General features: G+C 70.9%; 58 protein-coding genes and 4 pseudogenes (1 of these 62 running past the window's edge). 32 read left to right on the top strand and 30 right to left on the bottom strand.

From position 1 onward, the window contains the following. Window positions 1–378: the 3' portion of an ArsR/SmtB family transcription factor gene (locus ACIBKY_RS52870; RefSeq protein WP_397109929.1), read on the top strand. It extends 207 nt beyond the left edge of the window; the window shows 378 of its 585 coding nt (coding positions 208–585); its start codon lies off the left edge, out of view; its stop codon occupies window positions 376–378. A gap of 2 nt (window positions 379–380) precedes the next feature. Further along, window positions 381–1,079, top strand: a complete 699-nt coding sequence (locus ACIBKY_RS52865; protein ID WP_397109927.1) for an SRPBCC domain-containing protein — start codon at window positions 381–383, stop codon at window positions 1,077–1,079. A 23-nt stretch (window positions 1,080–1,102) separates the two neighbouring features. On the opposite strand, the gene ACIBKY_RS52860 is transcribed toward ACIBKY_RS52865, so the two are convergent. From ACIBKY_RS52860 to ACIBKY_RS52840, 5 genes are read right to left on the bottom strand one after another with little or no spacing between them, the layout of a single operon-like run. Continuing rightward, window positions 1,103–2,305 (bottom strand): erythromycin esterase family protein, encoded by a 1,203-nt coding sequence (locus tag ACIBKY_RS52860; RefSeq protein ID WP_397109925.1) that lies wholly within the window; start codon window positions 2,303–2,305, stop codon window positions 1,103–1,105. After that, a complete protein-coding gene (locus ACIBKY_RS52855) occupies window positions 2,302–3,069 on the bottom strand; it encodes an ABC transporter permease (protein ID WP_397109923.1) in 768 nt (255 codons plus the stop codon). Before ACIBKY_RS52855 ends, ACIBKY_RS52860 begins: the two co-directional genes overlap by 4 nt. Beyond that, complete coding sequence (locus ACIBKY_RS52850; RefSeq protein ID WP_397109921.1) at window positions 2,952–3,998, bottom strand: ATP-binding cassette domain-containing protein; 1,047 nt, start codon at window positions 3,996–3,998, stop codon at window positions 2,952–2,954. Before ACIBKY_RS52850 ends, ACIBKY_RS52855 begins: the two co-directional genes overlap by 118 nt. A gap of 58 nt (window positions 3,999–4,056) precedes the next feature. Next, complete coding sequence (locus ACIBKY_RS52845) at window positions 4,057–7,053, bottom strand: BTAD domain-containing putative transcriptional regulator (protein WP_397109919.1); 2,997 nt, start codon at window positions 7,051–7,053, stop codon at window positions 4,057–4,059. After that, on the bottom strand, window positions 7,053–7,583 hold the full coding sequence (locus ACIBKY_RS52840) for an ABATE domain-containing protein (RefSeq protein ID WP_397109917.1): 531 nt from the start codon (window positions 7,581–7,583) through the stop codon (window positions 7,053–7,055). Before ACIBKY_RS52840 ends, ACIBKY_RS52845 begins: the two co-directional genes overlap by 1 nt. An 81-nt stretch (window positions 7,584–7,664) precedes the next feature. Between ACIBKY_RS52840 and ACIBKY_RS52835 the strand changes: the two genes are divergently transcribed. Both ACIBKY_RS52835 and ACIBKY_RS52830 read left to right on the top strand, forming a co-directional pair. Beyond that, a complete protein-coding gene (locus tag ACIBKY_RS52835; protein WP_397109915.1) occupies window positions 7,665–8,111 on the top strand; it encodes a VOC family protein in 447 nt (148 codons plus the stop codon). Window positions 8,112–8,113: 2 nt separating this feature from the next. After that, window positions 8,114–8,914, top strand: a complete 801-nt coding sequence (locus ACIBKY_RS52830) for a pyridoxamine 5'-phosphate oxidase family protein (protein WP_397109913.1) — start codon at window positions 8,114–8,116, stop codon at window positions 8,912–8,914. On the opposite strand, the gene ACIBKY_RS52825 is transcribed toward ACIBKY_RS52830, so the two are convergent. Continuing rightward, window positions 8,911–9,738 carry a LuxR C-terminal-related transcriptional regulator gene (locus ACIBKY_RS52825; RefSeq protein WP_397109911.1) on the bottom strand — a complete coding sequence of 276 codons (828 nt, stop codon included), beginning with the start codon at window positions 9,736–9,738 and terminating at the stop codon, window positions 8,911–8,913. The two genes, ACIBKY_RS52830 and ACIBKY_RS52825, sit on opposite strands and share 4 nt — an antisense overlap. 70 nt (window positions 9,739–9,808) lie before the next feature. Between ACIBKY_RS52825 and ACIBKY_RS52820 the strand changes: the two genes are divergently transcribed. Both ACIBKY_RS52820 and ACIBKY_RS52815 read left to right on the top strand, forming a co-directional pair. Further along, a complete protein-coding gene (locus tag ACIBKY_RS52820; protein ID WP_397109909.1) occupies window positions 9,809–11,413 on the top strand; it encodes an AMP-binding protein in 1,605 nt (534 codons plus the stop codon). Then, window positions 11,413–11,646 (top strand): hypothetical protein, encoded by a 234-nt coding sequence (locus ACIBKY_RS52815; RefSeq protein ID WP_397109907.1) that lies wholly within the window; start codon window positions 11,413–11,415, stop codon window positions 11,644–11,646. The genes ACIBKY_RS52820 and ACIBKY_RS52815 overlap by 1 nt, the downstream gene beginning before the upstream one ends. Here the strand turns inward: ACIBKY_RS52815 and ACIBKY_RS52810 are convergent. Beyond that, complete coding sequence (locus tag ACIBKY_RS52810; RefSeq protein ID WP_397109905.1) at window positions 11,643–12,614, bottom strand: aldo/keto reductase; 972 nt, start codon at window positions 12,612–12,614, stop codon at window positions 11,643–11,645. The genes ACIBKY_RS52815 and ACIBKY_RS52810 overlap by 4 nt on opposite strands. A 51-nt stretch (window positions 12,615–12,665) precedes the next feature. Between ACIBKY_RS52810 and ACIBKY_RS52805 the strand changes: the two genes are divergently transcribed. Beyond that, entirely contained in the window at window positions 12,666–13,124 is a 459-nt protein-coding gene (locus ACIBKY_RS52805) for a hypothetical protein (RefSeq protein ID WP_397109903.1), read from the top strand. On the opposite strand, the gene ACIBKY_RS52800 is transcribed toward ACIBKY_RS52805, so the two are convergent. Next, window positions 13,111–14,697 (bottom strand): ABC-F family ATP-binding cassette domain-containing protein, encoded by a 1,587-nt coding sequence (locus ACIBKY_RS52800; RefSeq protein ID WP_397109901.1) that lies wholly within the window; start codon window positions 14,695–14,697, stop codon window positions 13,111–13,113. The genes ACIBKY_RS52805 and ACIBKY_RS52800 overlap by 14 nt on opposite strands. Window positions 14,698–14,798: 101 nt before the next feature. Here ACIBKY_RS52800 and ACIBKY_RS52795 point away from each other — a divergent pair, with 101 nt between their 5' ends. Continuing rightward, a complete protein-coding gene (locus tag ACIBKY_RS52795; RefSeq protein ID WP_397109899.1) occupies window positions 14,799–15,905 on the top strand; it encodes an epoxide hydrolase family protein in 1,107 nt (368 codons plus the stop codon). 4 nt (window positions 15,906–15,909) lie between these two features. Here the strand turns inward: ACIBKY_RS52795 and ACIBKY_RS52790 are convergent, their stop codons facing one another. Both ACIBKY_RS52790 and ACIBKY_RS52785 read right to left on the bottom strand, forming a co-directional pair. Beyond that, complete coding sequence (locus ACIBKY_RS52790; protein ID WP_397109897.1) at window positions 15,910–17,118, bottom strand: cytochrome P450; 1,209 nt, start codon at window positions 17,116–17,118, stop codon at window positions 15,910–15,912. Between the two features lie 11 nt (window positions 17,119–17,129). Continuing rightward, on the bottom strand, window positions 17,130–17,570 hold the full coding sequence (locus ACIBKY_RS52785; RefSeq protein WP_397109895.1) for a hypothetical protein: 441 nt from the start codon (window positions 17,568–17,570) through the stop codon (window positions 17,130–17,132). Window positions 17,571–17,624: 54 nt separating this feature from the next. On the opposite strand from ACIBKY_RS52785, the gene ACIBKY_RS52780 reads away from it, so the two are divergent. After that, window positions 17,625–18,227 (top strand): TetR/AcrR family transcriptional regulator, encoded by a 603-nt coding sequence (locus tag ACIBKY_RS52780; protein ID WP_397109893.1) that lies wholly within the window; start codon window positions 17,625–17,627, stop codon window positions 18,225–18,227. 83 nt (window positions 18,228–18,310) lie between these two features. Continuing rightward, complete coding sequence (locus ACIBKY_RS52775; protein ID WP_397109891.1) at window positions 18,311–20,587, top strand: ATP-binding cassette domain-containing protein; 2,277 nt, start codon at window positions 18,311–18,313, stop codon at window positions 20,585–20,587. Here ACIBKY_RS52775 and ACIBKY_RS52770 read toward each other — a convergent pair. The 4 genes from ACIBKY_RS52770 to ACIBKY_RS52755 form a co-directional block, all read right to left on the bottom strand. Further along, window positions 20,584–21,861 carry an FAD-dependent oxidoreductase gene (locus ACIBKY_RS52770; RefSeq protein WP_397109889.1) on the bottom strand — a complete coding sequence of 426 codons (1,278 nt, stop codon included), beginning with the start codon at window positions 21,859–21,861 and terminating at the stop codon, window positions 20,584–20,586. The two genes, ACIBKY_RS52775 and ACIBKY_RS52770, sit on opposite strands and share 4 nt — an antisense overlap. 94 nt (window positions 21,862–21,955) lie before the next feature. Next, the gene (locus tag ACIBKY_RS52765) at window positions 21,956–23,656 is read right to left on the bottom strand and encodes a DJ-1/PfpI family protein (RefSeq protein ID WP_397109887.1); all 1,701 of its coding nucleotides are present in this window, start codon (window positions 23,654–23,656) and stop codon (window positions 21,956–21,958) included. Window positions 23,657–23,746: 90 nt separating this feature from the next. Then, window positions 23,747–24,961: an amidohydrolase family protein gene (locus ACIBKY_RS52760; protein ID WP_397109885.1), complete on the bottom strand. Its 1,215-nt coding sequence runs from the start codon at window positions 24,959–24,961 to the stop codon at window positions 23,747–23,749. Window positions 24,962–24,984: 23 nt separating this feature from the next. Continuing rightward, the gene (locus tag ACIBKY_RS52755; protein ID WP_397109883.1) at window positions 24,985–25,344 is read right to left on the bottom strand and encodes a hypothetical protein; all 360 of its coding nucleotides are present in this window, start codon (window positions 25,342–25,344) and stop codon (window positions 24,985–24,987) included. An 86-nt stretch (window positions 25,345–25,430) separates the two neighbouring features. Here ACIBKY_RS52755 and ACIBKY_RS52750 point away from each other — a divergent pair, with 86 nt between their 5' ends. After that, window positions 25,431–25,886 (top strand): MarR family winged helix-turn-helix transcriptional regulator, encoded by a 456-nt coding sequence (locus ACIBKY_RS52750; protein WP_397109881.1) that lies wholly within the window; start codon window positions 25,431–25,433, stop codon window positions 25,884–25,886. On the opposite strand, the gene ACIBKY_RS52745 is transcribed toward ACIBKY_RS52750, so the two are convergent. Then, window positions 25,840–26,349, bottom strand: a complete 510-nt coding sequence (locus ACIBKY_RS52745) for an FBP domain-containing protein (RefSeq protein WP_397109879.1) — start codon at window positions 26,347–26,349, stop codon at window positions 25,840–25,842. The genes ACIBKY_RS52750 and ACIBKY_RS52745 overlap by 47 nt on opposite strands. Before the next feature lie 66 nt (window positions 26,350–26,415). Between ACIBKY_RS52745 and ACIBKY_RS52740 the strand changes: the two genes are divergently transcribed. Beyond that, window positions 26,416–27,000: a TetR/AcrR family transcriptional regulator gene (locus ACIBKY_RS52740; RefSeq protein ID WP_397109877.1), complete on the top strand. Its 585-nt coding sequence runs from the start codon at window positions 26,416–26,418 to the stop codon at window positions 26,998–27,000. A 3-nt stretch (window positions 27,001–27,003) separates the two neighbouring features. Here ACIBKY_RS52740 and ACIBKY_RS52735 read toward each other — a convergent pair whose 3' ends face one another. Next, window positions 27,004–28,356 carry a serine hydrolase gene (locus tag ACIBKY_RS52735; RefSeq protein WP_397109875.1) on the bottom strand — a complete coding sequence of 451 codons (1,353 nt, stop codon included), beginning with the start codon at window positions 28,354–28,356 and terminating at the stop codon, window positions 27,004–27,006. After that, window positions 28,353–28,592, bottom strand: coding sequence for a hypothetical protein (locus ACIBKY_RS52730; RefSeq protein ID WP_397109873.1), 240 nt, complete (start codon window positions 28,590–28,592; stop codon window positions 28,353–28,355). The genes ACIBKY_RS52735 and ACIBKY_RS52730 overlap by 4 nt, the downstream gene beginning before the upstream one ends. Window positions 28,593–28,760: 168 nt before the next feature. On the opposite strand from ACIBKY_RS52730, the gene ACIBKY_RS52725 reads away from it, so the two are divergent. Beyond that, window positions 28,761–29,771: a MarR family transcriptional regulator gene (locus ACIBKY_RS52725; RefSeq protein ID WP_397109871.1), complete on the top strand. Its 1,011-nt coding sequence runs from the start codon at window positions 28,761–28,763 to the stop codon at window positions 29,769–29,771. Here the strand turns inward: ACIBKY_RS52725 and ACIBKY_RS52720 are convergent. Continuing rightward, complete coding sequence (locus ACIBKY_RS52720) at window positions 29,745–31,043, bottom strand: hypothetical protein (protein ID WP_397109869.1); 1,299 nt, start codon at window positions 31,041–31,043, stop codon at window positions 29,745–29,747. The genes ACIBKY_RS52725 and ACIBKY_RS52720 overlap by 27 nt on opposite strands. 783 nt (window positions 31,044–31,826) lie before the next feature. Between ACIBKY_RS52720 and ACIBKY_RS52715 the strand changes: the two genes are divergently transcribed. Further along, on the top strand, window positions 31,827–32,867 hold the full coding sequence (locus ACIBKY_RS52715; protein WP_397109867.1) for a tyrosine-type recombinase/integrase: 1,041 nt from the start codon (window positions 31,827–31,829) through the stop codon (window positions 32,865–32,867). A gap of 49 nt (window positions 32,868–32,916) precedes the next feature. On the opposite strand, the gene ACIBKY_RS52710 is transcribed toward ACIBKY_RS52715, so the two are convergent. The 4 genes from ACIBKY_RS52710 to ACIBKY_RS52695 form a co-directional block, all read right to left on the bottom strand. Then, the gene (locus ACIBKY_RS52710) at window positions 32,917–33,183 is read right to left on the bottom strand and encodes a hypothetical protein (RefSeq protein ID WP_397109865.1); all 267 of its coding nucleotides are present in this window, start codon (window positions 33,181–33,183) and stop codon (window positions 32,917–32,919) included. Window positions 33,184–33,626: 443 nt separating this feature from the next. Next, window positions 33,627–33,806: a hypothetical protein gene (locus tag ACIBKY_RS52705; RefSeq protein ID WP_397109863.1), complete on the bottom strand. Its 180-nt coding sequence runs from the start codon at window positions 33,804–33,806 to the stop codon at window positions 33,627–33,629. A 70-nt stretch (window positions 33,807–33,876) separates the two neighbouring features. Beyond that, window positions 33,877–34,275, bottom strand: coding sequence for a cupin (locus ACIBKY_RS52700; protein ID WP_397109861.1), 399 nt, complete (start codon window positions 34,273–34,275; stop codon window positions 33,877–33,879). Beyond that, complete coding sequence (locus ACIBKY_RS52695; protein ID WP_397109859.1) at window positions 34,272–34,796, bottom strand: YbhB/YbcL family Raf kinase inhibitor-like protein; 525 nt, start codon at window positions 34,794–34,796, stop codon at window positions 34,272–34,274. The genes ACIBKY_RS52700 and ACIBKY_RS52695 overlap by 4 nt, the downstream gene beginning before the upstream one ends. A gap of 139 nt (window positions 34,797–34,935) precedes the next feature. On the opposite strand from ACIBKY_RS52695, the gene ACIBKY_RS52690 reads away from it, so the two are divergent. The 9 genes and pseudogenes from ACIBKY_RS52690 to ACIBKY_RS52650 all read left to right on the top strand — a co-directional run bounded on the left by ACIBKY_RS52690 (window position 34,936) and on the right by ACIBKY_RS52650 (window position 42,323). Then, window positions 34,936–35,628 carry a GntR family transcriptional regulator gene (locus tag ACIBKY_RS52690; protein WP_397109857.1) on the top strand — a complete coding sequence of 231 codons (693 nt, stop codon included), beginning with the start codon at window positions 34,936–34,938 and terminating at the stop codon, window positions 35,626–35,628. 425 nt (window positions 35,629–36,053) lie between these two features. Continuing rightward, on the top strand, window positions 36,054–36,689 hold the full coding sequence (locus tag ACIBKY_RS52685; RefSeq protein WP_397109855.1) for a recombinase family protein: 636 nt from the start codon (window positions 36,054–36,056) through the stop codon (window positions 36,687–36,689). Between the two features lie 37 nt (window positions 36,690–36,726). Further along, window positions 36,727–37,191 carry a hypothetical protein gene (locus ACIBKY_RS52680; protein ID WP_397109853.1) on the top strand — a complete coding sequence of 155 codons (465 nt, stop codon included), beginning with the start codon at window positions 36,727–36,729 and terminating at the stop codon, window positions 37,189–37,191. Beyond that, entirely contained in the window at window positions 37,188–38,087 is a 900-nt protein-coding gene (locus ACIBKY_RS52675; protein ID WP_397109852.1) for a tyrosine-type recombinase/integrase, read from the top strand. Before ACIBKY_RS52680 ends, ACIBKY_RS52675 begins: the two co-directional genes overlap by 4 nt. Window positions 38,088–38,457: 370 nt before the next feature. Beyond that, on the top strand, window positions 38,458–39,066 hold the full coding sequence (locus ACIBKY_RS52670) for a hypothetical protein (RefSeq protein ID WP_397109850.1): 609 nt from the start codon (window positions 38,458–38,460) through the stop codon (window positions 39,064–39,066). A 61-nt stretch (window positions 39,067–39,127) separates the two neighbouring features. Beyond that, entirely contained in the window at window positions 39,128–40,531 is a 1,404-nt protein-coding gene (locus ACIBKY_RS52665) for a hypothetical protein (RefSeq protein WP_397109848.1), read from the top strand. After that, window positions 40,528–40,668 (top strand): annotated as a pseudogene (locus ACIBKY_RS52660) (LysR family transcriptional regulator); the annotation flags it as partial. The gene ACIBKY_RS52665 and the pseudogene ACIBKY_RS52660, both read left to right, overlap by 4 nt. Window positions 40,669–41,108: 440 nt before the next feature. Beyond that, a pseudogene (locus ACIBKY_RS52655) lies at window positions 41,109–41,792 on the top strand (IS5 family transposase); the annotation flags it as partial. Between the two features lie 90 nt (window positions 41,793–41,882). Beyond that, window positions 41,883–42,323 carry a hypothetical protein gene (locus tag ACIBKY_RS52650; RefSeq protein WP_397109846.1) on the top strand — a complete coding sequence of 147 codons (441 nt, stop codon included), beginning with the start codon at window positions 41,883–41,885 and terminating at the stop codon, window positions 42,321–42,323. 31 nt (window positions 42,324–42,354) lie between these two features. Here the strand turns inward: ACIBKY_RS52650 and ACIBKY_RS52645 are convergent, their stop codons facing one another. Beyond that, entirely contained in the window at window positions 42,355–42,606 is a 252-nt protein-coding gene (locus ACIBKY_RS52645; RefSeq protein ID WP_397109845.1) for a hypothetical protein, read from the bottom strand. Between the two features lie 20 nt (window positions 42,607–42,626). Continuing rightward, window positions 42,627–42,903, bottom strand: a pseudogene (locus tag ACIBKY_RS52640) (GlsB/YeaQ/YmgE family stress response membrane protein). A 195-nt stretch (window positions 42,904–43,098) separates the two neighbouring features. Here ACIBKY_RS52640 and ACIBKY_RS52635 point away from each other — a divergent pair. The 3 genes and pseudogenes from ACIBKY_RS52635 to ACIBKY_RS52625 all read left to right on the top strand — a co-directional run. After that, on the top strand, window positions 43,099–43,698 hold the full coding sequence (locus ACIBKY_RS52635) for a hypothetical protein (protein WP_397109843.1): 600 nt from the start codon (window positions 43,099–43,101) through the stop codon (window positions 43,696–43,698). A gap of 585 nt (window positions 43,699–44,283) precedes the next feature. Further along, window positions 44,284–44,442 carry a hypothetical protein gene (locus ACIBKY_RS52630; protein WP_397109841.1) on the top strand — a complete coding sequence of 53 codons (159 nt, stop codon included), beginning with the start codon at window positions 44,284–44,286 and terminating at the stop codon, window positions 44,440–44,442. A gap of 118 nt (window positions 44,443–44,560) precedes the next feature. Then, window positions 44,561–44,659 (top strand): annotated as a pseudogene (locus ACIBKY_RS52625) (IS630 family transposase); the annotation flags it as partial. Window positions 44,660–44,830: 171 nt separating this feature from the next. Here ACIBKY_RS52625 and ACIBKY_RS52620 read toward each other — a convergent pair. Continuing rightward, window positions 44,831–45,715, bottom strand: a complete 885-nt coding sequence (locus ACIBKY_RS52620; protein WP_397109961.1) for a WD40 repeat domain-containing protein — start codon at window positions 45,713–45,715, stop codon at window positions 44,831–44,833. Between the two features lie 540 nt (window positions 45,716–46,255). Between ACIBKY_RS52620 and ACIBKY_RS52615 the strand changes: the two genes are divergently transcribed. Beyond that, entirely contained in the window at window positions 46,256–46,405 is a 150-nt protein-coding gene (locus ACIBKY_RS52615) for a hypothetical protein (protein ID WP_397109839.1), read from the top strand. Between the two features lie 168 nt (window positions 46,406–46,573). Here the strand turns inward: ACIBKY_RS52615 and ACIBKY_RS52610 are convergent, their stop codons facing one another. From ACIBKY_RS52610 to ACIBKY_RS52600, 3 genes are all read right to left on the bottom strand, one after another. Then, on the bottom strand, window positions 46,574–46,891 hold the full coding sequence (locus ACIBKY_RS52610; protein ID WP_397109837.1) for a winged helix-turn-helix domain-containing protein: 318 nt from the start codon (window positions 46,889–46,891) through the stop codon (window positions 46,574–46,576). Continuing rightward, entirely contained in the window at window positions 46,891–47,364 is a 474-nt protein-coding gene (locus ACIBKY_RS52605) for a hypothetical protein (protein WP_397109835.1), read from the bottom strand. Before ACIBKY_RS52605 ends, ACIBKY_RS52610 begins: the two co-directional genes overlap by 1 nt. Window positions 47,365–47,561: 197 nt before the next feature. Next, a complete protein-coding gene (locus ACIBKY_RS52600; RefSeq protein ID WP_397109834.1) occupies window positions 47,562–47,852 on the bottom strand; it encodes a hypothetical protein in 291 nt (96 codons plus the stop codon). Window positions 47,853–48,164: 312 nt separating this feature from the next. On the opposite strand from ACIBKY_RS52600, the gene ACIBKY_RS52595 reads away from it, so the two are divergent. The 3 genes from ACIBKY_RS52595 to ACIBKY_RS52585 all read left to right on the top strand — a co-directional run bounded on the left by ACIBKY_RS52595 (window position 48,165) and on the right by ACIBKY_RS52585 (window position 49,491). Further along, on the top strand, window positions 48,165–48,620 hold the full coding sequence (locus ACIBKY_RS52595) for an ATP-binding protein (protein WP_397109832.1): 456 nt from the start codon (window positions 48,165–48,167) through the stop codon (window positions 48,618–48,620). 204 nt (window positions 48,621–48,824) lie between these two features. Further along, complete coding sequence (locus ACIBKY_RS52590) at window positions 48,825–49,169, top strand: STAS domain-containing protein (protein WP_397109830.1); 345 nt, start codon at window positions 48,825–48,827, stop codon at window positions 49,167–49,169. A gap of 64 nt (window positions 49,170–49,233) precedes the next feature. Continuing rightward, complete coding sequence (locus ACIBKY_RS52585; protein ID WP_397109828.1) at window positions 49,234–49,491, top strand: hypothetical protein; 258 nt, start codon at window positions 49,234–49,236, stop codon at window positions 49,489–49,491. A 165-nt stretch (window positions 49,492–49,656) separates the two neighbouring features. On the opposite strand, the gene ACIBKY_RS52580 is transcribed toward ACIBKY_RS52585, so the two are convergent. Then, window positions 49,657–50,442, bottom strand: a complete 786-nt coding sequence (locus ACIBKY_RS52580; protein ID WP_397109826.1) for a PIG-L family deacetylase — start codon at window positions 50,440–50,442, stop codon at window positions 49,657–49,659. Between the two features lie 82 nt (window positions 50,443–50,524). After that, a complete protein-coding gene (locus ACIBKY_RS52575; RefSeq protein WP_397109824.1) occupies window positions 50,525–51,223 on the bottom strand; it encodes a class I SAM-dependent methyltransferase in 699 nt (232 codons plus the stop codon). Window positions 51,224–51,461: 238 nt separating this feature from the next. On the opposite strand from ACIBKY_RS52575, the gene ACIBKY_RS52570 reads away from it, so the two are divergent. Further along, entirely contained in the window at window positions 51,462–52,223 is a 762-nt protein-coding gene (locus ACIBKY_RS52570) for a response regulator transcription factor (protein ID WP_397109822.1), read from the top strand. A 59-nt stretch (window positions 52,224–52,282) separates the two neighbouring features. Continuing rightward, window positions 52,283–53,611 (top strand): sensor histidine kinase, encoded by a 1,329-nt coding sequence (locus ACIBKY_RS52565; protein ID WP_397109820.1) that lies wholly within the window; start codon window positions 52,283–52,285, stop codon window positions 53,609–53,611. The last annotated feature ends 433 nt before the right edge of the window (window positions 53,612–54,044 follow it).

Raw genomic sequence — 54,044 nt, 5'->3', positions numbered from 1 at the left:
GGCAACGCGACCGAGCGGCTGCTGCGTGCCACCGCGGCCTCCTACGTGATCTCCCCCGTCGCGCTGGCCGCCGTGCAGCCCGATCCGGCCCAGTCGCCGGACCGGCTGTCGGCACGCTGGCTGCTGGCGCTGGCCGCGCGGCTGGTCCGTGACGTGGGCGCGCTCATCACGGGCTCGGCCAGGGCGGGCAAGCGGGTGGCGACGTTCGCGCTGGACGGCGAGGTCCGCTTCGCCACCCCGGCCGCGCGGGCGGCGTTCGCGGAGGAGCTCACGCAGGCCGTCACGACGCTGGTCTCGAAATACCACGATGAAGAGGCCGGATCAGGGCGGGATCATCGCATCGTGGTCGCCGTCCACCCCAGCATGAGGGAGTCGTGAGCATGGGCCACGAGTTCGAGATCGAGCACCTGGCCGAGGTGCCCGCGTCGCCCGAGGAGATCTGGGCGGCCATCTCCACCGGGCCCGGCATCGACTCCTGGTTCATGGGCCGCAACGAGGTCGCCGACGGCGCCGTCACCACCGTCTTCGGCGACTACTCCCCCAGCACGCGCATCACCGAAGCCAGCCCCGGCGCCCGCTTCGCCCACGGCACCGAGACCGCCCCCGACGGCCGCTTCGTCGCCTACGAGTTCCTCATCGAGGCCCAGTCCGGCGGTACCACCGTCCTGCGCGCCGTCACCAGCGGCTTCCTGCCGGGCGACGACTGGCAGGACGAGTTCGAGGCGATGTCGGCGGGCCTGGAGCTGTTCTTCGCCACGCTGGTGGAGTACCTGACCCACTTCCCCGGCCGCACCGCCACCCCCCTCACCGTCTTCGGCCCGCCCGTGCCCGACTGGGAGCAGGCCTGGCACTCCCTCGCCGGAAAGCTCGGCCTGCCCCGCCCTGCGCGGAAGGGCGATCGGGTACGGCTGGCCGGCGAGGACGGAGTCGTCTACTTCGTCAACTCCCAGAACGTCGCCGTCCGCACCCCCACCGCCCTGTACCGCTTCATCCGCGGCTTCCACGGCCCCATGATCGCCTCCCACCACCTGTTCGCCGAGGACCCCGGCATCGACTGGAAGTCCTGGCTGGACCGATGAGCCCCGGGGCCGCTCGATGACTGTCACCCCTGCCTGAACGGTCCCTTCGTGATCTGGACGGACCGGGTCTCCGGGACGCAGGCGACCGCGTCGTAGGCCCGTACGACGGGGACGTCCATGAAGGAGTCCAGCATCCGGATCCGCGTGAACGCCTCCGGGTCGTGGCCGCGCAGGTCGGCGATGGCCAGGGGCGCGCGGCCGTCGAAGAGCGTCTCGACGCTGCCCTCGGCCAGGGCGGGCAGCCCGACGTCGACCGCTTCGAACCCGAGCGGGTGCCCGGGCGCGACCCGCCCGGCGGAGGTGCGGCCGCCGAGGCTGGTGGCGGCGATGGAGACGTAGCCGGGGCCGAGGGCTCGGGCGAGGTGGTAACCCTGCGGGAACAGCCCGAAGTCGCCCTCGTGCTCGATCACCGTCTTGCGGATGTGGGTGTTGTGCGTCGCCACCACGACGCGGGCGCCGTCCTCGACGAGCCGCAGCACGCTCTCGGCGCCGAAGGCGTCCAGGCACGCGGTGCCCACGGCCATGCCGCGCCCGCCGAGGTCGCGCCCGCCGTGATCCAGGTACCAGGCGTTGCGCAGATGCTGGAACGCGGCCGCGTGTGCGGCGCCACGGCCCTGGCCGCGCTGGTATCCGGCCATCGTCTCCATGCGGGCCAGCAGGCGGCTGATCGCCACGGTCAGCTCGTCCTGCGCCTCGATCGGGCGGCGGGCGTGGTCCATCATGGCCTTCATGCTGGGCACCTCGCGGTCCCCGCCGGCCAGCCGGAAGGCCCGGTCGGCCAGGGGGAACGCGTCGGGGTCCGCGTCCTTCACGTACGCGGCGACCGCGCGCAGAGCGGTGCGCGGGACCCCGGCCAGGCAACCGGCGAAGCGCAGCGGGCGCTCGTGCTCGCGCATCCACCTCAGGAGGTCGTGCATCTCCCGGCAGTCGCCCATGCCGTGGTCGATGCCGGCGGAGGCGACCTGCTCGACGGTGCCGGCGCCGCCGCGTACCCACGCGTCGATGGTGTGCGCGTCGGTGAAGGGGGCTTCGAGCGCGTAGACGGTGAAGCCGCGGCGTTCGACGAGGAAGCGCAGCAGGCGGTGGCGCAGCAGGTAGAACTCGCGCACGTGGTGGGAGCTCTCGCCGATCGCCACCACCCGGGCGTCGCCGACCAGGTCGAGCAGGGGTTCGAGGTCGTCGAGGGGGTCCATGGGGTCGAGGGAGCGGGATTCGATGATGTTCACTGGTTGCGCCTCCTGAAGGCGATGACGGCGAGGGGGACGAAGACGACGAGGAAGGCGGCCGACCAGATGAGGGTGGTGCTCGCCGCGGTGGCGACCGGGCCGCCGAGGAGCAGGCCGCGGGTGGCGTCGATGGCGTGGGTGACGGGGTTGACGTTGACCCAGGCCTGGAGCCAGCCGGGCAGGGTCTCGGTGGGGGCGACCATGTTGGTGCCGAAGGCCAGCGGGAAGATCCCCAGGAAGCCGACGCTCTGCACGACCGAGGTCTCCTTGATGAGCACGCCGACGAGCACGTTGATCCAGCTCATGCAGAAGCCGAGGGTGACCGCCAGGGCGCAGGCGGCCAGCGCCGACACCAGATCGGTCCGGACTCGGAAGCCCAGGAGGTAGCCGAGGAGGAACAGGGTGACGAGCGCGACGCCGTACCTGATGAGATCGCCGACGACGGAGCCGATCAGCGGCGCGGAGCGGCCGATGGGCAGGCTGCGGAACCGGTCGAAGACCCCCTTCTTGATGTCGACGTTGAGGCTGACGCCGGTGGACAGCAGGCCGGCCATGAGCGTCGACATCACCAGCGTGCCGGGGAAGATGTACTGCAGGTACGCCTGCGGCGACCCGGCGACGGCGCCGCCGAACAGGTAGACGAACATCAGCAGGAAGACGATCGGCAGGAACAGCGCGTCGAACAGGATGCCCGGGTTGCGGCGGGTCTTGCGCAGGCCGCGCCCGGCCAGGAGCAGGCTGTGCCGGAGCAGCGCGAACGGCATCCCGCGGCTCCGGTGAGTGCGAAGAACGCCTCGTCCAGGCTGGGCAGCCGCAGCGACAGCTCGGCGACCTCGACGCCGGCCTCGGCCAGCGCCCCGACGACGGCGGTGAACGCGGCGCCGCCGTCGACGGCGACGGTCAGCACTCCCGCGGCCACGCTCGCGGGTTCGCGGCCGGTGGCCTTGGCGGTCAGTTCCGCCGTCCGCGCCAGCTCGGCGGGGTCCTTGGGCCGCACCACGATGGTCTGCCCGCCGACGATCTGCTTGAGTTCGGCCGGGGTGCCGTGGGCGATGACCCGGCCGTGGTCGATCACGCAGATCTCGTCGGCCAGGGCGTCGGCCTCTTCCAGGTACTGGGTGGTGAGCAGGACCGTGCCGCCGCCGTCGGCGATGGTGCGGATCATGCGCCACAGGTCTTCCCGGCGGCCGGGGTCGAGTCCGGTGGTGGGCTCGTCGAGGAAGACGACGCTCGGTTCGCCGACGAGCCCGGCGGCCAGGTCGAGGCGGCGGCGCATGCCGCCGGAGTAGGTTCCGGCCCGTTTGCCGGCGGCCCCGGTCAGGCCGAAGCGGCCGAGCAGCTCGCTCGCGCGCCGTTCGGCTTCGGGTTTGCGCAGGTCGAGGAGGCGGCCGAGGAGGACGAGGTTCTCCGTGCCGGTCAGGTCCTCATCCACCGAGGCGTACTGGCCGGTCAGACCGATCATCTTGCGGACCCGCGGCGCGTGCCGGACGACGTCGAGGCCGCCCACCTCGGCGCGGCCCTCGTCGGGGCGCAGCAGGGTGGCCAGCACCCGGATGGCCGTCGTCTTGCCCGCGCCGTTGGGGCCGAGTACGCCCAAGATCGTGCCGGGCCGGGCCGCCAGGTCGACGCCGGCCAGCGCCGTCGTCTTCCCGAACCGTTTGACCAGGCCTTCCGCCTGGAACGCGTACGTCATGGGGACCACCGTGCCGGGTGGTCCTCGCAGACCGCCCACAGATCCCTCGCGGGAGCGCTCAGCCCGTGTGAGCGAGGGCGGCCTTGACGCGGGCGATCGCGACCGCGCGGTCGAGGCGGCGGGCGTGCTCGTACGCCGCGTGGTAGGCGGGCTCGCCCAGTTCGGCGCGGAGCGCGCGGGCCAGCCGTTCGACGTCGGGGTGACGGGCGTCGGGGCCGCCGCGCAACGCGTGCGCGGCGCCGAGCACCCCGGCCGCCTCCGAGGCGTCGGCGGCCAGGCGCCAGGAGGCCACGGCGACCGCGGCCATGGCCACCAGCGGCATGTCCCAGACCTCCAGGGCGAGGGCGAACGCCTCGGCCAGATCGGGCCCGGCGTCCTCGCCTCTGGCCACGGCCAGCTCGGCACGGGCCAGGAGGAAGAGCGGATCCCGGCTCACGGCCGCCTCGGCCAGGTGCCGCCCGGCGGCGTCGAGATCGCCGTCGTGGCGGGCGAGGTTGGCCAGCTGGATCCGGGCGAGCCCGACCTGGTGCGCGGGCGGGTTGCCGCCGAGGACGTCGAGCAGTTCCGCGCGGGCCGCGGCCGTCTGCCCGGTGTGGCCGCGGACCATGGCCAGCCAGACCCGCTGTCCGTCGCCGGTCCCGAGGTCGCGGGCCAGCCGGATCGACTCCTCCAGCGCCGCGGCGCCCGCCTCGAACTCGCCGAGCGTGGTCTGGGCGAAGGCCAGATAGCTCAGCGCGGTCGCCTGGCCCCAGTGCTCGCCGCAGGCGCGGAACGCCGCCGCCGCCTGCCCGAGATCGGTGCGCATCGCCTCCATGTCACCGAGGCCGCCATCCAGGAACGACCGCACGAACCACAACAACCCGCGATCCCACGCCGCGGATCGGGGCAGACCGGCGTCGATCGCGGCCAGTCCGCGCGCGGCATCACCGGTGATCAGCGCGACCAGTGCCTCGATCATCGCCGTGGTCGCGGGGTGCTCGCACCCGGCCGCGAGCGCGAGCAGGCCGTCGGCCTCGCCTTTGGCGCGGCCACCGTCCGCGGCCAGAACCAGATTGATCAGGTACGCCGCCGCGACACCCGGATCCGGCGCCACGTCCAGCACCCCGCGCAGCAGAGCGGCCGCCTCGCCCGGATCCTCCGCGATCGTCCAGAAGAAGCGCAGCCCGCCCCCGAGCCGCGACGCCGTGGCCGCGTCCCCGGAGTCCGCGGCGAACCGCACCGCCGCCAGCAGATCGTCCCGGTCGGCCCGCAACCGCCGCACCCAGGCGAGCTGCTCGGCCCCGCGCAACCTCGGCTCGGCGTGTTCGGCCAGCTCGGCGAAGTACGCGGCGTGCGCGGCCCTGGCCGCCGCCAGCCGGCCGGACTCCGCGAGCCGTTCCAGCGCGTACTCCCTGATGGTCTCCAGCATCAGGTAGCGCGGCCGCTGCCCCGGCACGAACTGCAGCAGCGAACGGTCGGCGAAGTCCTCCACCGCCGCCCACCCCGACACGCGGGCCGCCGCCTCGGGCGTGAACGAGCCGGGGAAGACCGCGAGCCGTTCGACCGCCGCCCGCTCCTCCCGCGACAGCAGGTCCCAGCTCCACGACACGACCGCGCGCAGCGTGCGATGGCGCGGCAACGCCGTACGGCTGCCGCCGGTCAGCATCAGGAAGCGGTCGCCCAGCCCGGCGGCCACCTGTTCCACGCTCGCGTACCGAAGCCGCGCCGCCGCCAGCTCGATCGCCAGCGGCAGCCCGTCCAGGCGCGCGCAGATCCGCCCGGCGGCCGCCCGGCCCTCCTGGCTCAGCGTGAACCCGGGCCGCACCGCCCCCGCCCGGTCGGTGAGCAGCCGCACCCCGTCGGCCGCGGGCAGCGGCGCGAGGGGGCTCAGCGCCTCCCCGACCAGGCCGAGCGGCTCGCGGCTTGTGGCCAGGACGCGCAGGTGCGGGCACCGGCCGAGCAGGTCCTCGACGAGGCGGGCGGCGGCGTCGATCAGGTGCTCGCAGTTGTCCAGCACGATGAGCGTGGGGCTCGCGGGCAGCGCGTCGGCCAGCCGTCCCATCTGGTCGCCCGGCCTGCCCAGGCCGGTCAGGCCCAGGGTGGTGACGAGGGTCTGCGGCAGCGCCGCCGCGTCGGTCACCGACGCCAGCTCGACCAGCCAGGCGCCGCCGGGGAACTCGGCGGCCACCTCGCTCGCGGCCCGCGTCGCCAGCCGGCTCTTGCCGACGCCGCCCGGGCCGAGGAGCGTGACCAGCCGCCGCTCGTTCAGCTGCCGGACCACGTGCGCCTGCTCCTCCACGCGGCCGACGAAGCTCGACAGCGGCGTACGCAGGTTTCCGCGCACGGGCCGTTCGGAGCGCAGAAGAGCCAGGTGGAGCTCCTTGAGTTCCGGGCCGGGGCCGGCGCCCAGTTCCTCGGCCAGCGTCACGCGGAAGGACTCGAAGGCGGCGAGCGCTTCCGCCCGGCGGCCGGCGGCGTGCAGGGTTTCGATGAGCAGGGCCCGCAGGCGTTCACGTAGGGGGTGGGCGGCCAGGAGTTCCTCCAGCTCGGCCACGAGGGGAGACGGGTCGCCGCCCCGCCGCAGCTCGGCGGCGATCCGGTCCTCGGTCGCGGCCAGCCTGAGCTCGTGGAGCCTGGCGGCGGCGGCCAGCGCGTAGGGCGCCTCGGCGACGTCGCTCAGCGCCTCGCCGCGCCAGAGCGCCAGGGCCGCGCGCAGCCGTTCCGCGGCCAGTTCCGGGTCGTCCTCGCGCAGCGCCTGCCGCCCTTGACGTGCCAGCCGTTCGAAACGCAGGGCGTCCACGGCCTCGGGCGGGAGGTCCAGCCGGTACCCGCCGGGAGTCTGCAGGACTGCCGCCGGCAGGGCGCGGCGCAGCCGGGAGACGAGGGAGTGCAGGGCGTGCACGGGGTCGGCCGGGCCGTCCTGCGGCCACAGCGCCCCGGTGAGCGCCTCGACCGCGACCACGCCGCCCGCGTCCAGGGCCAGCCGGATCAGCAGCGCGCGCAGCCGGGCGCCCCCGACCGCCACCTTCTCGCCGCCGTCGGTGACCTCCAGTGGGCCCAGGACCCCCACGCGCATCAGGCGCCCTTGGTGCGGGCGTAGTGGCGGGCCACCCGCACGCGGTTTCCGCAGCCGGTCGAGCACCATTCCCGGCGCGGGTGCTCCTTCAGGAAGAACTGCACGCATCCGGGCGCCCCGCAGGGCCGTACGTGGTCGCGGTCGGGGCCCGACAGCAGCAGGATCGCCTGCTCGGCCACCTCGGCGACGGCCGCCAGCACGGGCGGATGCGCCGAACGGGCGGTGACCGACGGCGGCTCCCCCCACGCCAGCTCACGCCATCGCGGCGCCGCCCGCACCGCGTCGTTGAGCGCGCGGACGTGCTCGCCCGTCTCCGGCGCGCCTCCCATCAGCGCGCGTACGGCGTCGCGGGCCCGCCGGGCGGCGGCGGCCTCGTCGTCACCGATGGCGAGAAGGTCGGGCTCGTCCAGGTGTACTTCCAGCTCGGCGCGCCGCTCACGCAGCCAGGCGGTGAGACCGGCGGCGGTGGCCAGCGCGTCCCCCGTGGAGGCGCGGATGGTGTTGGCGAAGGCGACGGCGATGTGCACCACCCTGCTAATGCTACCCCGTACTTGCACCCATTAGCAGCTAATGCTTGAATTGCGGCACATCCATTAGAAGGGAGTCGCTCTGTGGCGACCGCACTCCAGACCGGGCACGTCGGGCTCAACGTCACCGAACTCGACCGCTCGATCGACTTCTACTGCCAGGTCTTCGGCCTCGGCCTCTTCGGCAAGACCGACGGCGGCGACTGGCGCTACGCGCGGCTGGGCAGGCCGGAGGAACTCGTGCTCACGCTGTGGGAGCAGAGTTCGGGACGCTTCGACGGCGGCAGTCCCGGGCTGCACCACCTGTCCTTCGAGGCCCCCGGCATCGACGAACTGGAGGCGATCGAGGCCCGGCTGCGCGAGCTCGGCGTGGCCATCCGGCACGACGGGATCGTCCCGCACGGCACGGGCCGCGAGTCCGGCGGGCTGTTCTTCGAAGACCCCGACGGCACCCGGCTGGAGATCTACGTGACCGAGGGAGTCACCGCCCCCGCCCCGCACGAGAACGCTCCCACCTGCGGATTCTTCTAGCCATGGGCATTCATCCCGGTGAGGTGAGCGCGCAGCGGCGCGCCAGCATCACCAAGCTGCTCGGCTCGGCCCGTGCCCGCCCCGAGCTGCCCGAGGTGGCCAGGGAGTTCCTGCGCCGCCAGCGGATGCTGGTCGTCGGCACGGGCACGCGGGTCGGGCTGATGACGGGCGAGCCCGGGTTCATCGAGCCGCTCGGGGCGACCACGCTGGCCGTACGCGGGGAGCCGCCGTTCGAGGCCGGCGGGGAGATCGGGACGCTGGCGATCGAGCCGTGGACGCGGCGGCGGATGCGGGTCAACGGCATGGCCAGGCAGGAGGGCGACCGGCTGGTCATCGAGACCGACCAGGTGATCGCGAACTGCCCCAAGTACATCGTCACCAGGGAGATCACCTCGGTGGCCGGGCCGGCGGCGCGCCGTACCGTGGAGCACACGGCGCTCACCGACGGCCACCGGCGGTGGATCGAGGCCGCCGACACCTTCTTCATCGCCACCCGCGCGGACGGCCAGGGCGCGGACGTCTCGCATCGCGGCGGCCCGCCCGGCTTCGTGGAGGTGCCGGAGCCCGGACGGCTGCGCTGGCCCGACTACCGGGGCAACTTCATGTTCCTGACGCTCGGGAACCTGGAGCTGGAGCCGGCCGCCGGGCTGTTGTTCGTGGACTGGGAGCAGGGGCACACGCTGCGGCTGGCCGGGCGCGCCCGCGCCGACTGGAGCGGTGAGCAGCGGATGATCGACTTCGAGGTGGAGGAGGTCGCCGAGACCATCGGGGACAGCCCGCTGCGCTGGACCCCGGGCCCTTAGGGGAGCAGGCCCGCGCGCCGGGCCGCGACCACGGTCTCCATCCTGGTGTGGGTGCCGAGCTTGCGCATCGCGCCGCGCAGGTAGCTCTTGACCGTCTCGGGCCGCAGGCCCAGCCGCTCGCCGGCCTCGGCGTTGCCGCAGCCCACCGCGATCAGCGACAACACGTCGATCTCGCGGGGCGAGAGCGGGTTGCGCGCGGGCGGCGGCCCGGGCGGCGCGCCCAGCCGCTCGCACACCTCCCGCAGGCGTTCGCGCAGGGCCGGGTCGGTGATCTCCTGGGCGATGGAGCGCAGCTCGGCGTGCGCTTCGCGCAGGTTCTCCCGCTCCGGCCCGGTGGGCCGCTCGCGGGCCGCGCGGGTGATCGCGGCGGTCTCCAGTTCGGCCATCCGCCGTTCGACCTCAGCCTGTACGGCCAGCTCCACGCCGAGCCGGGCGGCGATCCTGCCCATGGCGTCGAGCACGCGGGTACCGAGGGTGAGCGGCTCGCGGATGCCGCCGTACAGCAGCCCGCCGACCCTCTCCCCCACGACCACGGGGACGGCCGCGATCGCCCGCAGGCCCTCGGCCCCCACCGGCCGGTCGTACTCGTGGCTGATGCGCGCGTCGGTGGCGTAGTCCTCGACACTGCCCGGCCGGGCGGTGACCAGCACCCGGCCGCCCAGTCCGCTGCCGGCCCGGATGGCCAGCCCGCGCAGCGCGCCGGTCGTGGTCCCGGCCAGCTCGGTCAGCCGCACGGTACGGCCCGCCGTCACGGTGCCGCCGAACAGCACGGGCAGGCCGGTGACGTGCCGCATCCGGGCCAGCGCCGCCCGCAGTGCCACCATGACCCAAGCATGGCACGGCCACCCCCGAACGGGGGTGGCGCCGGGCAGGAGCCTGCCGGATGCTTCGGTCATGGGTGACTCACACGCGTCAGGCGTCTCCGCGCTTCCTCTGCTGGGCCAGACCATCGGGGACAATCTGGAGCGCGCCGCGGCCCGCTTCGCCGATCGTGAGGCCCTGGTCGACGTGGCGAGCGGACGGCGCTGGACCTATGCCGAGTTCGACGCCGCCGTGGACGAGGTCGCGCTCGGCCTGATGGCCAGGGGCGTCGCCAAGGGAGACCGGGTCGGCATCTGGGCGCCGAACTGCGCCGAGTGGGTGCTGACGCAGTACGCCACCGCCAAGATCGGCGCGATCCTGGTCAACATCAACCCGGCCTACCGCGCTCACGAGCTGGACTTCGTGGTCCGCCAGTCCGGCATGCGGCTGCTGGTCAGCGCGGTGGCGTTCAAGACCGGCGACTACCGGGCGATGCTCGCCGAGATCGGCTTCGACCAGGTGGTCTTCATCGGCGAGCCGGGCTGGGACGAGCTGGTGGCCGCCGGCCGCGGGGCCGACCGGGCCGCGCTGCGCGAGCGCGCGGCCACGCTCTCCTTCGACGACCCGATCAACATCCAGTACACCTCGGGCACGACCGGCTTCCCCAAGGGCGCGACGCTCTCGCACCACAACATCCTCAACAACGGCTACTTCGTCGCCGAGGGCCTCGGCTACACCGAGGCCGACCGGGTCTGCCTGCCGGTGCCGCTCTACCACTGCTTCGGGATGGTCATGGGCAACCTCGGGGCCACCTCGCACGGCGCGTGCGTGGTGCTGCCCGCGCCCGGCTTCGACCCCGAGGCCACGCTGCGCGCCGTGGAGAGCGAGCGCTGCACCTCCCTGTACGGTGTGCCGACCATGTTCATCGCCGAGCTCGGCCACCCGCGCTTCGCCGAGTTCGACCTGTCCAGCCTGCGCACCGGCATCATGGCGGGTTCGCCCTGCCCGGTCGAGGTGATGAAGCGGGTGGCCGGCGAGATGCACATGGAAGAGGTGGCGATCTGCTATGGCATGACCGAGACCTCCCCGGTGTCCACGATGACCGGGCGCGATGACGGGCTGGCCCGCCGTACCGAGACGGTCGGGCAGGTCATGCCGCACCTGGAGGTCAAGATCGTGCACCCGGAGACCGGGCTGGTGGTGCCGCGCGGCGAACCGGGCGAGTTGTGCACGCGCGGGTACTCGGTGATGCTCGGCTACTGGGACGAGCCGTCGAAGACGGCCGAGGCCATCGACGCCGCCCGCTGGATGCACACCGGCGACCTGGCCACCATGGACGAGGAGGGCTACGTCAACATCGTCGGCCGGATCAAGGACATGGTCATCCGCGGTGGCGAGAACATCTACCCGCGCGAGATCGAGGAGTACCTGTACACCCATCCCGACGTGGCCGACGTGCAGGTGATCGGCGTGCCGGACAGCAAGTACGGCGAGGAGCTCATGGCCTGGATCGTCATGCGCCCCGGCGCGCGGCCGCTGACGGCCGAGGCGGTCAGGGAGTTCTGCGCGGGCCGCCTGTCCCACTACAAGATCCCCCGCTACGTCCACCTGGTCGAAGGGTTCCCGATGACGGTCACCGGCAAGATCCGGAAGGTCGAGATGCGTGAGCGGGCCGTGGAGCTGCTGGACCTTGGCTGATGCGCGGGCCCGCGCCGACGATCCGCGCCCTGCCCGCCCAGGCCGGCCGGTATCCTGGCCAACCGGCTGCTCATGGCCCCGCCGGCGCGCCCGTCTCCACCCGGGCCTCCTTCGCCGTCGAGGCGGGCCGTCCCGGTCTGCACCAGACCGCCGACAACCCGCCCGTGGGCATCCGCTTCGTCCCGGACGTGGCCAGCCCGCTCGACCACCTGGCCGAGCAGAGCGCCCGCTAGGGCATGTACTCGCGCGCCTGGTAGGGCTCGGACAGGAACGCGACCTCCTTGTCCGACAGCTTCACCGCGGCGGCGGCGATCGCGTCGTCGATCTGCGCCGCCTTGGTGGTGCCGACGATCGGCGCGGTCAGCCCCGGCTGGTGCATGAGCCAGGCCAGCGCGACCTGGGCCGGCGGCAGCTCACGCTCGGCCGCCACCTGGACGAGGCGGTCGAGGATGGCCCGGTTGTTGTCGGTCTCGTAGGTGGCCGGGATGCGGCCGTCGTTGGCGCTGCGCGTCGTGGCCGCCTGCGCGAGGGCGGGCCGGGCCAGGACCCCGCGCGCCAGCGGGCCCCACGGGATCACGCCCACGCCCTGGTCGCGGCAGAGCGGCAGCATCTCCCGCTCCTCCTCGCGGTAGAGCAGGTTGTACTGCGGCTGCATCGACACGAACTTCGTCCACCCGTTGACCTCGGCCACGTGCTGCGCCTTGGCGAACTGCCAGGCCCGCATGGTGGAGGCGCCGACGTAGCGGACCTTGCCGGAGCGCACGAGATCGTGCAGCGCCGCCATGGTCTCCTCGATCGGCGTCTCCTCGTCCCAGCGGTGGATCTGGTAGAGGTCCACGTAGTCGGTGCCGAGCCGTTCCAGTGAGGCGTCGAGCGCGGCCATGATGTGCTTGCGCGACAGCCCGCGGTCGTTCTGCCCCTCGCCCGTGGGGAAGAAGACCTTCGTGGCCAGCACGTAATCCTCGCGCCTGGCGAACGTGCGCCGCAGCACGTTGCCGGTGATCACCTCGCTGCCGCCGGTGCTGTACATGTCGGCGGTGTCGAAGAAGGTGACGCCGCCGTCGGCGGCCCGCCGGACGATGGCCTCCGCCTGCTCCTCGGGGACGAACCAGTCCATCAGGTCCGGATCGCCGAAGCTCATCATGCCCAGGCACACCCGGGACACCTTCAGGCCACTGTTCCCCAAACGGCTGTATTCCATGACATCGATCCTTCCATCCCGCGTTAAGTGATCCGGCCATACGGTTCGCTCATGACCACCAACGATGAGGATCCGGCGATCGCCGTCGCCGATATGGTCGGGCACGTCCTGCGCCTGGCGGGCACCTGGACCCGATGGGACGGCGAGCTCCGCCCGGTCGACGACCGCGTCTACACCCCGCACAAGGCGATCCGCCGGGTGACCGACCACATGATCGACCACCTGGCGGAGGTGGAGGCGCGCCTGGCGGGCCTGCCCACGATCCCCGACCACTGGCACGCCTCCGTCATCACCACGGAGCACGACATGGCGCCCTTCACCGAGGACGACTTCGACGAGGCGGTCAGCAGGCTCAACCGGCTGGCCCAGATCTGGACCGTCCGGCTCGGCTCGCTGAGCGAGCAGTGCCTCGACAACAGCCCCGGCGACGGCTGGAGCATCCGGCGCATCGCCCGCCACCTGGCCGGATCCACCTACTACGCCGACGCCGTGGGCGTCATGCCAGAGTGACCAGCTCGCCGTAGCCGGGGCTCCAGAGGTCCTCGACGCCGTCGGGCAGCACGAGCACCCGGTCGGGACGCAACGCCTCGACCGCCTCCTCGTCGTGGGTGACCATGACCACCGCGCCCTTGTACCCGCCGACCGCCGCGAGCACCTCCGCGCGCGAGGCCGGATCGAGGTTGTTGGTCGGCTCGTCGAGCAGCAGCACGTTGGCCCGCGAGCTGACCAGCCCGGCCAGCGCCAGCCTGGTCTTCTCCCCGCCGGACAGCACCCCGGCCGGCTTGTCGGCGTCGTCGCCGCCGAATAGGAAGGCGCCGAGCACGGTACGCGCCTCGCCGTCGCTCAGCTGGGGCGCGTGCGCGGCGAGGTTCTGCCGCACGGTACGCCCGGGGTCGAGCGTGTCGTGCTCCTGGGCGAAGTAGCCCAGCCGCAGCCCGTGCCCGTGCACGACCCGGCCGGAGTCGGGATGCTCGTGCCCGGCCAGCAGCCGCAGCAGCGTGGTCTTGCCGGCGCCGTTGAACCCGAGCACGACCAGGCGGCTGGCCCGGTCCACGGCGAGGTCGACGCCGCTCAGGACGTCGAGCTCGCCGTAGGACTTGGTGAGGCCGACCGCGCCGAGCGGGGTGCGCCCGCTCGGCGCGGGCTCGGGCAGGCGGATCTTCGCCACCTTGCCGGTACGGCGGGCCGGCCGTACCTCCGCCAGCATGCGGTCGGCCCTGCGGGCCATGTCGCGCGCCCGCGTCGCCGTGGAGGAACGCGCCCGCATCTTGTCCGCCTGCGCGTGCAGGGCGGCGGCCTTGCGTTCCGCCACGGCCCGGTGCCGCGCGTCGCGGCGCTCGCCGGCGGCGCGGTCGGTGAGGTAGGTGTGCCAGCCGGTGTTGTGGATCTCCAGAGCGGCGTGCTCGGCCTCGACGTGCCACACCCGGTTGACCACGTCGGCGACCAGCTCCGTGTCGTGGCTGATCATGACGAGGCCGCCGGAGTAGCCGGTCAGGAAGCCGCGCAGCCAGGTGACGGAGTCGGCGTCGAGGTGGTTGGTGGGCTCGTCGAGCAGCAGCGTGCCCTGGTCGGCGAACAGGACGCGGGCCAGCTCGACCCGGCGGCGCTGCCCGCCCGACAGGGTGCCGAGCGGCTGCGACATGGCCCGCTCCGGCAGGCCGAGCCCGGCGGCCACGCGGGCCGCCTCGGCTTCGGCGGGGTAGCCGCCGCGGGCCTGGAACTCGTCGTCGGCGCGGACGTAGCGGGCCATCGCCCGTTCGTCACCGGCGGCCAGGGCCTGTTCGGCGGCGCGCAGTTCGCGTACGGCGGCGTCCATGCCCCGGGCGGACAGGATGCGGTCGGTGACCGTGACGGCGGGGTCGGCGGCGGCCGGGTCCTGCGGGAGGTAGCCGATCGGCCCGGACACGGTGATCGTGCCGGCCGCCGGGGGCACCTGCCCGGCCAGCGTACGCAGGAGGGTGGTCTTGCCCGCGCCGTTGCGGCCGACCAGGCCGACGCGGTCGCCGGGGGCGATGTGGGCGGTGATGCCGGAAAGAAGAAGACGGGCGCCGACGCGCACGTCGACCCCACGGAAGGTGAGCATGGGATGACACTCCGAAACGACTTAGGGACACACGGGTGGCGGGAAGCGTGTGCGGTGGCTAAGACGTGTAGGGAGTAGACATGCGTCCAGTATAAAGGGCCATGACAATCGAGGCATTTGATATTTCGCTCGGCGACGATGTCCTACTTGACCTGCGGGAACGCCTGAGGCGGACCCTGTACACCACGCCCTCCGACTCGGCCTACTGGGCGGCGGGCGTCGATCCCGGCTATCTGCGCGAACTCGTGACCTACTGGGCCGGGGAGTTCGACTGGCGGGCGGCCGAGGCGAGGCTCAACGCCTTCCCCCAGTTCCTCGCCGACGTGGGCGGGCGCAAGGTGCACTTCGTCCACCTGCGGGCCGAGCGGCCGGAGGGTGCCCTGCCGCTGGTGCTGACCCACGGCTGGCCGAGCAGTTTCGTGGAGATGCTGCGGGTGGCGCCGCTGCTGACCGGGCGGTTCGACGTGGTGATCCCGTCGCTGCCGGGATTCCTGTTCTCCGAGTTGCCGGAGGGGGCGTACACACGGCGCGGCGTCGCCGAGACCTGGCACGAGCTGATGACCGGTGTCCTGGGCTACGAGCGCTTCGGCGCGTTCGGCGGTGACATCGGCGGCGGCGTGACCCAGTGGCTCGGCGCGTTGTTCCCCGAGTCGCTGGCCGGAGTCCATGTAACCTCCGCCGTCCTCACCACCGACTTCAGCCGGCGGCCCGCGACGCCGGAGGAGCAGGCCTACCTCGACCACCTGGCCGCCTACGACGAGCGCGACCAGGGCTACAGCGAGATCATGTGGACCCGCCCCGACACGATCGCCGCCGCGCTGGCCGACTCCCCCGCCGGGCTGGCCGCCTGGATCATCGACAAGTACCGCGACTGGAGCGACTGCGACGGCGACCTGGAAAGGCGGTGGGACAAGGACACCCTGTGCACCGTCGCCACCCTCTACTGGGCCACCGGCACCATCGGCTCCTCCTTCCGCCAGTACTACGACTACCCGAACAACCGGCCCGTCCCGCCGATCTCCGTACCGGCCGCGATCACGCTCAGCAACGAGCCCGCGTACACCGGACTGCCCCGCTCGCTGCCCGAGCGCCTGTGCTCCGACCTGCGCCACTGGAGCACACCCGGCCGGGGCGGCCACTTCATGGCCCACGAGGAGCCCGAGCAGGTGGCCCGCGAGATCACGGAGTTCTTCGGCCCGCTGACCTGAGCGGTCAGGGCTGGATGGTGACCGGGAGGTGTTCCGGTCCGCGGAGGTTCATGCGGCCGTTCATCTCCACCTCGCCGGCGAAGGCGAGGGCGGGGAAGCGGGTGACCAGGCGTTCGATCGCGACCCTGCCCTCCAGCCTGGCCAGGGCGGGGCCGAGGCAGTAATGGACGCCGGCGCCGAAGGAGACGTGGTTGCGCGCCTGCTCACGTTCGATGCGCAGTTCCTCGGCGTCGCTCCCCCAGAAGCGGGCGTCGCGGTTGGCCGAGGCGAGGCAGGCCAGCACGAAGCTGCGTGGCGGGATCGTCCTGCCGCCCACCGTGTACGGCTCCAGCGTGATGCGCCGGGTCTGCTGGACGGGGCTGTCGAAGCGGAGGAACTCCTCGATGGCGTTGGCGGCCAGCTCGGGGCGTTCGCGCAGCAGGGCGAGCTGGGCGGGGTTGCGCAGCAGGGCGGTGACGCCGTTGGCGATGAGGTTCATCGTGGTCTCGTGGCCGGCGATGTAGAGCAGGGCGACCTGGGCGATCAGCTCGTCGTCGCTGAGCCTGTCGCCGTCCTGCTCGGCGGCGATGAGGGCGGTGAGCAGGTCCTGGGCCGGGTGGGCGCGCTTCCAGGCGAGTGCCTCGCGGATGACCTGCGTCATCTCGCCGCCGGCCTTGGACACGGTCGCCAGCAGCTCCTGGTCGGCGACGGGTTCCAGGGTGCGGACCAGCAGGCCGCTCAGGTCGCGGATGCGGGCGTGGTCGGCGGCGGGCATGCCGAGCAGCTTGGAGATCACCGCGAACGGCAGCGGGAAGGCCAGGGTGGCCATGAGGTCGACCCGGCCGGCCGTCTCGATCTCGTCGAGCATGGAGTCGACCAGTCCGGTGATCTCCGGCTCCAGCGCCGCGACCTTGCGCGGGGTGAAGACCTTGCCGACCAGTGAGCGCAGCCGGGTGTGGTCGGGCGGGTCGCGGTCGAGCATGGACATCCCGAGCACGTTGTCGCCCGCGTGGGCGAGCTGGTCGCGCTGGTCGCGGACCGGGCCCGGGTCGAGCTTCCGGTCGTCCACGGACAGCCCGGCGCGCAGAAGCCCGGCGATGTCCTCATACCCGCTCAGAACCCAGAAGCCGAACGGGCTCTCGTGCACCGGCTCGGACTCGCGCAGCCTGCGGTAGGCGGGGTACGGGTCGTCGGTGAAGCCGGGCTCGAACGGGTTGAACAGCAGTTCCGTCATCGGAGAACTCCTCACGCGGTGGATGTGCGGGCGACGAACCACCGGCAGCGGCGGCGGTGGGGCGGGGGTCGCGGCAGCCGTACCGCGTGGACTCCCGTCGCGGCGTGCAGCGTGCGGCGGTGGTGCGCGTCCAGGGCGGCGAGGGCGGGACGGCCGGCGTGGGCGTCCAGCAGGAACCTCGCCCCGGGCATGGCGGCGGACAGGTCGAGCCAGAGGGCGGTCAGCGCCGCGTCGATGTCGGGCGGCCAGTCCTCCAGCAAGGCGTCGAGCCGGGCGTCGAAGGCCCGGTACCAGCGCAGTTGCACCTCGCGCAGGAGCCCGTCGAAGTCCCCGAACTCCGCCGCCACCCGCGCGGCCAGCTCCCCGGAGACGGAGGGGCGTCCGGTCGCGGCGATGTCGGCGAGTACGGCGTGCACGAGCAGATGGCGTTGGCGCGACGATTCCCACGACATCGGTTACCTACTTAGCGTCGGAAACATACACTGCGTATGTCGTATACTCCGCGTATGCCTCCTGTCAAGAGCCGCCGGGAGCAGTACTCCCAGGCGACCAAGGCCGCGCTGCTCGAAGCGGCAACCCGTCGATTCGCCGACCACGGCTTCGCCGCCACCGCGCTGGAAGACGTCGCGGCCGACATCGGCGCCAGCCGCGGCGCGGTCTACCACCACTTCGCCAACAAGTCGGCGCTCTTCGAGGCGGTGCTCGACCTGCTGGAGAAGGAGATGATCCGCCAGGTGGTCGAGGCGACGGCGAGCGCCGCCGGCCCGTGGCAGGCGGCGATGGCGGCGACCGAGCGGTTCCTGGAGTGCTGCTGCGACCCGGTCTACGGGCGGATCGCCTGGCAGGAGGCGCCGCAGGCACTGGGCTGGCACCGGTGGAAGGAGTTCGAGGCGGAGTACGCCTACGGGCTGATCGAGACACTGATCGAATCGCTCGTGGCGGCCGGGGAGCTTCCGGCCATGCCGAGGGAGCCGATGACGCGCATCACCTTCCACATCCTGGGCGCGGCGGGGATCGCGCTCGCCGAGACGCCGGAGGCGGACAAGCAGCGGGTGAAGGCCGACTACCTGGGGACCATCACCCACCTGCTCGGCGGGGCCCGACTTTGATGGCAGGTTGAGGGTTTCCGCGCATTCGCCTCGGCATTTTCCGGGAAACCTTACACGGCATGGTCAATGGAATAATTCAAGACATGCAGCCTTCGGACTACGACGCCGCAGACAACCACGACCTCATCCAGGTCCGTGGAGCCCGAGAGAACAATCTGAAGGGGGTCTCCCTCGACCTGCCCAAGCGCCGGCTCACCGTCTTCACCGGCGTGTCCGGGTCGGGGAAGTCCTCGCTCGTCTTCGACACGATCGCGGCCGAGTCGCGCCGGCTGATCAACGAGACCTACACCGCGTTCATCCAAGGTTTCATGCCGCCGCTGTCGCGGCCCGAGGTGGAGTCGCTGCACAACCTGAGCGCCGCCATCATCGTCGACCAGGAGCGGATGGGGGCCAACGCCCGTTCGACGGTCGGCACGGCGACGGACGCGTACACGATGCTCCGGATTCTGTTCAGCCGGCTGGGTGAGCCCTTCGTCGGGCCCGCCCCGCACTTCAGCTTCAACCGGGCCGAGGGCATGTGCCCGGCGTGCGAGGGCCTGGGCAAGGTCACCGACATCGACGTCAACGAGCTGATCGACAAGGACAAGACGCTCAACGAGGGCGCGGTGACCGCCCCCGGCTACGCCGTCGACACCTGGTACTGGCAGATCATCGTCAACTCCGGCTTCTTCTCCCCCGACCGCAAGCTCGGGGACTTCACCCCCGAGGAGTGGCAGCTTCTCCTGTACGCGCCGGTCACCAAGGTCAAGGTCGGCACGAGCAACCTCACCTACGAGGGACTGGTCCCCAAGATCAGGAAGCAGTACATCGGCAAGGAACGCGACTCCATGCAGTCGGCCGCCCGCGCCTTCGCCGACCGCGCCATCAAGCTCGGCACCTGCCCGGACTGCGGCGGCTCCCGCCTCAACCAGGCGGCCCTGTCCTGCCTCATCGACGGCCGCAACATCGCCGACTGCTCCTCCATGCAGATCAACGACCTGGCGGAGTTCGTCCGCGGCCTCAAGGGCTCCGGCGTCGGACCGATGATCGACACCCTCGGCACGACACTCGACTCGCTGGTCGAGATCGGCCTCGGGTACCTCAGCCTCGACCGCGAATCCGGGACGCTGTCGGGCGGCGAGTCGCAGCGCGTCAAGATGGTCAGGCACCTCAGCTCTCCCCTGACCGACGTCACCTACGTCTTCGACGAGCCCACCGCCGGCCTGCACCCGCACGACATCCAGCGCATGAACGACCTCCTGCTCCAGCTCCGCAACAAGGGCAACACGGTCCTGGTCGTCGAGCACAAGCCGGAGACCATCGAGATCGCCGACCACGTCGTCGACCTCGGCCCCGGCGCCGGTTCCGCGGGCGGCGAGCTCTGCTACGCCGGCGACCTCGACGGGCTGCGCGCCTCGGGCACCCTGACCGGCCGCTACCTCGACCATCGGGTACGGCTGCGCGAGACGTTCCGCACCCCCACCGGTCACCTGCCCGTCACCGGCGCCACCCTCCACAACCTCAGGGACGTGGACGTCGACATCCCCCTGGGCGTGCTGACGGTCGTCACCGGCGTGGCCGGATCGGGCAAGAGCTCGCTCATCCACGGCTACGTGTCCGGCGGCGACGGCGTGGTCGTCGCCGACCAGTCGCCGATCCGCGGCTCCAGGCGCAGCAACCCGGCGACCTACACCGGCGTCCTGGACCCCATCCGCGCCGCCTTCGCCAAGGCCAACGGCGTCAAGCCCGGCCTGTTCAGCGCCAACTCGGAAGGCGCCTGCCCGGCCTGCAAGGGCATCGGCATGATCTACACCGACCTGATGATGATGGCCGACGTCGGCTCGGTCTGCGACGAGTGCGACGGCAAGCGGTTCACGGCCGAGGTGCTGTCGTTCCGGCTTCGCGGCAAGAACATCAGCGAGGTCCTGGCCATGTCCGCGGAAGAGGCCCGCGACTTCTTCACCACCGGTCAGGCCAGGACGATCCTCGATCGCCTGAACGCGGTCGGCCTCGGCTATCTCGGCCTCGGCCAGCCCCTGACCACCTTGTCCGGCGGCGAACGCCAGCGGCTCAAGCTCGCCATCCACATGGCCAAGAACGGCTCCACCTACATCCTCGACGAACCCACCACCGGCCTGCACCTGGCCGACGTGGACCAGCTCCTGGCCCTGCTGGACCGGCTGGTCGACGACGGCAACACGGTCATCGTCATCGAACACCACCAGGCCGTCATGGCCCACGCCGACTGGATCATCGACCTGGGTCCCGGCGCCGGCCACGACGGCGGCCAGATCGTCTTCTCCGGCACCCCGGCCGACCTGATCGGCCAGGGCTCCTCCCTGACCGCCCAGCACCTGCGCAAGTACGTGAGCGCCGGCTAACCGTCACCGAGCGGCGCGATGGCGTCGGTCAGCTCGCGCAGCCGGGCCGCACCCGGCGTCAGCAGCTCCGCGACGGCGAGCGCCGACCTGACCGCGCTCTCCTGGCTGTCACTGCCGGTCAGGTGACTGCCCGCCAGGTAGATCCCGCCCTGTCCCTGGCGGGCGGCCAGCGTGGCGCGGGCCCGCACGGCCGACGGGGTGGCGACGAGCTGACGGAAGGAACGCTGGGCGACGACCTCGGCGGGCGGGCGGTCGCGGTAGGTGATCCAGCTCTTGAACACGTCCACCCCGAGGGCCGGGCCGTACCAATGGGCGGCCTCGGCCCAGCCGTCGTGCACCTGAAGGTTCACCGCCGACCAGTGCCGGCGGTCGGCTGGCTGGTAGGCGGGGTCCAGGTGGACGGCGACCTCGGCCGGCGTGTACGTGAAGGCGCCCAGCGCAAGCCGTAACCGATGCGTGCCCGCCAGCGGGGACAGCAGTGACAGCGCCGCGGGCGCGGGCACGGCCAGCACCACGCAGTCGGCCATGACCGCGCGGCCCGTCGCGTCCACGACCTCGAACCGCCCGTGGTCCCGGCGCAGCGCGCCGACGGGCGAGCCGGTGCGGACCGCTCCAGGCGGCAGCGCGTCCGCCAGCCGCCTGGCCACGTCCTGGGTTCCGGGGACGAGGGCCGACCACAGCGGCGCGTGCTCCCCGGAGGAGGCCGACACGCTCAGGCAGAACTCGATCGCCGCGCGCGCCGACACCTCGGGCGCCTGCTCGTTGGCGCATCGGACGTGGTGGGCCAGCAGAGGGTAGAGCAGCCAGTCCTTGGTCTCGCGCGCGAGCGGCAGCGGCTCGACCAGCTCGGCCAGCGGGATCTCCCAGCTCGGATCGGTCGCCTGGAACTTGGCCGCGGCGGCCAGAAACGTGCCCAGCGCCTTCCACGGCCGTCCCGTCACCGGTGCGCGATCGCCGCGACGCTCGTCGGGCAGGTGCGGGGTGACCAGCATCGGCGCCGCCCGGTCCGGCCCGGTCACGGTGAGCGTGAGCGGCGCGGGGGCGAGGTCGGCGCCGGACAGTCCCAGCAGACGCAGCAGCCGGCCGTGTGCGGGAAAGCCGGTCGGTGACACGTACTGCGCGCCGAGGTCGACGGTGACGCCTTCGGCCCGCACGCTGTGGGCGTGCCCGCCGGCGTGCCGGGCCGCTTCGAGCACGACCACCTCGTGTTCGTCGTCCAGCAGCCACGCGGTGGTCAGTCCCGCCAGGCCACCTCCCACGATCGCGATCCGCATGCGTCACCCCTATGGCAGGCCTCTGACGGGCAGTCAGAAGAAGAGTCAACCCACCACATTAGGCCGCTTCCGCGGAATTGCCCACGCCCCGGCGCTACCGGCTCCCCCGGCGGCCGAGCGCCCACCGCACCGCCCGGCGGCCGGCGACGGCCGCGGCGGCGCCCAGAAGCAGGAGCGCCAGCGCGACGATCGTCGCCGGCCACAACCAGCCGCTGCCACGCAGGTCCACGTCCATCACGGGGTACTCCAGCGTCTTGGCCGCCCACCGGGCGGTCGGCACGTCATAGGTGCGGGCGAGGTCACGCAGGACCGGGTCGAAGGCGAACTCGGCGCCGGTGTGCAGATACTCCGCGCCCGCTTCACCCCGGACGGCGGCCGTGCCCGGCACCAGCAGACGGTCCAGGCCGCCGGCGTCCCGGGCGCGCGGGACGAACGTCAGGCCGTGCCGCGACCTGATCGGCCCCTCGCCGACCGCGACCGTCCGCCCGACCATGGAGTGTTCGGTGTACGTCGCGAACGCCGAGGCCAGCTCCAGCTCCCCCGTCCCCTCGACCAGCCGGACACCGATGGCGGAAGGGCCGACCTGGTAGGAGGAGTTCAGGGCGACGACGGCCACGTCCGCCGGTTCCCAGCCGGAGACCGGGACGGCCCCGGACGCGCCGGGCTTGTAGTGGCGCCAGTGGACCCGGCGGGCGGCCTCGCGGGCGGCGTCCATGCCGACCAGCCGTTCCAGGACGCGCAGTCCGCCGTCGATCCCGGACAGGACGCCGGCCGTGGAGATGACCTCGCCGTCGTCCACGTAGCGGCGGCCGCCGACCCAGCCGACCTTGCGGTAGCCGGCGCGCAGTTCGGGCAGCCGCCACCAGTGGGAGGTCGCGGGCCGGCCGTCCAGCAGCCCGCTGGCCGCCAGCGTGCGGGCCCCCGCGCACACGCTGACGGCCAGCGCCCCGGCCGCCGCCTGCCGGCGCAGCCACGCGGTGATCGCGCCGAGCTCGGCCGGGTGGTTCAGGGCGGGGACGACGACCGCGTCGAGGGTGTCGCGCCCCTCGGCCAGCAGCCGGTCCAGTTCGCCGAAGGTCAGGTCGGGCACCAGGTCGAGGCCGCCGGTCAGCGGTACCAGCCGGGCTCCGGGCGAGACGACGTAGGTGTTGACGCGGCCGGAGCCGGCCAGCACCTCGTACGGCCCGAGCAGGTCGCCGGCGTTGGTGCCGCCGCCGCTGACCAGCAGGGCCACGGTGGGTTTGGCCGGGTCGTGCCCGGCCTGGTTGCCCGCCGGCCGTACCGTGACCGCGTCGGCGCGGGCGGCGTACAGACCCGCGAACTTCCCCGCGGTGTTCACCCCCGAGACCGACGCGGGGACCAGCAGCGCGACCAGCACGACCCCCGCCCGCCCGAACCACCGCGGAGCCAGGCGATGCTCATGGTTCAGGTACTGCTCGCGCCGCCACAGCATGACCGCCGCCATGGCGACGAACATGAGCACATGCCCGATCGTCATCACCAGATGTCCGGATATCACCCCTAACCAGTACGGGACGAGCAGCAGGAGGAACGGGGCGATCATGGCCACGCTCATCTCGGCGATGGCGGGCCACGCGTGGTGGCGTACGCGCATCCACAGCGCCATGCCGAGGGTCATGTCGGCGGCCATGATGAGGACGTCGACGTCGGTTCTGAGGTTTCCCGGCAGGACCGCGTCCCACAGCAGGCCGAGCAGCAACATGCCGGCGAGCATCGCGACGACCATCTCGAGGTAGTGCAGTCCGAATCGCAGCCATCTCTTCGTCTGTGTCATGGCTCGACTATCGGAGCGGGCGGGGCCGTACCCCAGGGATGGGCGCGCGCAGGTCCGGAAACTTGGGGGTCCGGTCTTTCCTGCCGTCGTTCAGCGCGGCTGGCGCACGCCGCGGCGCCAGATCTCGGCGATGGCGCGGGTGGCGGTGATGTCGCGGGTCGGGTCGCCCTCGACCAGGACGAGGTCCGCGCGCAGGCCGGGCAGGACGCTTCCGCGATCCGTGAGTCCGAAGTGGAGCGCGGGCAGGCGGGTGGCGGCGGCCAGCGCCTGTTGGGGCGTGAGCCCGGCCTCGACCAGCAACAGCAGTTCGCGGTGCATGCTCGCGCCGTGCAGCGGGGCGAAGAAGTTCGCGTCGGTGCCGGCCAGCAGGGCGACGCCCGCGCGGTGCAGGACGGCGGCCGTGCTCAGGGCGTTGACGACGCCCTGCGGATGAACGGGCACGACCGAGTGGTCGCGGGCCAGCGCGACCCTGGCCCGCTCGGGCAGGCGGGCGGCGATCCGCTCGTCGCGCACGAGCTCGGCGCCGCGCGGGTCCTGGGTGATCGACTCGATGTACGCCAGCGTGCTGACCACGAAGACGCCCTGCCCGGCGGCACGGGCGGCCAGCTCTTCTGTCACCGGGTCACCGGGCGCGCTGTCATGGAAGACGTGGGCCAGGCCGTCGATGCCGGCGTTCAGCGCGATGGCGGTGTCGCGGGCGGTGGCGACGTGCGCGATCGTCCGCAGCCCCGCCGCGTGCCCCGCCTCGACCAGGGCCTCGACCACGTCCGGGCCGATCACCGGCAGGTCGAGCCCGGCGCTCACGCCGTTGTCGATCACGATCTTCAGGTAGTCGGCGCCCTCGGCCAGCCGCGCCGCCACGAACGCCTCGGCCTGTCCGGCGTCGGCGATCGTGTCGAACGGGCCCACCGCGTCGCCGAGCCAGTCGAGCGCGCCACCCTCGGCGGCCATGATCTGGCTCGGGTGCCCGCCGGGCGCCGTGGCGAGCACGCCGGAGCTGCGCAGGTCGGCCACGTCGTCACGCTCGCCCGCCAGCCGGCGCTGGCGGGCGAGGTTGCCGGGCAGGCAGAACATGTCGAGCTCGGTGGTCACGCCGAAGGTGAGGGCTTGGGCGAGCATGCCGTCGGAGACGTGCACGTGGGCGTCGATCAGGCCGGGCAGCAGGGTCTTGCCCGCGCCGTCGATCTCCACGTCGGCGCGCAGCCCGTCGGGCTCGGCGATCCGGTCGCCGACGATCAGGACATCGGCTTCGGGGAGGGTGCGCTCGCCGGTGAACACCCGGGCACCACGGATCAAAGTACGCATGCGTCTGATAGTACGACCCCAAACTATCTGGTGTCGAATTTGCGGCGGACGATCACCACCACCAGGAGCCCGATGGCCAGCACGTCGAAAAGCGCGCCGGGCGCGTCCCCGAACCGGCCCGGCCCGAGCAGGGCCAGGAAGGTCGCCTTGGTCACGATGGCCGCGCCGGCGGCCGGGATCCGGGCCGAGGGCTGGAAGGCGGCCCAGACGAGCGCGGCGCCGAGCGCCGCCTGCAGCATGCCGCGGTGCTGCAGCAAGGCCAGGGCCATCGGGTCGGACGGCACCGCCATGCCGTACGCGGTGGTCAGGGACGCGGGCACGAACAGGGCGGCGACCGGCGTGGCGGTGATCACGCCGAGCGCCACCAGGATGATCCTGTCCAATATGTTCCCTCAATCTGATTATCAGTAGAGCTGATAATCAGCCTAAGGAATCGATGGGCCGGCGTGAAGGCCCTAGATTTGGGTTCATGGAGCCACGCCTCGACACCCAGACGGGCTACCTGCTCGTCAAGCTCGGAGCCCAGGCCGGGGCGCGGTTCGACGGCGTGCTGGCGCCGCTGGGCCTGCGCGGCCGGCACGTGCGGGTGATCGAGGAGATGCGCGGAGCCAGTCACTCGCAGCAGGAGCTGTGCCAGGCCACCGGCCTGGACCGGACCACGATGGTGGCCGTCCTGGACGACCTGGAGCAGCGCGGGTACGCGCGCCGTTCGCGCAGCACCGCGGACCGGCGCAAACACGTGGTGACGCTCACCGGTGCGGGCGAACGCGCGTTCAAGGAGGCGGCGCGGGTGCTCGCCGAGGCACAGGAGGCCTTTCTCGCACCGCTGAGCGCCGAGGAACGCGACCAGCTGCACGACCTCGTCGAGCGGCTGCGGGTCACGGCAGGTCGAGCTGCTCCGTCACCTTCTCCAGGAACCCGCTGACATTGGCCACGGTCCGCTCGGCCAGCTGGTCCAGCGTCAGCGACTCGTGCAGCCGCGCGCCGGGCCCGGCGTCCTTCTTGCCGCGCAGGTAGAGGGAGCAGGCCAGGTCGGTGCACATGTAGGCGCCCACGGAGTTGCCCTGCTGGCCACCCTTCCCGGCTCTGCGCGCGGTCAGCAGGGACACGCCGTCGCCCACGTGGCTGGTCAGGCAGATGGAGCACATGCTGCGCCGTACGTGCCGGGCGTTCGGCGCGGCACGACGCAGCGCGACCCCCACGAACGCCACGCCGTCGTCGGCGACGAGATAGGCCCGCTCGGGCGCGGCGGGGTCCTGCCAGCCGAGGAAGTCGAGGTCGTCCCACGGCCGCTCGGCCAGATCCCTGGGTACGGCCAGCCGCTTGGCCTCCCCCTTGGTGCAGTTGACGAAGGAAGCACGGATCTCACGCTCGGTCAGTGGTCTCATACCGGCGAAGCTAACTTTTCCTAGAGGTACTATGCAAATGATTAACCCCTCTAGGAAGATGGCCACATGGCACGCGTGGGACTGAGCGCCGACCGCCTGACCAGGGCGGGCGCGGAACTGGCCGACGAGATCGGCTTCGAGAACGTGACCGTCTCGGCGCTCGCGCGCAGGTTCGGCGTCAAGGACGCGAGCCTGTACTCCCACATCAAGAACGCCCAGGACCTACGCGTACGGATGGCCGCCCTGGCCCTGGCCGAGATGGCCGACCGGGCCGCCGCCGCGCTGGCCGGCCGTTCGGGCAAGGACGCGCTGGCCGCCTTCGCCAACGCCTACCGCGGCTACGCCACGGAACACCCCGGCCGGTACGCCGCCGCCCAGATCGAGATCGACCCCGAGGGCCCCGCCGCCGACGCGGCCCGGCGGCACTCGGCGATGACCCGCGCGATCCTGCGCGGCTACGCGCTGCCCGAGCCCGACGAGACCGACGCGGTCCGCCTGCTGCACAGCACCTTCCACGGCTACGTCAGCCTGGAGCGGGCCGGCGGCTTCAGCCACGGCGCCCGCGACTCCGGCGCCTCCTGGGCCCGGATCCTCGACACCCTCCACTCGCTGCTCACGACCTGGTCTTCCGGCGGGCCGGGCGGAAGGTGAACTTCATGCCTGGCGTCGGGGCGTCACCCGGCAGTTGGTGTGAAGGTACTGGGCCGCACCATCCTTGAAGTCGTAGATCGCGACGGTCTGGGTGTCCTCCTCGGTGGGCATCAGGAAGTGCGTGTCGCTCACCGGCAGCAGTTCGTAGGTCAGGCGGTCCGGTTTGCCGAGGAAGGCGGCCTCCATCGGGTTGAGGAACAGGGTCATGAACAACTTCCCGCCCTCCGCCTTCACCTCGTAGCGGACGTCCGGTCGCTCGTAGACGCCGTCGTACCGGGAAAGATCAAGGTTGAGATCCGGAACGGGCGCCGGGAGGGCGGGGATCGTGGCCGCGCCGAGTTCGGCCAGGATCTCGTTGAACACCTTCCGATACAGGCCGTCGCGCGGCCCGCCGTTGGTCAGCATCGTGATGGCGAGGTTCGAGTCCGGCAGGACGCGCAGCCGGGCGTTCTGGCCGATGGTGCTGCCGTCGTGCGCGTAGACGGTCTCGCCGTGCCAGTCGCACACGATGAGTCCGAGCGCCCATTCCGGTCCGAACATGTACGGATCGGGCACCGGCACACGTGACCGCATCATCTCCTGCACGCCCGCGGCCGAGACGATCCTCGTGCCGTCGGCCGCCGTGCCGCCGTTGAGCAGGACCTGGGCCAGCGCGAGCACCTCACCGGCCGTCGAGCTGAGGTTGCCGCCGGGGCCGAAGGAGCGCGGCAGGTAGTCCACCGGCGAGACGATCGGCCCTTCCTCCGGCGAGCGGACGACGTGCCCCGTGGCCGCCCGTGTCTGGTCCACGTGCTCACGCCGGCTGCTCGTGCTGGTCAACCCCATCGGCTCAAAGAGCCGATATTTCATGATGTCGTCCCACCGCCGCCCGTCGGCCACCTCCATGACGCGCGCGAGCACCGCGTAGCCGAGCGCCGCGCTGTATCCGTGGGTGTACGCCAGCGGGTGCACCTGCGGCGCCCCGGCGATGTTGCGGATCATGCGCTCATAGACGTCGTCGCCTTCGCCGGGATCGCCGAAGGACTCCTCGATGCCGTTGGTGTGGTTCAGCAGATGGCGCGGCGTGACCGCGGCGCCGACTTCCGGATCGGCGACCGCGAACTCGGGCAGATAGGTCCGCACCGGCTCGTCCAGGGCGACCTTGCCCTCGTCGACGAACTGCATGAAGGCGAGCGCGGTCCAGGTCTTCGTCAGGGAGCCGCACTGGTAGATGGTGCCGGGCGTCGCGGGCTCCCGTGTCCCGACATGCCTGACTCCGGCGGCGAACTCGGTGAGCTCACCGTGGTGCAGAATGCCGACCGCGGCGCTCGGGGTCTGGAACTCCTCGAGGATCTCCAGCAGCCGCTCCGGGGTCATCCGGGCAGCCCGACCGCGTTGGCGCTGTCGGCCTCGAAGTACTCCGTCCTCGCGTGGGGGCCGTCGAGGATGGCCTTCACGCTGTCGATCGAGTCGTGGACGATGACGTTGACCGCCTTGGTCCCGTCCGTGCTCGCCACCGCCACCAGCCACCGCGCGCCCGAGGGCAGCCGGCCGTGCGCCTGCTTGAGCGTGTCCCAGAAGCCCCGCGCGTCACTGATCGTGGAAATCGCCATTACGTGCATGCTTGTCGCACTCCTTTCGAATCGCGGAAAGGCTACGTTGCGTTTCATGAGTCGTCAACGGAAAGTGCGGCAATTGCCCTGATAATTGCAATGGTGTTGACGGGAAACGCAACGAGTGTTGCAATGACTTGTCGACGAACGCACCCAGGAGGCGAACCGATGCCCGGAGGCAGGCTGACCCACGACGAACGCCGGCAGATCGCCGCCTGCGTCGCCGAAGGTCTCGGATACGCCGAGATCGCCAGGCGGCTCGGCCGGCCGACCTCGACCGTCAGCCGCGAGGTCGCGCGCAACGGCGGGCCCGGCGGCTACCTGGCCGACCACGCCCAGCAGGCCACCGGACGGCGGGCGGGGCGGCGCCGGCCGTACCGGACGGTGTCACCGACCGCGACCCACGACTTCGCGGAACGGCTCGCCGCGCTGATGTCCGGGACCGGCCTGCCCCGCATGCCGTCCCGCGTCTTCGTCTGCCTGCTCACCACGGAGTCGGGCAGCCTGACCGCGGCCGAACTGGCGGCGCGCCTGCGGGTCAGCCCCGCGTCGGTCTCCAAGGCGATCGCCTACCTCCATCCCCTGGGACTGGTCGGCCGCGAACCCGACCCCGGCGGCCGCCGCGAACGCTACGTCGTCCACGAGGACTCCTGGCTACGCGCCTGGACGGCCGACACGCGCGCCCACGACAAGGTCGCGGAGGCGACGCGAGACGGCATCGAGATCCTGGGCGCCGACACGGCCGCCGGAATCCGGCTGGCCCGGATGGGAAGATTCTTCACCTGGATCAGCGAGGAGATGTCCAGCACCGTCCTGACCGAACCGGCCGTGCACAACGCCCTGACGGTACTCGCCGCCCTGGTCCACGCCGCACGGCCGATGACCGTGGACGAACTCGCCGCCGCACTGGCGCTCCCCCGCGACCGCGTCGCCGACGGCCTGAACGCCCTCATCCAGCGCCCGGCCATCGCTGACCCCCTGACGGTGCGGCCCGCCGCCACCGGCGCCTACTCCGTCACCACCCGTCCGGACCGCCTCACCCCAGCACAGCGCGCCGCCCTCACCGCCCCGTCACCGTCCTCTGACCCGAACACCCCGTTGCCGTCCTCTGGCCCGAACGCCCCCTCGCCGTCCTCTGATGCGCGCGCCCCGTCAGCGTCCAGTCCCGCCGCCCCTTAGCTCCGCGACGACCGCCCGCTCCCGCAACTGCGCCGCCTCCGCCCTGACCGCTTCCAGCTCCGCCCGCAGATCCTCCAGCCGAGCCCGATCCACCAGCGACTCTCCCCTGAGCCGATCCTTCTCAGCCCGCGTTCTGTCCAGCTCAGCCCGCTTCTTGTCCAACTCGGCCCGCTTCTTGTCCAACTCGGCCCGTGCGTTGTCCAGCTCAGCCCGTGCGTTGTCCAGCTCGGGCCCACCACCGGCGGCCACCCGGGCCTCGACTTCGCTCAACTCCGCCCGAGCCGCGTCCCGGGCGTCCTGTGCCTCGGCCAGCCGTACCCGCGCCTCATCCCGGGCGGCCTCCGCCTTGGAGAGTTCCGCGGCCGCGAGCCGCCGCCCCTCCTCCGCGGCATCGGCCCGCGCGGCCGCGCGCTCCCGCTCCTGCACCGCCGCCTCGGCCCGCGCCCCGGCCGCGGCGACGTCCCGCTCAGCTTCCTCCCGCCCCCGCTCGGCTTCCTGCCGCGCGATCGTCGCCGCGCCCGCAACCGCCCGTTCCCGCTCAGCTTCCTGCTCAGCCTGTACGGCCCGCGCCTCCGCCACCGAAGCCTGCCCAAGAGCCGCCTCAACCCGCCCGGCCAGTTCCTCCCGGGCGAGTTCGGCCGCCTCCACCCGCCGAGCAGCTTCCTCGGCCACCTCCTCAGCCCGCCGAGCCGCCCCGTCCGCCAGCTCCTTGGCCTGCCGCACGGCCTCATCGGCCCGCTGCTTGGCCTGCCGTTCCGTGGAGGCCGCCTCCCGCAACGCCGCCAGCGCCTGCTCCCTGGCCTGCTCGGCATCACTATGCGCGGCATCCCGCTCCGCCTCGGCCTCGGCCATCCGCCCCCGCATGCGTTCGGTCTCACGCTGCGCTTCCTCGACGGCTTCGCGGGCCAGCCGTACCTGCTCAAAGGCCTGTTCCCGCTCCGTACGCGCGATCGCCACCCGCGTATGCGCCTCAGCCTGAACCGCACTCAGCTTGGCCTCGACCCCGGCAGGACTGAGCTCCTGGGACAGCGCCCGAGCCAACGGCTCAACAGCCGCCGCCAGCCCGGTCTCCATCCGGTCATACAACTGCTCGGCCCTGGCCAACGCCCCTTCAAGCCCCGGCGTGGCCCGCCGCAACTCCCGCTCCCGCTTGGCCGCCGCCTGACAATCCCCCTCAGGACAGTACGCCTTGGGCCGCCCCCGCCCCGCCCGCTGCTCGATCGGCGTCCCACAGTGCTTACACGGCGTCACCACGCCCGTTTCCCCGCTCACAGCAGCACTCTAGCATTTTCGATTTTCCAGAAAATCAAAATCAGAAATGAAGATCCGTTGCGTCGCGCCACTCCAGGCCAACTTGCGGGAATGGAGAATTCCCGCAAGTAATCGCCCTGAGCGCCCCCTGACCCGGGTCCAGCCGAGATAGGCGTAAAACCGGCCATGAGTCGATCGTGAGAACGTCGGGTGAGGATTGCCACGAAGCTGTCCTGGGGTTTTGCCACACGTCGCCAGTGAGTGAATGCCACTACCGCCAGCGGGGACCGCGCTGCGGCACGGACGAATGACACGGTTTCAGCCTCAGTGACGGATTCTGAGGTCACGCGAACCCTCCGCGACCCATGGGTCTCCAGAGCTGAGAGCTTGATCGAGCACACAGCCAGCACCTCGCTGTGATCGCGGGCGGGCGCCTCCCGGGCTCTGCGGCGGGGCCCGCTGATGGAAGATGGCAGATTTGCCACGTGCTGGTGGGCGCGATTCAGCCGATGAACTGCTGTTTTGCCACGACATACCAGTGGTCTATGCCACAAAATGCCAGCAGCAGACTCCGGTATCTCCGCATCAAGCTGGCCTGCAGGCGCGTCACCGACTGTCAGTGGGGCGTCGGATAGTCGAGAGCGGGGGTGGCGTTGGAGCCCGGCCGCCTGAGTAGCCCTAACATGCATTATCGCTACTCAGCTAGTTGATCATGGAGAACCATATGAGCCCCTCCCCGGCACCGATCTGACTCCGCAAACGCCGGTAGCAGAGCACGAGCTCGAGGGAGAGACCGCCGGGCTGGTGGAGGACGGACTCGCGGCCCACACCCGGATCGCCTACGCCCGGGACTTCGCCGCCTACGCGGCCTGGTGCGAGAGCAACGGCCGCAGCTTCCTTCCCGCCACCGCCGCGACCCTGGCCAACTACGTCGCCCATCTCGCCGCCCAGAAATACGCGCCGTCCAGCATCGACCGCGCCCTGGCCTGTGTCCTGGCCGCCCACAACCACGCCGGACTGGGCAAGCCCGCGACGACCGCGGCCAGGCTGGCACTGCGCGCCTACCGCCGTGAGCGCGCTCAGCAGGGGCGACGCCCGCGCAGATCTCCGCCGATCACCGTGGATCGCCTGCGTGCCATGGTCACCGCCCCGCCGAACAACACCCCGACAGGACTGCGTGACCGGGCGGTGCTGGTGCTGGGCTTCGCCCTCATGAGCCGCCGCTCGGAGATCACCGAGGTGGAGATCACCGAGGTGGAGATCACGGACATCGCCTTCACCGCCGAAGGCATGGAAGTCTTTGTCCCGTTCAGCAAGACCGACCAGGACGGTGACCAGCCCGTCGAGCATGTCCGACTCGGCGGACGGGTCGCGCTCCGGCAGCGCCCGGTAGCGGCGCAGCCCTTCGGTTGCGGCGGCGATCCGCAGCTCGCTCACGCGGAAGGAGGGCGGCAGGTGTGTGACGATTGCCCGCAGGCTGGAGATGTCGCGCACGCTTTCCAGCGTGGCGGCGAGCGGCCCGGTGAGCACCCGGGGGTCGGGCAGCGTGGCGGCGAGCAAGCAACCCCGGCACCGACGACGACCACGACCTCCAAGACCCGCACGAGCGCTGCAACGGCATCCACCTCGGGGCGGACCCGGAGTGCGGCTTCTCTGTTGATCTGTCGAATGCCGGCGTCGCTGACCTGCGGTTCGCCACTTGTATCCGGGGTGTTCACTGGCCTTGCCTTCTCATCTGAAGTGGCGGATTTCGGGGAGCGGGACGCCGATGGTCAACCTGTACCTGTCATGACCCAGAACCGCGGCATCACCACCGACGCTGGCTCAGCACCTTTGGTCGCGTGACCCGTCCCCTTCATCACCGCGGATGCGTCTGACTGAAACCGGCTGGTGATCATGGAATAGCCGCTTGGCTCTCATCCTCGTCGGGGTTCATCCGCACGCCGATATGCCCGAGCGCGGTATGGGAGCGACGGGCATGCAGCTCGACCTTCCGCAAAAGCTCCGCGATCAGCTCCATGCGATGTCGGACCTCGGCGACCCGGGCCTCTGGATCGTCGCCTGTATCATCGTGCAAGACATTTCGCTTACACAGGGAAGCGGCTTCAGCCCGCACGTAGCCGACCATGTAGGCGCTCGCCCGAGCCACTTCGCTCAGCAACCTTCCCGCCTCGCGCAGCTCGGTTACATCCAGCTCGCGCCGCTCATCTACGGCTTGAACGAACTCCCCGAAGCGTGCCAGTCCTCGGCATTCATCGCCGCCTCCCTTTCAACGCGACATGCAACCGCTCGCCGCAAGTGGGCCATCACACGCTCATCCTCGCCACATCAGATGAGAACTTGCCACATGCTTCGCCAGATCGCCTGCGAACTCGCCACTTCAGCTGAGAACCCACATGGAGCACTACGACTGCGACGGCCGCCCCGTCTGACCAGCCAACGGCCACTCCCGTGGTCTCGTGTCAATAGGCGCTTCCCCAGGTCAACAGTGGTGGCCCGGCGCGGTGTCACGCGCCGCCCCTGGTCAGATCCACGCGGCCAGGAGCGCAAGCGGTGGCTCCGCTATTGACAGACGGGGCCACAGACGGCCTGTGGTCCCGTGGCCTATCGGTGCGTTCCGGCGCCGGCCGCGCGGGCGGCGCCTTTGCCGTGCTCGGCGATGAGGGCGACCTCCAGGCAGGTCGGGCAGGCCGTGGACAGGGCGATGTCCCAGGGCATCGGGTCGCCGGAGGTGCGGCCGTACGGCTGCGCGCTGCGACGCTGCAGCAACAGCGCGACCCGCACTCCGCACAACGCGTCAGTCCCGTTATCCGTGGAAAGGGGGAAGCGGCGCCCACCCAGGGAGCAGGCGCCGTCAGAGGAGGTCGGCGCGTCTCTCCAAGCGGCCGCCACATGGCGGAGTGATGGTCATGACGGTGCTGGGGATGTCGAGCTGGATCCGGTGCCACCGTCCGCGCGGGACGATCGCGGCGGTGCCGGCCGTCAGTCTGATCTCCTCCTCTCCCCCCTGCCGTCCCGGCCGTTGCGGACGGAGGTAGAGGCGGATCTTGCCGATGACGCAGGACACGATCTGCTCGGCCTCGGTGTTCACCTGCCAGTGGTCGGCCTGGACGTCGGCACCGGTCCTGGCGTGGAACGCCTTCAGATACCAGCCATTGCGCCCGGCGTCCGCCGGCCGGGCGTCGGCATGGATCCTGCCGCCCCGGGACAGGTGGATGCCGGACGCGAAGAGCTCGATCGGGGTCACGGTCATGGGGTTTCGGCGGTGGCGGTCAGGACCGCGCGGCCGAGAAGGTGGCCGGCGATGCTGAAACCGAGGTAGGCGGGGGTGGCCTCGGCCGGGACGCCGATGGTCTCGGTGTCGAGAGCGTGCACCACGATGAAGTAGCGGTGCGGGCCGTGCCCCGCCGGCGGGGCCGCGCCGAGGTAGCGGGCCACGCGGGCGTCGTTGGGTAGCTGGTAGGCGCCGTCGGGGAGGCCGGAGCCGGTGTCGTCGCCCGCGCCTTCGGGCAGCTCGGTGACGGTGGCGGGGATGTCGGCCACGGCCCAGTGCCAGAACCCGGAGCCGGTTGGCGCGTCCGGGTCGTACACCGAGACGGCGTAGCTCTTCGTCCCCTCGGGGGCGCCGCTCCACGACAGCTGTGGCGAGATGTCCTTGCCTCCCTGGAGTCCTGCGGACATCTGCTCGGGGGGCCAGGGAGCGCCGTCGGTGAGCGTGGTGCTGGTGACGGTGAAGGAGGGAACTTGAGGGAGGCGGGCAAAGGGGTTGTTCACGTCTGTTCCTTCATGGAGATGGCGAGGGTGCCGGCCGATGAGCCGGGATAGGCGGGCAGCGCCATCGAGATCGCCGCCCAGACATCATCGACCATAACACGGATAATCGATTATTCGGCAAATGGTCTATCCTGAGGGCATGACGCAGATGGCCGACCCCTCGGCGAAACAGATGCTCTCCGAGCGTGTCCACGCCCGGCTTCAGGAAGCGATCATGACGGGCGAGTACGCCCCGGGTGAAGCGCTCAAGCCGCAGCAACTGGCCCAGCACCACCAGGTCAGCCTGGCCGTCGTACGCGAGACTCTGGTGCGGCTGGTTGGCGAGGGCGTCGCGGTGCGGCTGCCCAACCGCGGCTTCGCCGTCCCCGACTTCTCCGACCGGCGGTGGCAACAGATCGCGGAGGCCCGCCGTACGATTGAGCCGGTCATGCTGCGCCTGGCGATCGAGCGCGGCGACCTCGACTGGGAGGCCAGGGTCCGGGCGGCCCACCACCGCCTGACCCGCACACCGCCGTACGTGCCGCAGGAGGGCGAGTACTACACCCGCGCCTGGTCGGAGGCGCACCGTGTCTTCCACCGGACGCTGCTGGACGGATGCGGCAACCCCGTGCTGCTGGACACCTTCGACAGGCTATGGACGGCCGGCGAGCTGGCCCGCCGCTGGTCGGCGCAGCGCACGCCCGGCCGCGACGGCGCCGCGGAGCACCGCCGGCTGGAGGAAGCGGCGCTGGCCCGTGACGCCGACACCGCCACCGAGGTACTGGTCCAGCACCTGACGCTCACCGTCGCCGCCCTCACATCCGCACCTGATCAGGCAAGGCGACAGTCGTGACCATCCACACGCGGGCAGATGGGGAAGCCGAAGTAGCCGATCCACCCAACGCCGCCGGCCCGGTGACAGCCATGCCACCGACAGCCACCGACAGCCACCGCGGCCCGCATAACCTCGTCCACCTGCCCGGACTCTGTGACAACGTGCAACGAGAGCCGCCACGTACGCCCGTCTCCCTCGGCGGAGACGATTCCGGCCCCGCCAAGCAGCGAGATCAACGCTGATCGATCGCCGTCCACGCGCTCGAATGCGGTGCGGGGCGCTTCCCTTGGACGGCCAGCCGGGGTAGAGGGTGTTCTCAGATATGGATAATTCTGCGAGACCCGTCCACGGTTTCACACGGTGTCCGGTTCGTCCCCAGGCGTCACTCTCAAAACCTCTCACACAACCGCTCTCAGAACCCGGCCTGCGATAGGTTCTGCGACATGAGCGAGCTCGCCGACCGGGCCGCCGCCGTCGAACGCTTCGACTGCCCGATGTGCGCCGCGCCGGCGGGCAGCCCCTGCCGCACCCGCGGCGGCAAGATCGCCCCGAAGTACCACACCCCGCGCTTCACGCTGGTGCCCCAGCTGCGCGCCGAACTCGAGATCCGCACCCCGGCCGAGCGCGGCCCCGGCCGGACATGGGCGGCGGGCCCGGCGATCGACGCCGCGACGCCGACGGCCGCGGCCAAGCCGACGCGCGTGGGCTACGCCCGCTGCTCCACCGCCCAGCAGGAACTCCAAAGCCAGCTCGACGCCCTGCAGCAGGCGGGCTGCCAGCCGCTCTTCTCCGAGAAGATCAGCACCCGGATCAAGGTACGGCCCGAATTCGCCAAGGCACTGGAGTACGCCCGCACCATCAAGCAGGCCGTCCCGCACCAGCGGGTGATCCTCACCGTGCACGAGATGAAACGCCTCGGCCGCGGCGCCGCCGACCTGCTCACCATCGCCGAAGACCTACGCCGTCACGACATCGAGCTCGAACTGCTCACCGGACCACTGCAGGGCATCTACAACCCGTCCGGGCACGGCGCCGCCCTGTTCGCCTTCTTCGCCCGCCGAGCACCGGGCGCTGCATGAGCGCTTCGAGCGGGCGGAGGCCGAGCTGGCCGCCGCGTTGGCCAGCGGCGATCCTGCCCGGATCGCCAGGGCCCGCCGTGTCCGCGAGGAGGCGAGCGCCACCTGCGACCGCGTCGGCCGAGCGCTGCGCGAGGAGATGGCGGGGCTGGCGGAGGCGGGCTTCGAGCGCACCGGCGAGCTGCTGGCCACGATGCGCAGCGCCTGGCAGGCCGAGGACACCGCGCGCGAGGCGCTCCAGCGCGGCCCCCGGGACGCCGGCCCGCTCGACGGCGACACCGAGGGGCGCCTGCGGGTGACGGGGCTGGATGCGGCGGCGAGTGTGGACGGGCTCGCTCGGCCCTACCCGGCGGAGTGGATCACCGAGGGGTTGCCGCCGCTCATGGATGGAGTCGACGACTGGGCCGCCCGCGACGCCTACCTCGCCGACGGGCACGCCGACGTCGACCGTGACGACAGCGTTCCCGACGACGAAGGGCACGGGCCGGAAGCGAGCGGCCGGTGAGCGCCGAGGTCGTCGCGCTCCGCCCCGGTGCCGGTGATGTCGCTTCCGCCGCCGACCTGGCGCTGACCGCGCTGCACCGCCACCTCGACCGGTGCAAGCTGTCGGCCAACACGGTCAAGGCCTACACGCGGCAGGCCGCCGCCTACGTGACGTGGCTGACCGGCCCCGGCGTCGAGCACGACGACGCCTTCGCCGACGTCGTCGGTGCCGAGGCCGCGGTCACCGCCTGGCGGCGCAGCCGGATCGACGGCCGGGCCGCGCCCAACACCATCAACCAGGGCATCGCCGCGCTCACCCTCATGTACGCGCAGATGGGACTGCGCATCCACGTCAAACGCGCCACCGTCCCCAAACCGGGCGAGCCCGACGCCCTCACCACCGCCGAGCAGGGCGTTGTCGAGCGCGCCGCCGCCCGCCGCGGTGCCCGGGACGCGGCGATCATCGCGGTCCTGCTGTATGCCGGGGCCCGCGAGGAGGAGTGCGCGCGGCTGGAGGTCGAGGACGTCGCGATCACCGCCCGCACCGGCACGATTCGCCTGCACGGCAAGGGCGACCAGGTCCGCGTCGTCCCGCTCCCCCCGACCGCACGCGAGCGCATCTCCGCCTGGCTCAACATCCGCGGCCGCCATCCCGGCCCGCAATGGGTCGGCCAGCGCGGAACCCTGACCATCTCCGGGATCGTCCAAGTCGCGCTGGCCGTCGGCGACGACGCCAACCTCCCCGGCCTGCGCCCGCACCGGCTCCGCCACACCTACGCCACCCGGCTGCGCGAGGGTGGCGCTGACGTCGCCCAGGTCCAGGCCCTGCTCGGTCACGCCTCCCTCGACACCTCGGCCCGGTACTTCCGGGCGGGCGCCGCCGAGCAGGCCGCCGTCGTCGACCGCGTCTTCGAGTAGCCCCCAGCATCGAGCCGCCGGATAGCAGTAGGTCCGCCGACGTCTTCCCGCTACCGCCACTGACCGATTGTTGCTGGCCAGGGCCGTTCCCGCGGTTTCTCCCGGTCTCCTCGTAGGTGGGCTCGGGGAACTGGTGGGTCAGGGTGCGGCCTTCCTGGGTCCAGTCGTGCAGACCGCGGTCGGGGTGGCGAGGCCCCCACGCCTCCGCCCACGGGTACGGGCCGCCGTCCCCGAAGCCGAGGTAGTCGGTGATGACGGCCGTCTGCCAGGCCTGGGGCCGGGTTCCCAGGGGTGGGTACGACTCCGGGCTGATCTCCCGGCACCGAACCGATCTTCGCCGCCGTACGTCGTGGTAGGCATGATGACGCGTTTGTTCAGAGGGCTCCTCGCGGTCGCCGCCCTATCGGCGATGTTCGTGCTTCCGGCGGAGGCGGCCATGGCCTGCTCGTGCGCGACGGGCACGCCGCGGGAACTGGCCGGCGAGGCGACGGCCGTGTTCACCGGCACCGCCACCGGCGTCCGCGTGATCGAGCCGATGGAGAACGGCGGGAAGGTCATCGCCACGCTCCGCGCCGATCACTTCTACAAGGGCGACGCACGCCCGAGCGTCGAGGTGACGACCAGGGCGCAGGGCCCCGCTTGCGGCTTCGCGTTCCACGAGGGCGCCCGGTACCTGCTGTTCGCCCGCACGACCGACGCGGGACTGGCCACGTCGCTGTGCTCCGGCAACCTCGTGCTGCCCGCCGGTGACCAGCCGATGCGGGTGATGGAGCGGACCGAGGGCATGGGCCCGGTCACGCCGGAACTGCTCGCCGTCCTGGGCACGCCGACCCGGGTACGGCCCGAGTCCTCCTCGATCCACGTGCCGGCCGGGGCCTGGCCGGGCTGGATCCTGCCGGCGGCGATCGTCGTGGTGATCGCCTTGGTGATCGCACTGCTGGGCGCCGTGTGGGTACGCCGCCGGACGATGATCGGTTAGGGGGCCCGGGGCGCTAGGGTGAAGCGCCCGAAACCCCGCGAGATCCCCCTGGAACGGTGCCGTGCGTCGCCATCGATTAGGCGTTCCCGCTCTGCTGGTCGCGGGCGGATACCTGGTGACCGTGCTGGCCGCCGCCGTATCCGCCCTGGTCAGTGGTGATGTCAGGCTTCTGTGGCGCCTGACGCTCTTCTACGAGCTGGAGGAGGAGCCCGAGCCGACGCTGTCGCGCCTCCTGTCCGGCCTGGACACCTCGGCCTCGTGGCCGAAGGTACTCGTCCTGCTGGCGACCGGCGGCCTGTGGGCGTGGGCGCTCTGGCAGAGCCTGCGTGGCCCGGTCTCGGGACCGCGCCCGGCGTCGGACCGGAGCGGGCGGCCGCTGCGGGTGATGTTGTACGCGTCTGTCGCGTGCTGGATGGTGTACCTCGCCGCTCCGGAATGGCCCTGGTGGGCGTCGGTCCTCGAACTACTGGTGACGCTCGGGGTCGTCGTGGCGTTCCACCCCCTGTTGCGCCCGCTCACGGGCCTGGCCGGGCTCGCGCTCGCCGCGGGCGTCACGGCCAATGTCCTCCAGATCGCCGTGGAGATCTTCTACGCGCTCGGGTGGCGCGGCGCCGGGCGGATGATTGAGTCCACCGACCTGGCCGCCGTGGCGAACCTCGTCTGGCTGGTCATCGTCCTCATGGCGCAATGGCGGGGCGGTCGCTGGCACCGCACCACGGTCATGTACGGCGTCGCCTCCCTGATCGCGCCGGTGGCACTCGTCCTCGTGGGGATCCCGCTGACCCTCGTCGAGGGTCTCAAGGGCGTGTACGGCGAGGTGGTCGCCGGTGCCTCCAGCGCCCTGATGGTGACCTGGCTGGCCCGCTCCGCCCACGATCTCGCCCGCCCGGACGACGGTCACGCCCCGCCCCGCCCGGCGGCGCTGCCCTCGCCGGCCCCGCCGTACCGGCTCGTGGTGTCGGCACGGCTGGCGGCGTGCGTGATCCCGCTCGTGCCGGCGCTGGTCAACCTGACCAACGGCCACCTGCTGTGGATCACCCCGCACGTGCCGGTACGGCAGCTCGCGCGCCGCGTGGGGGACGTGCTGCCGGCGATCTGGTGGAGCGTGGAGGCCGCCGCCGGCGTCGGGGGCGTGACCCTCCTGGTGCTGATCGCGGGGCACCGCGGGACGCGGCGCACGTTCCGGGTGGCCATGACCGGCCTGCTCCTGACCGCCGCCGCCGGGTTCGTCCCGGTCGCGGGCGTGGCCGTCCTGCTCTGGCTGCGCGGCGACGGCCCCTTCTCCCGTCTCGGCGGGGACCTCTACACGAGGGTCGCGTACTTCGCCCGGGGGGCGGGTGCGGCGCCGGCGGTGTCCCCGCTCTGGTTCACTGCCGCCTGCCTGCTCTCGGCCGTGATCCTCTGGTGGGCGCACGTCGTGCGTTCCGGGTACGGGAAAGGGGTCGGCCTAGTATCGGGGCCATGAGGGAACTGGCGTTGATGCGGACCCTGCGCGCCGTGGCACGCGGCGGTTCCATCAGTGCCGCCGGCGACATGCTGCACCTCACCACCTCCGCCGTGTCGCAGAGCCTGGCCAAGCTCGAGAAGGAGACCGGCCAGTGCCTGCTGCATACTGCCACCATCGCCCCCTACGCCGCCGCCTGCCCCGACGACGACTACGCCCAGCTGCTGGACGGCCACTTCACCGGCTTCAAAGGCCGCGCTCACCACGGTGGCCGTGCTCACCCGCAACCGCTAACACGACACAACCTCACCCGGCCTGGCCACCAGCACGCGAAAGCCACGATGCGGTCATGGCCCGTGGCCACGAACTCCGGCACGATCACGGGCCACGACCGCACCCTCATCATGCCCTCGCCCGTTTCTCCTTCTCGTTGCCGCCAGCGCCGCTATCCCTCCGACACCACCACCGCCGAATGGGCGCTGCTCGAGCCCTTGCTCCCCACCCCCGCAAGCCAGACCCGCCGCGGTGGTCGGCCCGAGGCCCACCACCGCCGCGACATCGTCGAAGTTAGTTCAGTCAACAGGGCAACGGCTGCAAATGGCGAGCGCTCCCCTCCGACTTCCCACCGTTTCAGACCGTCTTCGGCTTCTTCGCCCGCTGGGCCCGTACCGGCGTCGTCGACCACATCCGCGACCAGGTGCGCCGCGCGATACGCCTGCGCGCCGACCGCTGCCCTAACCCGGTCACGGCCATCATCGACTCCCAATCAGTGCGCGGCGCCGCCACCGTGTCCAAGGCCACGAGGTCGTGGGACGGTGCCAAGCGAGTGAATGGGCGCAAGAGGACCGTCGCCGTCGACTCGGAAGGGCTGCCGCTGCTGGTGATCGTCACCCCGGCGGCCCTCACCGACCGCCAGGTCGCCCGCGACATGCTGACCCAGCTCCGGCAGCATCATCCCCAGCTCACCCTGGCCTGGGCCGACAACGCCTACAGAGGCGCCCTGGTCACCTGGGCGCAGCGCTTCCTGCGCCTCACCCTGAAAATCGTCAAGAAACCCGCCCACCAGCAAGGCTTTCAGGTCCTGCCCCGCCGATGGATCGTCGAGAGGGCGATCGGGTGGTGGATGAACGCCCGTCGCAACGTGATCGACTACGAACGCCGCCCTGACCACAGTGCGGCGCACCTGACCTGGGCCACGATCACGCTCATGACCAGACGTCTGGCCAGGAAGGGCTCACAACGGTGGACGCGCGATGGTGTCCAGATGGCGCACGCCGCCTGACCACACCGTCCTCGAACCGACGGCGGCTGTCGCGCTGGGGCCTTCGTCTCCGGCACGAGCCCACCTTCGCCTGATCACTACAATCCAGGCATGTTCGATCTCGACCCTGTGAAGTCGATCTTATCTCTGGCCCTGATCGGGCTCATCGTCGTGGGGGCGCGGGCCTGGCGCCAGCGCGGCAACAGGGTGCGGATCTCCATTCCGATGCCGTTGTTCACCCCAGTGGAGATCCAGGCCAAGGCCCACGACCTCATCGAAGCCGGACAGTTCGACGAGGCGGTCAAGCTTCTCAAGAAGGAAGCCGAGGTCTCCGGACCGGACGCTCTGCACATGGCCCGCACGCTGCGCCGCGGCGAACTCATGCCAGACTTCCCGGGCCGATGGCCGGAGGACCTGACCGGGCCGGTCACCGAATTCCTGGCCGAGGGACAGCGGAAGGCGGCCATCTTCCTAGTCCGCGACCAAAAGCAGCTCAGCCTTGCCGAGGCTGAGACGTTCGTCGACTCACTCGCCCGCGGAAACGCCGAGTAGGCGCGCCTGTGCTCTCACCGTGGCGTCCGCCTTACCAGTCCGAGCCGCTGTTCTGCTCCTTTGGGGAGCTCAGGGAAAGCGTAGGCCCATCGCCGTGCGGGAGCGGCAGTTCGGGGTCGGTGGCCAAGTCTCCGCTCTCCGCGCGGGTCATCGCGGCGATCGCCTGGTCCCGGCTGTAGGCACCCGGTCGCCAGGACAGAACCCATCGGCCGCGGGGTTCGGCTTTCGCCACCTGCTTGCAGCTGTAGCTGGTGATCCACTCACTGTCGAACTGCAATGTCATCGTCCTTCACTCCTCGGCGGTCACCTGCGTACGCCGCGCCTGCCGTACAGGCTGACGGTGAGGATGACGCCGACGGCGGCGACGGCGATCTGGAGCAGCAGCTCGATCCAGTCGATGCCGCCTGTCGTGGCGACGCCGAACGCGCCCGCGATGGCGGTGCCGATGAAGGCGGCGACGATGCCGACCACGATGGTCAGCCAGATGGGGATGTGCTGCTTGCCCGGGACGACCAGGCGGGCCGAGCGCTCCGATGATGGCGCCGATCACGATCGCGGTGATGATGCCGGTGATGGTCATGTGCTACTCCTCGTGGATCGGGAAGTGAAGCCGATCACCGACTGCCCGGCACCGGCCACCCCGCACCTGCCACGGAGATCCGATAGGAGGGAAGGTTGGCCAGGAAGGCTATAGTGGTTCGGTCCTCATCCCCGGAGATCGTCGATGCGTCTACATCCAGGTGAGACCGCAGCCGTCGGCTGGCGGGTGGTGACCGTGCTTGACGCCGTGCAGCGGTTACGTGATGCGTCTGCCGAGGTCATCGGGCGTCCACGGGTGATCGCGATCGACGGCCGGGGAGGCGCAGGCAAGACGACCTTGGCCGAGCGGCTATGTAAGACGGTAGCCAACTCCGCCATCGTCCACACCGACGACATCGCCTGGAACCACGCCTACTTCGACTGGGGCGCCGTGCTCGTCGATGACATCCTGCGACCCCTGCACCGGGGTGAAGCGGTGGACTTCCGCCCTGATGCCTGGATCAGCCATCACAGGCCCGGTTCGATCACCGTCCCCGCCCACACTGAGTTCGTCTGGGTCGAGGGCACCGGCATCATCCGCGAAGAGCTTGCCCCATGGCTGGACGCATCGGTGTGGATGCAGGGCGACCTCGGTGTGCAAAAGCGCTTGCTTGCCGTCCGTGACGGTGACTCCCCCCAACAGCGTGAGCACGTGGCGAACTGGCTGCTGCAGGAACTGCCGTTCCTGCTACGAGAACAGCCGTGGGCTCGAGCCACCATGATCGTCGCTGGTCCTCCGCACATCGACCACGACCCGGACACTGAGCTGATCGTCGCCCCACCGGCCACCTCTTAGGTGCAGGTCACGGGGCCATAGGGGGATGGGCACCGGGCAGACGCCGGCCGTGATCGCGGCCTCCATTCGGAGGCTGGCGACATCCCGCCCTGTCCCCCGAAGTTCTGCGTCACGCCGAACCCGGCCCATCGTCCATGTCGGCTGACCGACCCACGCCCAGGAATATGGGACAAAGCACACGTCACCCGGGCAGGGACCCCGACTGTGCAGATCTCGGCCTTTTGGCGGCGGGGATCTGGCGGTTGCTCATCCTATTGAGGCGTGTAGTGGGAGAACACCTCCCGTACCTCCTTGGGCGAGCAGGCGAGTGCGGTCTCGTCGGGGTCGTCGCCGGTGACATGTGGCAGGTGAATGACGAGTCGTAGGCGTCCCGTGCGTTGACCGGCGCGTAGAAGGCGCCGAGACCTGCGCGTTGCACGGTGGCGGTCTGCACGGCGTCGGCGTCGGCGGGCGACAGCCGCCGTAGGTCGGTGGCGATGGGGCCGTCGTGGCTGGCGTGCATCGCCGCCTCAACCGTCGAGAGCACAAGACCGAGCGGTGATTCTCCAGGAATCACCGACGACGCCCTGCGGCTCTCACCAACCGGTGGCGCTACCGGCCGCCGCCGTCGCACTGGAGGTCGTGACCGACCGCAGCGCTGTCACCGCTCTGGGGCGAGCGGGGTCAAGGCGCGGGCGGACACGCGCGGGCGCCGCGGCCACCGGCCTGGGCCTGTATCTCGCCGCCGTGGCCGACTACCGGTGACCGGCCATTCCTCACGCGCCACGGATAGAAGTGCGCGCAACCGGCTAGGCCTTAGGGCTGGTGGGGCGGTGGGCCGGTAGGCAGGTCGCGTTCGGAGAACATGTCGATCAGGCGGCCCGAGCGCACCTTCGCCTTCGACGAGTTCGGACCGCTCGGCATCCGCCCCACCGCCGGATCGGGCTGGGCACCACAAGGCGAGCCGGATCGGCTGCCGGCCCCCGCCTGGAGTGGATGCTGCTGGGTTACGGGTTCGCTACAGCGGGCGGCTTTTCGGCCGCGAGTCGTCATCGTGGGGAGATGGCGGTTTCCTCCCTGGACAGCCCGCCCTCTGCGTCGCATCGTCGGCGTGGCGGGCGGATGAAGGTGACCGCGGGGCTGGCCTGGCATGTCATGGGGAATGCCACAGTCGTACGGTGTTGTCGCTGCTCGCGGTGGCAATCGTCCATCCGTCCGGGCTCCAGTCGACAGCCCGGACGCTGTCGGTGTGACCGTGCAGAACGCCTTCCTGCTCGCGGGTGGCAACGTTCCAGACGCGTGCCATGTCGTCGAGGCCGCCGCTGACCAGGCGGCGGCCGTCGGGTGAGAAGTCCAGGGAGTAGACGCCGTGCGTGTGCCCGTCCAAGGTGGCGACGAGCACGCCGGTGGAGGCGTCCCAGAGCCGGATGACCGGATCACCGCCGCTCGCCCCGGCGAGGATTTCTCCACCGGGACTGAACGCGACAGCGTCCAGGCGTGCCGTGTGCCCAGCCGCGGTGACGAGCGGACGGCCCGTGGCGACCGACCACGTCCGTGCCGCGCTGCCCGCCACATTGGCCGCGACGATGCGGCCGTCCGGGCTGAAGTCCACCGACTCCACCACATCGCCCGCCGCGAAGACGGCCGTGCCCTGGCCGCTTCGCATGTCCCAGAACCGCAGCGTGTCATCCGCACCGCCGCTGGCAAGGGTGCTCCCGTCGGGAGAGAACCGCAGCGCGCGCACGCCGGCGGTGTGCCCGGACAACGCGCCGCCTGTCTCGTTTGTGGCGAGGTCCCAGAGCCTGATCACGTCGTCTCCGCCCCCGCTGGCGACGGTCCGTCCGTCCGGGCTGAATGTCGCCGACCAGACCGTCGAGGTGTGCCCGGACAACTCCGCGCTCTGCCGGCCCGTGGCCACGTCCCACAAGCGCACCATGTCGTCCGCTCCCCCAGAAACCAGGGACCGCCCATCTGGGCTGAAAGCGACTGTGTACACGTTGCTGTTGCGATGCGACAGGATCTGTCCCGCGACCCACACCTTCCCGGGCGGTACGGCAGGACTCGCGCGCTTCGATACCTGGCTGGTCCGGGGCACCTGTGCTTTCGAAAGGTTCCAAACGGACAGGCCCACGCCACCAGCCGCGAGCACGACCAGGAGAGCGATCCAGACCACCGCTGTGCGGCCCCGCTGGCCGCCGCGATCGGCCACGGGCCGCGCCGGTGGCGCGCTGGCGGCAGGCGCCGTTCCGCCGAGGGCCCGCTCACCGGGCGCGGTGGGTGCAGGAGGAACCACACGCCGAGCACCGCCACGATCGCGCCGACAACTCCGGCGAGCTGATCGGCAAGCTCCAACCCCGCCACGAAAGCGAAAACCGCCAGGCCGGCCGCAACAGCAATCAGAACGGCAGCGACCAGAAGCCGGCGACTTTTCCTCATGACCAGGACATCATGACCTCTCCCCCACCACCACGTCCGGCCGACAAGAAATCTACGTGGTGTTCCCGTGCCAGCCCGGCGAGCACGGGGCATCAGGCGTGCCAAGTTGATCGGTCGCCGGTCCCCGTTCCTGGGACCGGCGGTGGTTGCGGCGGCATGGCCCCCGCTCGTCCGCCGCCGCCTCGGCCACGCCTCCGCCGAGACCTCCCAGCTCTACACCCTGCTGGCCGACGACGTCGCCGACGCCGAAATCCGCGCCGCCCGACGCCGTCGCGACCGAGGAACGCGCTGACCAACGGCTCGTTCCTTCGCGTCACTACCCCGGCGAATCGGTCCCCGGACCGCACGAACCGCTGAGGCCTCCAGCTAAGTTACTCGCGGGTACCTCAAACCTGCAGCGTTCGCGATCTTCGGGCAGCAAGGGGAGATGTCATCCCGCTGCCCGTCCCACAGCCGCCATCTAGTCGGTGGTGGACTGGCCGGCGGAATCGCGGGCGAGGGCGACGATCCGCTCCAGGGCTGCCGCGTGTCGCTGGAAGGCCAGCCGTCCCATCGGGGTGATCTGCACGTACGTACGCCGTGCCCGCTTGTCCTGGTCCTTGCGGACGGTGACGTATCCGGCGGCGGTGAGCGCGGAGACCTGTTTGGACAGCGCCGAGTCGCTGGTGCCGACCGAGTCTCTGAGGAAGCCGAAGTCCACCCACTCGGCCGGCGCCAGCAGCGCCACGACCGACAGACGCGCCGGGACGTGCAGGAACTCATCGAAGAGCGGATCCATCAGGCGACCCCGCTGCCCTGCTGGACGATCGACTTCATGATGGAGCGGTTCACGGGCGTGGCCGCAAGGTAGGCCACGGCCGCCACGATCGCGCCCGCGACGGCCTGTGACAAGAGCCCCTGAGGCGGCAGGTCGAACAACGCGAAGGTGGCGATCCGGCCGATGATGAAGGCCGCCATGATGCAGGCCAGCAGCCCGCAGTGGAACAGCATCTCCTGACGGGTGGCTTTGCGGCGGACCGAGGCCCAGTGCTCGTAGACGATCCCCACGCCCATGTACAGGACCGTCCCGAGCGCCAGGCCGACGAAGTCCCAAGGGTGTGGCAGGTCGATGGTCGCGAAGGCGATGAAGAGGCCGAGCGCGGACAGGAGCACGCGCGGAAGCGCGAAGCTCTGGCGGAGGAGCTGCTGCCGGGTCTTGTCCTGGAGGCGGTGGATGTCGTCGAGCGAAGTCTGGGCGTCGTTCTGGTTCATGGGACCATCCCCTGAGTCGACTACTTTCCTGTGAGGAAAATACCATCTTTTTTCCTCACAGGAAAGTAGTCGCGCGGGATCTGATCCGCCGCACTGGCGGCGGCTCGGGGCACGACGAGCATCGGAACGGAAATCCCCGTTAGCGGCGTGGAGCCGCCCTTCCCACCGTGATTTCCGTTCGTACCCGAGGTGCTCGGTCAAGGTGCGGCGGTGGGCGCCGCCCAACTGCTGAGGAGCCGGAGCGCTTGCGCGGTCGGGGAGCCCGGCTCGGCGTTGTAGACGCACAAGGTCTGGTCGGGGTCGCCCGGAGGCTGGAGGGACTCGTAGTGGAAGTGCAGCTCGCCGACGAGGGGATGGTGGTAGTGCTTGGTGCCGTGCGTGCGGCGTAGCACGCGGTGGTCGTTCCACCAGGAGCTGAACTCCGGCGAGCGCAGGGTGAGCTCGCCGACGAGGTCGGCGAGCCGGCTTCGTCCGTGCCAGACGTGCACGCTGCGCCCGGTGATCCCGGCCGGGACGGCGATGATGTGCCCGGGCCCGCGGCGAGGATGCCACGACCTGCTCGGCGCGGGTTCACGTCAGGCCGGGGCCGCGTGGGGTCGACCAGCTCGGCGGCCGCCTCAATCAGGGTGCCATCGACCAAAGCCCCGCTGTTCAGGGACACCTGATCGCCCGACGCCGCGCCCCGGCTCGGATGTTCACGCCATTCACGGGCAGGGGGGCAGGGGTGGAACCACGGGGGCAAGCGCCTAGGGTGATCGCGGCTGCTGATGGCGAGCCGGATGGGGTGGGAGACGCGAGAGGTGGCGAACAACGAGTTCGGCCCGGAGCCGGATGGTAACGGGCCGGTCAGCGTGATGGTGACGTTGGGCCGGTTGGGGGCCGCCCGCCAGCTGGCGGCCGCGACCGCGCGCCGGATGGGGATGCGTCCGAGTCTGATCCCCGACACCATAATCGCCATCAATGAGATCACCACCAACGCGGTAACCCACGGGCGCGCTCCGGCTCGGCTGCGGATCTGGCGCGACAACGGCGACCTCGTCGTCGAAGTCCGCGATCGTGGTCACTGGACGAACCCGGCCACCGTGGTCGCCGGCGACCTGTCCGCCGATCTGCCCCTCAAGCCGGTCCCCGGCGGGCGCGGGCTGTGGATCGCCCGCACCATCGCCCGTACCCTCACTGCGGACACCACTGCGGACACCGCCATGAGCACCGCAAACGCCAGCACCCGCGTCACGCTGCGGTTCGCCCTGACCTGAGCCCAACCCAGGACCAAGCACTGCGGCCGCAGGGTGCTGTGGAGGGTGACAAGAGGGTGGGCCGGCAGAGCTCGCAGGCACGTGGACACGACATGGCGACGGGGCTGAGCTGGGACACACCGGCCTGGAAGGACCGCTCTCCGGCGACCGTCGTGGGCTGAATGGGATTGCCGTAGGGTTGGTGTGGATCATCTGGAGGTTGGCGTGGAATACGCGCTGAGCGAGGCCGGCGGCGTCACCGTCGTGACCGTCGACGGCGAGATCGACGCCTCCACCCTGCCGCCTCTGCACGCCGAGATCCTCCACCTCCTGCAGCGGCCCGGCCTGTGTCTGATCATCGACTTGGCGGCGGTGACCTTCCTGGACTCCAGCGGCCTGTCCCTGCTGATCGAGGCCACCAACCGCCTCCGGGACAACGGCGGCCGGCTCGCCGTCACCAGCGCCGTCCCCCACCGGCTGCGCGTCATCTGGCTGACCGGCCTCGATCAGTTCCTGCCCCTGCACGACAGCCTGGACGCGGCCCTGCATCACATGCGCACCACCGCGTGAGCGGCCGCACCATCACGCACACCAGCCTTGATCGTTTCTGCATCGGATTGCCTACCCTGGGGCCATGACACTGCACTTCGACAAGGAGTGGATCACCAGCGACCGCTGCAAGCAGGTGGCCAAAGCCGAACCTCGCGGCCGATGGGTGCTGTCGTGGCGGCCCGGCACCTACAGCCGGGACCAGGCGATCGCCGCGATGACCCGCGCAGAGAACGGCGACCTGGCCACCGACCCCGAACAACCGCTCCCGCACGCCGACCGGCCGATATCCTCCCCGAGCTCAACCAAGGAGCGGCAAGAGCCGGAAGCAGGCCCACAGTAGCCAAGCGAGAACGGCGTGCGCGGATATCCAGGATGAGGATGAGCGCGTCATCACGGATGAGGGACATGGCGATATCCCGGCATCCTGGCTGACCGGCCTCGGCGTGGGGGTTGGCGGCTTGATGTGCGGCTTCGCGTGGCTGCCGGGTGTGGTCGCCTCAAGCGCTCAAGAGTCCGAGAGGGTGGTCAGCGGGGCGCCGGTGTAGGAGACGCGTCGATACCACTCGTTCGCCAGCATCTGAGCGCGTGCCTGTTCCGGCAGTGACGTGAGCAAGGTCATCGACGCACCACGCCCGACCTCAGATTCATGCGCATGCATGGCCGCCCACTTGCGCTCGGACCACCGTCCGACGTCGAGGTGGGTGGTGACCTGCTCGTCGGGGACGCCTGGCAGCTTCTGGTCCGGTTCAGGAAACGTTCCGAACACCGCTTGCCACTGTGACACTACGACGGACCGCGGGATGGTCGCCAGGTAGAGGGCGCGCGGCCGCCAGGGATCGCCCAGACCTCGGTAGAGCTGGTCGTACCCCGCCGCTTCGACCGCGGCCATGGTCACCCGATGTACCTGCACGTGATCCGGATTTCCGTATGAGCCGTAGCCGTCATAGGTGAGCACGACATCAGGCCTGAACTCCCTGATGTGCTCAACGACCCGGCCCACCGCCTCGTTGAGCGGCACGTCCAGAAAACGCGGGCTGCCGGACGCGGATTCGGGCTTGCGGGCGTCGGCGTAGCCGAGCAACCTCGGTTTGCCGGCGCCGAGGATGTCCAGGGAACGCTCCAGCTCTGCGGCCCGTTGGGTTCCCTGGGCCCACGTGCACGTGACGACGGCGGTCCTGGCGCCCTCATCGGCGTATTTGGCCAGGGTTCCACCGGTCCAGATCGCCTCGTCGTCTGGATGCGCATGCACGCATAGCACCCGAAATGCCACTTGAACCTCCAAAGTGATCAACGGCCGGTCATCGTAGCGCCCATGCACCCATTCCAGTGCTCGCGTGGCAGGCCTGTCCGTCCGACAGCGGCCTTTCGTGTGATCATGAACGTGGAGCCGGATCTGCGGTCTCAGGGGCGTCCCAGATCATGGCGTGCGGGCCCACATTACGGAAACGGGCGGTGGGGAAGACCTCTCGGTAGATCCGCTCGAACTGTTCCCGGCTGAGGTAGCGGTCGCTGACCCGATGATCCAGCCATGCTCCGGTGGACAGCCGGAAGATCTCCCACGCCTGCGCCTGGTTCCGCCGGACGAGGTTGCGAAGGAGCTTGCGCACCGCGCCTCCGTAGAGCCACCAACGCGGGTTGGCGGGTCGTGGCGAGACGGTGTCGACGAGCACGGCCCGCCCGCCGGGGGCGACCAGCGTTTCGATGTGGTGCAAGGCGGCCCGCAGGTCAGGAACGTGGTGCAAGGTCGCGACACTGAGTACGAGGTCGTAGTGGCCCATGTCCCCGACGTTGAGAAGATCTGCTTGCCGGTAGGTGATGTTGTCCCGGGCGCGTTTGGCCTGAGCCAGGTCGATCATCGGACCGGAAAGGTCGACGGCGTCAACGTGCGCGAACCGCTCAGCGAGGACCAGCGTGTGCTTGCCAGTGCCGCAGCCCAGGTCCAGCGCCCGTCGGCCGCCGGCTGACAGGAGTTCTGGCAGCCACTTCCCAAGGTTGTCGCCCTGAAGCTCGTGCAATCGCTCGTACTCCTGGGCGATCCGGTCGAAGGATTGCGCGTCGGCGCGGTTGGTCATCTACCATCTCCTGTCAGCGTTCGGGGCGACCTGCCCGGGACGAGTACCCAGGTGCCGGAGATGTGCCGTACGCGCCGGTAGGCGAACCGGCCCAGGCGACAGCAACGTGGACAAGATACGCTCCAAGGCGGGTGACTGGATCACAGGCAGGCCGCCTGGCTGGGGCCGCTGCCGTTCCAAGCATGGTGCCGGACGGCGCCCGACGGTCTTCGCGGCTGACCTTTCACATGCAACTCCCATGAAGGCACGCCGCTGCGCGAGGATCCCCATCGCGAGGAGAAGCATCATTCTCGAACCAGCAGACCCGCCGGTCAGAGCGGCCAGGCTGCTCGTGGCGGACGACGAACCCGCCATCGTGGACGCCGTCTCCCGCTTCCTGCGCCACATCGGGCACGAGGTGCGTACCGCCACTACCGCGCTGCAGGCGCTCACTGCGGCTCGCATGTTCATGCCGGAGCTGATCCTGCTCGACGTGATGCTGCCCGACTTGGACGGCTTCGAAGTGCTGCGCCGTATCCGCGCCGACGGTCTTGAGGTCGCGGTGGTGTTCCTGACCGCGCGGGCCAGCCGCAAGGACGTGGTCGCCGGGCTGGCTGCGGGCGGTGACGACTACATCGCTAAGCCGTTCGGCCTGGACGAGGTCGCCGCGCGGGTGGATGCGGTGCTGCGCCGCGTGCGGGGACGGCAGCCCGACGACTACGTGCTCCGGGTGGACGACCTGGCGCTGGACACCAGGAGCTACAGGGTACGGCGCGGCGATGTGCCGATCGAGCTGTCGCCCACCGAATACCGGCTGTTGCGCTACCTGATGTTGCACGCGGGACGGGTACTGACCCGGGCTCAGCTGCTGGAGCACGTCTGGAGTTACCACTTCGGCGGCGATGACACCGTGGTGGCCACCTACATCAGCTATCTACGCCGCAAGATCGACGCGTTGGGGCCGCCGCTGATCCACACGCGCAGAGGCGTCGGCTACTGCCTGCAGCCCGCCGCGTCATGAGCCGTCCAGCCCGGCAACCGTTGCGGCTCCGCCTGACCGTATTGGTGGTCGGTTTGTGCGTGCTGGTGCTTGCGGTGACCGGCTCGGCCACGCTCGTTGTCCTGATCGGCTCGCTGCACCAGCGGGTGGACGCCCAGCTTGCCACCACCGTTTCCGGCCTGCGCGCGCTGGCCACCATCGAGCACGACCTTCCCGGCCGGCTGATCCCTCCCGAGCGCACCTCCTTCGGCAGTCTCTACCTCGCCGTCCTGGAGCCGGGCAGAACGCCCCGCGGCCCCGGCCCGGCGCTCGCCCTGCCGCTTCCCGCCCCGGGAGAACGGGTGACCGTGCCAGGCACCGGTTCGGGCGCGGCGCGCAGCTACCGGGTGATGACCACCCTGCTCGCCGGCGGGCACGTGGGGGTGATCGGGCTGAGCCTGGACGAGACCGAGGACGCCGTCCATACCATGGTCGCCGTCGTCGTCATCGTCGAAGTGCTCGGAGTCACCATCCTGGGTTTGCTCAGCGCCTGGATCGTGCGCCGCGAGCTGCGTCCGCTGGAGAGCGCGGCGCGTACGGCGGACCTCATCGCCGCTGGCGACCTCACCCATCGTCTGAGCCGGTCCGGCGAACCGCCGCTGAGCACCCGAACCGAGGTCGGCCGCCTGGCCGTCGCGCTGGACCGCATGCTCGACCAGATCCAGGCCGCTTTCGAGGGGCGCGACACCTCCGAAGGCCGGCTGCGGCAGTTCGTCGCCGACGCCTCTCACGAACTGCGCACCCCGCTCCAGTCCATCCGTGCCTACGCGGAGCTCTACCTCAGCGAGGCTCTGCCGGACGCCGTCGCCAAGCGGGAGGCGGTCGAGCGGATGCACGCCGAGGTGCGGCGCATGGCCAGGTTGGTGCAGTCGCTGCTTCAGCTCGCCCGCTTCGACCAAGAACACGAGACCGACTTCCAGGCCTTCGACCTGACCAGCGTCGTCCTGGACTGCTGCCGCGACGCCGCCGCGGTCGAGCCCGGGCGGCCGCTGACCTGGGACATCCACGAACGCATCACGCTCGTAGGCGACGAGGAGCAGCTCAGCCAACTCGTCGGCAACCTGCTCGGCAACGTGCGCATGCACACCAACCCCGGCATCTCCTGCCACCTCGATCTGGCCCCGGAAGGCGACGAAGTGGTGCTACGAGTGACCGACCAGGGGCCGGGCATTCCTGATGAGGTCCTGCCGTACGTGTTCGACCGCTTCTACCGGGCTGACAAAAGCCGTAGCCGGGCGAGCGGCGGCAGCGGGCTCGGCTTGGCCATCGTGGCGGCCATCGTCGATGCGCACCGCGGCCGCATCCGCATCGACAGCCCAGATGGGCAGGGAACCCGCATCGAGGTACATTTGCCACGCTGCGTCCGATGACGATCCTCGTCCAGCACACGCGGCACCCAGATCCCCCGCCAGCAGACAGCCTGCGGCGCCGTCTCGATTCGCACGCGTGAGACGCCGACCAAGTGGCTCGAGCGCGCAACGGCAAATTCCCTCATCGCCGTGCCTGGCGTGTCGCCTGTTCGGTGCGTTTCATGAGTGGTCACATGATGCACAGCCGCCGAGACCGATGCCGCCCTGGGCATCGGCCGTTTCATAGGTCGGTGCGAGCAGCCAGGCTCTTGAAACGGACCTGTGAAACACCTTCCGCGTGATCGTCCCTGGGCCGGTTGTCAATTTCCGGAGTCGTATGCACTGATGCCCGAAGTTCTGTGAGCCTTTTCCATCTTGATCAGCGGCCATCTTCAGCAGTCTGAAGTACGAGGATGGCCTGCACGATCGCGGTAGCTCGATGCGGGCAGCAGCG

It is taken from the genome of Nonomuraea sp. NPDC050394, from assembly GCF_044459065.1.
In the GTDB taxonomy this organism is placed as follows: Bacteria; Actinomycetota; Actinomycetes; order Streptosporangiales; family Streptosporangiaceae; genus Nonomuraea.
The sequence above is the reverse complement of the archived record's forward strand: the minus strand, read 5'-3'. Positions and strand labels throughout refer to the sequence as shown.

What these genes read in the sequence shown, in the direction of transcription:
- ACIBKY_RS52815 (WP_397109907.1), top strand. Translation starts at nt 11,413, where the DNA reads ATGCGCGGGCCCGCGCCGACGATCCGCGCCCTGCCCGCCCAGGCCGGC.
- ACIBKY_RS52810 (WP_397109905.1), bottom strand. Translation starts at nt 12,614, where the DNA reads ATGGAATACAGCCGTTTGGGGAACAGTGGCCTGAAGGTGTCCCGGGTG.
- ACIBKY_RS52745 (WP_397109879.1), bottom strand. Translation starts at nt 26,349, where the DNA reads ATGAGACCACTGACCGAGCGTGAGATCCGTGCTTCCTTCGTCAACTGC.
- ACIBKY_RS52765 (WP_397109887.1), bottom strand. Translation starts at nt 23,656, where the DNA reads ATGACACAGACGAAGAGATGGCTGCGATTCGGACTGCACTACCTCGAG.
- ACIBKY_RS52730 (WP_397109873.1), bottom strand. Translation starts at nt 28,592, where the DNA reads ATGGCGATTTCCACGATCAGTGACGCGCGGGGCTTCTGGGACACGCTC.
- ACIBKY_RS52760 (WP_397109885.1), bottom strand. Translation starts at nt 24,961, where the DNA reads ATGCGTACTTTGATCCGTGGTGCCCGGGTGTTCACCGGCGAGCGCACC.
- ACIBKY_RS52575 (WP_397109824.1), bottom strand. Translation starts at nt 51,223, where the DNA reads ATGACCAACCGCGCCGACGCGCAATCCTTCGACCGGATCGCCCAGGAG.
- ACIBKY_RS52850 (WP_397109921.1), bottom strand. Translation starts at nt 3,998, where the DNA reads ATGACGTACGCGTTCCAGGCGGAAGGCCTGGTCAAACGGTTCGGGAAG.
- ACIBKY_RS52700 (WP_397109861.1), bottom strand. Translation starts at nt 34,275, where the DNA reads ATGACCGTGACCCCGATCGAGCTCTTCGCGTCCGGCATCCACCTGTCC.
- ACIBKY_RS52690 (WP_397109857.1), top strand. Translation starts at nt 34,936, where the DNA reads ATGACGCAGATGGCCGACCCCTCGGCGAAACAGATGCTCTCCGAGCGT.
- ACIBKY_RS52605 (WP_397109835.1), bottom strand. Translation starts at nt 47,364, where the DNA reads ATGAACCAGAACGACGCCCAGACTTCGCTCGACGACATCCACCGCCTC.
- ACIBKY_RS52750 (WP_397109881.1), top strand. Translation starts at nt 25,431, where the DNA reads ATGGAGCCACGCCTCGACACCCAGACGGGCTACCTGCTCGTCAAGCTC.
- ACIBKY_RS52845 (WP_397109919.1), bottom strand. Translation starts at nt 7,053, where the DNA reads ATGCGCGTGGGGGTCCTGGGCCCACTGGAGGTCACCGACGGCGGCGAG.
- ACIBKY_RS52645 (WP_397109845.1), bottom strand. Translation starts at nt 42,606, where the DNA reads ATGACATTGCAGTTCGACAGTGAGTGGATCACCAGCTACAGCTGCAAG.
- ACIBKY_RS52795 (WP_397109899.1), top strand. Translation starts at nt 14,799, where the DNA reads ATGACAATCGAGGCATTTGATATTTCGCTCGGCGACGATGTCCTACTT.
- ACIBKY_RS52740 (WP_397109877.1), top strand. Translation starts at nt 26,416, where the DNA reads ATGGCACGCGTGGGACTGAGCGCCGACCGCCTGACCAGGGCGGGCGCG.
- ACIBKY_RS52570 (WP_397109822.1), top strand. Translation starts at nt 51,462, where the DNA reads ATGAAGGCACGCCGCTGCGCGAGGATCCCCATCGCGAGGAGAAGCATC.
- ACIBKY_RS52785 (WP_397109895.1), bottom strand. Translation starts at nt 17,570, where the DNA reads ATGTCGTGGGAATCGTCGCGCCAACGCCATCTGCTCGTGCACGCCGTA.
- ACIBKY_RS52725 (WP_397109871.1), top strand. Translation starts at nt 28,761, where the DNA reads ATGCCCGGAGGCAGGCTGACCCACGACGAACGCCGGCAGATCGCCGCC.
- ACIBKY_RS52805 (WP_397109903.1), top strand. Translation starts at nt 12,666, where the DNA reads ATGACCACCAACGATGAGGATCCGGCGATCGCCGTCGCCGATATGGTC.
- ACIBKY_RS52770 (WP_397109889.1), bottom strand. Translation starts at nt 21,861, where the DNA reads ATGCGGATCGCGATCGTGGGAGGTGGCCTGGCGGGACTGACCACCGCG.
- ACIBKY_RS52780 (WP_397109893.1), top strand. Translation starts at nt 17,625, where the DNA reads ATGCCTCCTGTCAAGAGCCGCCGGGAGCAGTACTCCCAGGCGACCAAG.
- ACIBKY_RS52685 (WP_397109855.1), top strand. Translation starts at nt 36,054, where the DNA reads ATGAGCGAGCTCGCCGACCGGGCCGCCGCCGTCGAACGCTTCGACTGC.
- ACIBKY_RS52865 (WP_397109927.1), top strand. Translation starts at nt 381, where the DNA reads ATGGGCCACGAGTTCGAGATCGAGCACCTGGCCGAGGTGCCCGCGTCG.
- ACIBKY_RS52650 (WP_397109846.1), top strand. Translation starts at nt 41,883, where the DNA reads ATGTTCGATCTCGACCCTGTGAAGTCGATCTTATCTCTGGCCCTGATC.
- ACIBKY_RS52790 (WP_397109897.1), bottom strand. Translation starts at nt 17,118, where the DNA reads ATGACGGAACTGCTGTTCAACCCGTTCGAGCCCGGCTTCACCGACGAC.
- ACIBKY_RS52820 (WP_397109909.1), top strand. Translation starts at nt 9,809, where the DNA reads ATGGGTGACTCACACGCGTCAGGCGTCTCCGCGCTTCCTCTGCTGGGC.
- ACIBKY_RS52830 (WP_397109913.1), top strand. Translation starts at nt 8,114, where the DNA reads ATGGGCATTCATCCCGGTGAGGTGAGCGCGCAGCGGCGCGCCAGCATC.
- ACIBKY_RS52585 (WP_397109828.1), top strand. Translation starts at nt 49,234, where the DNA reads ATGACACTGCACTTCGACAAGGAGTGGATCACCAGCGACCGCTGCAAG.
- ACIBKY_RS52775 (WP_397109891.1), top strand. Translation starts at nt 18,311, where the DNA reads ATGCAGCCTTCGGACTACGACGCCGCAGACAACCACGACCTCATCCAG.
- ACIBKY_RS52855 (WP_397109923.1), bottom strand. Translation starts at nt 3,069, where the DNA reads ATGCCGTTCGCGCTGCTCCGGCACAGCCTGCTCCTGGCCGGGCGCGGC.
- ACIBKY_RS52825 (WP_397109911.1), bottom strand. Translation starts at nt 9,738, where the DNA reads ATGGTGGCACTGCGGGCGGCGCTGGCCCGGATGCGGCACGTCACCGGC.
- ACIBKY_RS52735 (WP_397109875.1), bottom strand. Translation starts at nt 28,356, where the DNA reads ATGACCCCGGAGCGGCTGCTGGAGATCCTCGAGGAGTTCCAGACCCCG.
- ACIBKY_RS52800 (WP_397109901.1), bottom strand. Translation starts at nt 14,697, where the DNA reads ATGCTCACCTTCCGTGGGGTCGACGTGCGCGTCGGCGCCCGTCTTCTT.
- ACIBKY_RS52610 (WP_397109837.1), bottom strand. Translation starts at nt 46,891, where the DNA reads ATGGATCCGCTCTTCGATGAGTTCCTGCACGTCCCGGCGCGTCTGTCG.